The organism is Staphylococcus sp. HMSC13A10, assembly GCF_001808005.1.
GTDB classification, from domain to species: domain Bacteria; phylum Bacillota; class Bacilli; order Staphylococcales; family Staphylococcaceae; genus Staphylococcus; species Staphylococcus pasteuri.
Map to the genome: position 1 here is coordinate 336,282 of NZ_KV791856.1, position 57,671 is coordinate 393,952.

The 57,671-nt window shown below is 30.5% G+C and carries 59 protein-coding genes and 1 pseudogene (2 of these 60 cut by a window edge); 14 read left to right on the forward strand and 46 right to left on the reverse strand.

From position 1 onward, the window contains the following. Together cydC and HMPREF3125_RS06180 are read right to left on the reverse strand one after the other, a co-directional pair. On the reverse strand, positions 1-1,390 hold the 5' portion of the coding sequence (gene cydC / locus HMPREF3125_RS06175; protein ID WP_070452543.1) for a thiol reductant ABC exporter subunit CydC. Its footprint begins 290 nt before the window's first position; the window shows 1,390 of its 1,680 coding nt (coding positions 1-1,390); it begins with the start codon at positions 1,388-1,390; the stop codon falls past the left edge of the window. Beyond that, positions 1,387-3,024, reverse strand: a complete 1,638-nt coding sequence (locus HMPREF3125_RS06180) for an ABC transporter ATP-binding protein/permease (protein WP_070452546.1) — start codon at positions 3,022-3,024, stop codon at positions 1,387-1,389. Before HMPREF3125_RS06180 ends, cydC begins: the two co-directional genes overlap by 4 nt. Positions 3,025-3,242: 218 nt before the next feature. Here HMPREF3125_RS06180 and HMPREF3125_RS06185 point away from each other — a divergent pair, with 218 nt between their 5' ends. From HMPREF3125_RS06185 to HMPREF3125_RS06200, 4 genes are all read left to right on the forward strand, one after another. Then, on the forward strand, positions 3,243-4,115 hold the full coding sequence (locus tag HMPREF3125_RS06185) for an undecaprenyl-diphosphate phosphatase (protein ID WP_017638403.1): 873 nt from the start codon (positions 3,243-3,245) through the stop codon (positions 4,113-4,115). A gap of 224 nt (positions 4,116-4,339) precedes the next feature. Beyond that, positions 4,340-5,023 carry a hypothetical protein gene (locus HMPREF3125_RS06190; RefSeq protein ID WP_070452549.1) on the forward strand — a complete coding sequence of 228 codons (684 nt, stop codon included), beginning with the start codon at positions 4,340-4,342 and terminating at the stop codon, positions 5,021-5,023. 6 nt (positions 5,024-5,029) lie between these two features. Then, positions 5,030-5,476, forward strand: coding sequence for a YaiI/YqxD family protein (locus tag HMPREF3125_RS06195; protein ID WP_070452552.1), 447 nt, complete (start codon positions 5,030-5,032; stop codon positions 5,474-5,476). A 12-nt stretch (positions 5,477-5,488) separates the two neighbouring features. Next, positions 5,489-6,055 carry an LOG family protein gene (locus tag HMPREF3125_RS06200; RefSeq protein WP_070452554.1) on the forward strand — a complete coding sequence of 189 codons (567 nt, stop codon included), beginning with the start codon at positions 5,489-5,491 and terminating at the stop codon, positions 6,053-6,055. Positions 6,056-6,127: 72 nt separating this feature from the next. Here the strand turns inward: HMPREF3125_RS06200 and HMPREF3125_RS06205 are convergent, their stop codons facing one another. The 4 genes from HMPREF3125_RS06205 to HMPREF3125_RS06220 form a co-directional block, all read right to left on the reverse strand. Beyond that, entirely contained in the window at positions 6,128-6,673 is a 546-nt protein-coding gene (locus HMPREF3125_RS06205) for a GNAT family N-acetyltransferase (protein WP_029056437.1), read from the reverse strand. 116 nt (positions 6,674-6,789) lie between these two features. After that, on the reverse strand, positions 6,790-7,086 hold the full coding sequence (locus HMPREF3125_RS06210; protein ID WP_017638408.1) for a hypothetical protein: 297 nt from the start codon (positions 7,084-7,086) through the stop codon (positions 6,790-6,792). A gap of 251 nt (positions 7,087-7,337) precedes the next feature. Next, positions 7,338-7,628, reverse strand: a complete 291-nt coding sequence (locus HMPREF3125_RS06215) for an SA0632 family lipoprotein (protein ID WP_070452558.1) — start codon at positions 7,626-7,628, stop codon at positions 7,338-7,340. Between the two features lie 69 nt (positions 7,629-7,697). Further along, the gene (locus tag HMPREF3125_RS06220; protein WP_017638410.1) at positions 7,698-8,141 is read right to left on the reverse strand and encodes a GNAT family N-acetyltransferase; all 444 of its coding nucleotides are present in this window, start codon (positions 8,139-8,141) and stop codon (positions 7,698-7,700) included. Positions 8,142-8,269: 128 nt separating this feature from the next. On the opposite strand from HMPREF3125_RS06220, the gene HMPREF3125_RS06225 reads away from it, so the two are divergent. Further along, positions 8,270-8,959 (forward strand): DUF1129 family protein, encoded by a 690-nt coding sequence (locus tag HMPREF3125_RS06225; RefSeq protein WP_017638411.1) that lies wholly within the window; start codon positions 8,270-8,272, stop codon positions 8,957-8,959. A gap of 113 nt (positions 8,960-9,072) precedes the next feature. On the opposite strand, the gene HMPREF3125_RS06230 is transcribed toward HMPREF3125_RS06225, so the two are convergent. The 9 genes from HMPREF3125_RS06230 to HMPREF3125_RS06270 all read right to left on the reverse strand — a co-directional run bounded on the left by HMPREF3125_RS06230 (position 9,073) and on the right by HMPREF3125_RS06270 (position 17,633). Next, complete coding sequence (locus HMPREF3125_RS06230) at positions 9,073-9,561, reverse strand: DUF456 domain-containing protein (RefSeq protein ID WP_029056435.1); 489 nt, start codon at positions 9,559-9,561, stop codon at positions 9,073-9,075. A gap of 6 nt (positions 9,562-9,567) precedes the next feature. Continuing rightward, a complete protein-coding gene (locus HMPREF3125_RS06235; protein ID WP_017638413.1) occupies positions 9,568-10,776 on the reverse strand; it encodes a sugar efflux transporter in 1,209 nt (402 codons plus the stop codon). A gap of 41 nt (positions 10,777-10,817) precedes the next feature. After that, the gene (locus tag HMPREF3125_RS06240; protein ID WP_017638414.1) at positions 10,818-11,672 is read right to left on the reverse strand and encodes a LysR family transcriptional regulator; all 855 of its coding nucleotides are present in this window, start codon (positions 11,670-11,672) and stop codon (positions 10,818-10,820) included. An 84-nt stretch (positions 11,673-11,756) separates the two neighbouring features. Beyond that, on the reverse strand, positions 11,757-12,362 hold the full coding sequence (locus HMPREF3125_RS06245; protein WP_017638415.1) for a ribonuclease FAU-1 family protein: 606 nt from the start codon (positions 12,360-12,362) through the stop codon (positions 11,757-11,759). Positions 12,363-12,664: 302 nt separating this feature from the next. Continuing rightward, positions 12,665-13,144, reverse strand: coding sequence for a cupin domain-containing protein (locus HMPREF3125_RS06250; protein WP_017638416.1), 480 nt, complete (start codon positions 13,142-13,144; stop codon positions 12,665-12,667). After that, positions 13,144-13,860, reverse strand: a complete 717-nt coding sequence (locus tag HMPREF3125_RS06255) for a YebC/PmpR family DNA-binding transcriptional regulator (protein WP_026083539.1) — start codon at positions 13,858-13,860, stop codon at positions 13,144-13,146. The genes HMPREF3125_RS06250 and HMPREF3125_RS06255 overlap by 1 nt, the downstream gene beginning before the upstream one ends. 191 nt (positions 13,861-14,051) lie before the next feature. After that, the gene (locus HMPREF3125_RS06260; RefSeq protein ID WP_046466428.1) at positions 14,052-14,411 is read right to left on the reverse strand and encodes a transcriptional regulator, SarA/Rot family; all 360 of its coding nucleotides are present in this window, start codon (positions 14,409-14,411) and stop codon (positions 14,052-14,054) included. 112 nt (positions 14,412-14,523) lie between these two features. Continuing rightward, positions 14,524-16,707 carry a helix-turn-helix domain-containing protein gene (locus tag HMPREF3125_RS06265; protein WP_070452560.1) on the reverse strand — a complete coding sequence of 728 codons (2,184 nt, stop codon included), beginning with the start codon at positions 16,705-16,707 and terminating at the stop codon, positions 14,524-14,526. Positions 16,708-16,988: 281 nt separating this feature from the next. After that, positions 16,989-17,633 (reverse strand): Bax inhibitor-1/YccA family protein, encoded by a 645-nt coding sequence (locus HMPREF3125_RS06270; protein ID WP_017637229.1) that lies wholly within the window; start codon positions 17,631-17,633, stop codon positions 16,989-16,991. Between the two features lie 377 nt (positions 17,634-18,010). Here HMPREF3125_RS06270 and HMPREF3125_RS06275 point away from each other — a divergent pair, with 377 nt between their 5' ends. Continuing rightward, complete coding sequence (locus HMPREF3125_RS06275) at positions 18,011-18,835, forward strand: LysM peptidoglycan-binding domain-containing protein (RefSeq protein WP_070452563.1); 825 nt, start codon at positions 18,011-18,013, stop codon at positions 18,833-18,835. Between the two features lie 505 nt (positions 18,836-19,340). On the opposite strand, the gene HMPREF3125_RS06280 is transcribed toward HMPREF3125_RS06275, so the two are convergent. Together HMPREF3125_RS06280 and HMPREF3125_RS06285 are read right to left on the reverse strand one after the other, a co-directional pair. Next, on the reverse strand, positions 19,341-20,351 hold the full coding sequence (locus HMPREF3125_RS06280) for an inorganic phosphate transporter (protein ID WP_017637227.1): 1,011 nt from the start codon (positions 20,349-20,351) through the stop codon (positions 19,341-19,343). 14 nt (positions 20,352-20,365) lie between these two features. Then, on the reverse strand, positions 20,366-20,983 hold the full coding sequence (locus HMPREF3125_RS06285) for a DUF47 domain-containing protein (RefSeq protein ID WP_017637226.1): 618 nt from the start codon (positions 20,981-20,983) through the stop codon (positions 20,366-20,368). Positions 20,984-21,412: 429 nt separating this feature from the next. Here HMPREF3125_RS06285 and HMPREF3125_RS06290 point away from each other — a divergent pair, with 429 nt between their 5' ends. Next, entirely contained in the window at positions 21,413-21,802 is a 390-nt protein-coding gene (locus HMPREF3125_RS06290; protein ID WP_070452566.1) for a DUF1398 domain-containing protein, read from the forward strand. Positions 21,803-21,877: 75 nt separating this feature from the next. Here the strand turns inward: HMPREF3125_RS06290 and HMPREF3125_RS06295 are convergent, their stop codons facing one another. The 5 genes from HMPREF3125_RS06295 to HMPREF3125_RS06315 form a co-directional block, all read right to left on the reverse strand. Then, positions 21,878-23,767 carry an FtsX-like permease family protein gene (locus HMPREF3125_RS06295; protein ID WP_070452569.1) on the reverse strand — a complete coding sequence of 630 codons (1,890 nt, stop codon included), beginning with the start codon at positions 23,765-23,767 and terminating at the stop codon, positions 21,878-21,880. Then, the gene (locus HMPREF3125_RS06300) at positions 23,757-24,518 is read right to left on the reverse strand and encodes an ABC transporter ATP-binding protein (RefSeq protein ID WP_070452572.1); all 762 of its coding nucleotides are present in this window, start codon (positions 24,516-24,518) and stop codon (positions 23,757-23,759) included. The genes HMPREF3125_RS06295 and HMPREF3125_RS06300 overlap by 11 nt, the downstream gene beginning before the upstream one ends. Before the next feature lie 192 nt (positions 24,519-24,710). Further along, the gene (locus HMPREF3125_RS06305) at positions 24,711-25,751 is read right to left on the reverse strand and encodes a sensor histidine kinase (RefSeq protein WP_017637222.1); all 1,041 of its coding nucleotides are present in this window, start codon (positions 25,749-25,751) and stop codon (positions 24,711-24,713) included. Next, positions 25,744-26,418, reverse strand: a complete 675-nt coding sequence (gene graR, locus HMPREF3125_RS06310) for a response regulator transcription factor GraR/ApsR (RefSeq protein WP_017637221.1) — start codon at positions 26,416-26,418, stop codon at positions 25,744-25,746. Before graR ends, HMPREF3125_RS06305 begins: the two co-directional genes overlap by 8 nt. A gap of 13 nt (positions 26,419-26,431) precedes the next feature. Continuing rightward, a complete protein-coding gene (locus HMPREF3125_RS06315; RefSeq protein WP_017637220.1) occupies positions 26,432-27,355 on the reverse strand; it encodes an NAD-dependent epimerase/dehydratase family protein in 924 nt (307 codons plus the stop codon). A 124-nt stretch (positions 27,356-27,479) separates the two neighbouring features. On the opposite strand from HMPREF3125_RS06315, the gene HMPREF3125_RS06320 reads away from it, so the two are divergent. Beyond that, on the forward strand, positions 27,480-27,986 hold the full coding sequence (locus HMPREF3125_RS06320) for a GNAT family N-acetyltransferase (protein WP_046466422.1): 507 nt from the start codon (positions 27,480-27,482) through the stop codon (positions 27,984-27,986). A 130-nt stretch (positions 27,987-28,116) separates the two neighbouring features. Here HMPREF3125_RS06320 and HMPREF3125_RS06325 read toward each other — a convergent pair whose 3' ends face one another. The 13 genes and pseudogenes from HMPREF3125_RS06325 to HMPREF3125_RS06380 all read right to left on the reverse strand — a co-directional run bounded on the left by HMPREF3125_RS06325 (position 28,117) and on the right by HMPREF3125_RS06380 (position 41,228). Beyond that, positions 28,117-29,166 (reverse strand): alpha/beta hydrolase, encoded by a 1,050-nt coding sequence (locus HMPREF3125_RS06325; RefSeq protein WP_017637218.1) that lies wholly within the window; start codon positions 29,164-29,166, stop codon positions 28,117-28,119. A 153-nt stretch (positions 29,167-29,319) separates the two neighbouring features. After that, the gene (locus HMPREF3125_RS06330; RefSeq protein WP_070452575.1) at positions 29,320-30,387 is read right to left on the reverse strand and encodes a YkvI family membrane protein; all 1,068 of its coding nucleotides are present in this window, start codon (positions 30,385-30,387) and stop codon (positions 29,320-29,322) included. A 254-nt stretch (positions 30,388-30,641) separates the two neighbouring features. After that, the gene (locus HMPREF3125_RS06335; RefSeq protein ID WP_017637216.1) at positions 30,642-31,142 is read right to left on the reverse strand and encodes a hypothetical protein; all 501 of its coding nucleotides are present in this window, start codon (positions 31,140-31,142) and stop codon (positions 30,642-30,644) included. Positions 31,143-31,257: 115 nt separating this feature from the next. Then, positions 31,258-31,620 carry a dihydroxyacetone kinase phosphoryl donor subunit DhaM gene (gene dhaM, locus HMPREF3125_RS06340; protein WP_017637215.1) on the reverse strand — a complete coding sequence of 121 codons (363 nt, stop codon included), beginning with the start codon at positions 31,618-31,620 and terminating at the stop codon, positions 31,258-31,260. Further along, complete coding sequence (dhaL, locus tag HMPREF3125_RS06345; RefSeq protein ID WP_017637214.1) at positions 31,620-32,198, reverse strand: dihydroxyacetone kinase subunit DhaL; 579 nt, start codon at positions 32,196-32,198, stop codon at positions 31,620-31,622. Before dhaL ends, dhaM begins: the two co-directional genes overlap by 1 nt. A 29-nt stretch (positions 32,199-32,227) precedes the next feature. Beyond that, a complete protein-coding gene (dhaK, locus tag HMPREF3125_RS06350) occupies positions 32,228-33,196 on the reverse strand; it encodes a dihydroxyacetone kinase subunit DhaK (protein ID WP_070452578.1) in 969 nt (322 codons plus the stop codon). Between the two features lie 116 nt (positions 33,197-33,312). Next, positions 33,313-34,329 carry a FecCD family ABC transporter permease gene (locus HMPREF3125_RS06355; protein ID WP_070452581.1) on the reverse strand — a complete coding sequence of 339 codons (1,017 nt, stop codon included), beginning with the start codon at positions 34,327-34,329 and terminating at the stop codon, positions 33,313-33,315. Beyond that, the gene (locus HMPREF3125_RS06360) at positions 34,326-35,330 is read right to left on the reverse strand and encodes a FecCD family ABC transporter permease (protein WP_026083479.1); all 1,005 of its coding nucleotides are present in this window, start codon (positions 35,328-35,330) and stop codon (positions 34,326-34,328) included. Before HMPREF3125_RS06360 ends, HMPREF3125_RS06355 begins: the two co-directional genes overlap by 4 nt. A gap of 45 nt (positions 35,331-35,375) precedes the next feature. After that, positions 35,376-36,176 (reverse strand): ABC transporter ATP-binding protein, encoded by an 801-nt coding sequence (locus tag HMPREF3125_RS06365; RefSeq protein WP_017637210.1) that lies wholly within the window; start codon positions 36,174-36,176, stop codon positions 35,376-35,378. Positions 36,177-36,394: 218 nt separating this feature from the next. After that, positions 36,395-37,228 carry a YitT family protein gene (locus tag HMPREF3125_RS06370; protein WP_070452584.1) on the reverse strand — a complete coding sequence of 278 codons (834 nt, stop codon included), beginning with the start codon at positions 37,226-37,228 and terminating at the stop codon, positions 36,395-36,397. Between the two features lie 493 nt (positions 37,229-37,721). Then, on the reverse strand, positions 37,722-38,951 hold the full coding sequence (locus HMPREF3125_RS06375) for a NupC/NupG family nucleoside CNT transporter (RefSeq protein ID WP_029056420.1): 1,230 nt from the start codon (positions 38,949-38,951) through the stop codon (positions 37,722-37,724). Positions 38,952-39,261: 310 nt separating this feature from the next. Next, positions 39,262-39,456, reverse strand: a pseudogene (locus HMPREF3125_RS13225) (hypothetical protein). 44 nt (positions 39,457-39,500) lie between these two features. Then, positions 39,501-41,228, reverse strand: a complete 1,728-nt coding sequence (locus tag HMPREF3125_RS06380) for an ABC transporter ATP-binding protein (RefSeq protein ID WP_070452587.1) — start codon at positions 41,226-41,228, stop codon at positions 39,501-39,503. A 191-nt stretch (positions 41,229-41,419) separates the two neighbouring features. Here HMPREF3125_RS06380 and pbp4 point away from each other — a divergent pair, with 191 nt between their 5' ends. Next, complete coding sequence (gene pbp4, locus HMPREF3125_RS06385) at positions 41,420-42,706, forward strand: penicillin-binding protein PBP4 (RefSeq protein ID WP_070452590.1); 1,287 nt, start codon at positions 41,420-41,422, stop codon at positions 42,704-42,706. 60 nt (positions 42,707-42,766) lie between these two features. On the opposite strand, the gene tagD is transcribed toward pbp4, so the two are convergent. The 4 genes from tagD to HMPREF3125_RS06405 form a co-directional block, all read right to left on the reverse strand. Further along, on the reverse strand, positions 42,767-43,165 hold the full coding sequence (gene tagD, locus HMPREF3125_RS06390; RefSeq protein WP_002451030.1) for a glycerol-3-phosphate cytidylyltransferase: 399 nt from the start codon (positions 43,163-43,165) through the stop codon (positions 42,767-42,769). Between the two features lie 126 nt (positions 43,166-43,291). Further along, positions 43,292-44,359 (reverse strand): glycosyltransferase family 2 protein, encoded by a 1,068-nt coding sequence (locus HMPREF3125_RS06395; RefSeq protein WP_070452593.1) that lies wholly within the window; start codon positions 44,357-44,359, stop codon positions 43,292-43,294. Then, positions 44,356-45,450, reverse strand: coding sequence for a teichoic acid glycerol-phosphate primase TarB (gene tarB / locus HMPREF3125_RS06400; protein ID WP_070452596.1), 1,095 nt, complete (start codon positions 45,448-45,450; stop codon positions 44,356-44,358). Before tarB ends, HMPREF3125_RS06395 begins: the two co-directional genes overlap by 4 nt. 155 nt (positions 45,451-45,605) lie before the next feature. Then, positions 45,606-46,418 carry an ABC transporter permease gene (locus tag HMPREF3125_RS06405; protein WP_070452599.1) on the reverse strand — a complete coding sequence of 271 codons (813 nt, stop codon included), beginning with the start codon at positions 46,416-46,418 and terminating at the stop codon, positions 45,606-45,608. A 482-nt stretch (positions 46,419-46,900) separates the two neighbouring features. Here HMPREF3125_RS06405 and tagH point away from each other — a divergent pair, with 482 nt between their 5' ends. Then, entirely contained in the window at positions 46,901-47,695 is a 795-nt protein-coding gene (gene tagH / locus HMPREF3125_RS06410) for a teichoic acids export ABC transporter ATP-binding subunit TagH (protein WP_017637202.1), read from the forward strand. A gap of 102 nt (positions 47,696-47,797) precedes the next feature. Here the strand turns inward: tagH and tarA are convergent, their stop codons facing one another. Further along, positions 47,798-48,550, reverse strand: a complete 753-nt coding sequence (gene tarA / locus HMPREF3125_RS06415) for an N-acetylglucosaminyldiphosphoundecaprenol N-acetyl-beta-D-mannosaminyltransferase TarA (protein ID WP_070452601.1) — start codon at positions 48,548-48,550, stop codon at positions 47,798-47,800. 277 nt (positions 48,551-48,827) lie between these two features. Between tarA and HMPREF3125_RS06420 the strand changes: the two genes are divergently transcribed. Continuing rightward, positions 48,828-49,574 carry a M50 family metallopeptidase gene (locus HMPREF3125_RS06420; RefSeq protein WP_070452604.1) on the forward strand — a complete coding sequence of 249 codons (747 nt, stop codon included), beginning with the start codon at positions 48,828-48,830 and terminating at the stop codon, positions 49,572-49,574. A 114-nt stretch (positions 49,575-49,688) separates the two neighbouring features. On the opposite strand, the gene HMPREF3125_RS06425 is transcribed toward HMPREF3125_RS06420, so the two are convergent. Further along, on the reverse strand, positions 49,689-50,333 hold the full coding sequence (locus HMPREF3125_RS06425) for a metal-dependent transcriptional regulator (RefSeq protein ID WP_029056415.1): 645 nt from the start codon (positions 50,331-50,333) through the stop codon (positions 49,689-49,691). A gap of 121 nt (positions 50,334-50,454) precedes the next feature. Here HMPREF3125_RS06425 and HMPREF3125_RS06430 point away from each other — a divergent pair, with 121 nt between their 5' ends. Genes HMPREF3125_RS06430 through mntC form a run of 3 tightly spaced genes read left to right on the forward strand, consistent with a single transcriptional unit; the run spans position 50,455 to position 52,961 of the window. Then, complete coding sequence (locus HMPREF3125_RS06430) at positions 50,455-51,201, forward strand: metal ABC transporter ATP-binding protein (protein WP_070452607.1); 747 nt, start codon at positions 50,455-50,457, stop codon at positions 51,199-51,201. Beyond that, positions 51,198-52,031 (forward strand): metal ABC transporter permease, encoded by an 834-nt coding sequence (locus HMPREF3125_RS06435; RefSeq protein ID WP_070452610.1) that lies wholly within the window; start codon positions 51,198-51,200, stop codon positions 52,029-52,031. Before HMPREF3125_RS06430 ends, HMPREF3125_RS06435 begins: the two co-directional genes overlap by 4 nt. Next, positions 52,032-52,961 carry a manganese ABC transporter substrate-binding lipoprotein MntC gene (gene mntC / locus HMPREF3125_RS06440; protein WP_017637196.1) on the forward strand — a complete coding sequence of 310 codons (930 nt, stop codon included), beginning with the start codon at positions 52,032-52,034 and terminating at the stop codon, positions 52,959-52,961. It begins immediately after the preceding gene. A 443-nt stretch (positions 52,962-53,404) separates the two neighbouring features. Here the strand turns inward: mntC and HMPREF3125_RS06445 are convergent, their stop codons facing one another. The 5 genes from HMPREF3125_RS06445 to mnhD2 all read right to left on the reverse strand — a co-directional run. Then, a complete protein-coding gene (locus HMPREF3125_RS06445) occupies positions 53,405-55,447 on the reverse strand; it encodes a cation:proton antiporter (RefSeq protein ID WP_017637195.1) in 2,043 nt (680 codons plus the stop codon). A gap of 533 nt (positions 55,448-55,980) precedes the next feature. Continuing rightward, complete coding sequence (mnhG2, locus tag HMPREF3125_RS06450) at positions 55,981-56,436, reverse strand: Na+/H+ antiporter Mnh2 subunit G (RefSeq protein WP_017637194.1); 456 nt, start codon at positions 56,434-56,436, stop codon at positions 55,981-55,983. Next, on the reverse strand, positions 56,411-56,713 hold the full coding sequence (gene mnhF2 / locus HMPREF3125_RS06455; protein WP_017637193.1) for a Na+/H+ antiporter Mnh2 subunit F: 303 nt from the start codon (positions 56,711-56,713) through the stop codon (positions 56,411-56,413). Before mnhF2 ends, mnhG2 begins: the two co-directional genes overlap by 26 nt. Then, entirely contained in the window at positions 56,710-57,192 is a 483-nt protein-coding gene (gene mnhE2, locus HMPREF3125_RS06460) for a Na+/H+ antiporter Mnh2 subunit E (RefSeq protein WP_070452613.1), read from the reverse strand. The genes mnhF2 and mnhE2 overlap by 4 nt, the downstream gene beginning before the upstream one ends. Next, positions 57,193-57,671, reverse strand: partial view of a Na+/H+ antiporter Mnh2 subunit D gene (gene mnhD2, locus HMPREF3125_RS06465; RefSeq protein ID WP_141738050.1) — the 3' portion only. Its footprint extends 1,021 nt past the window's final position; the window shows 479 of its 1,500 coding nt (coding positions 1,022-1,500); its start codon lies off the right edge, out of view — the gene reads right to left on this strand; its stop codon occupies positions 57,193-57,195.

Consider the following 57,671-nt stretch of genomic DNA (forward strand, 5'->3'; position numbering starts at 1 on the left):
CGCCTGATAAAGTATTTCCATCCATTGTTATTTCCTGATTTAAAGCTAAATGACTCAAATTTAACGCTTTTAACGTATGTCGTATAACATCTTCATCACAATCTGTCAGTAAATTGTCTTTGATGGTTCCGTCGAATAATTGTTGTGATTGTAGTAATGCATTGATTTGATGATATTTTTCTTCTTCTTTAATTTGAAATACATCTGTTTGATTTAACGTTACCTGTCCGCTGCTTACTTGATATAATCCTAACAAAACATGTAATAGCGTACTCTTACCGCTACCAGATGGACCGATAATAGCGACACGTTCACCTTCTTTAATATGAAAAGAAACTTGATTCAATACTGGTAGTTCTTGATTGACATATTTAAATGTTACATCTTTTACTTCATATAAATCATGTTCATTAGTTTTGTCTGAATCTGTATATAGATGTTCTTTGGATATGTCATCGTTTTGAATAACTTCATTAATTTCTGATAACGATTGATCTGTATCTGCTTTATAAAAAGCTACATTACTCATTGGTACAGCTTGTTCAAACAAAGTTAATATCATTAATACAATACTGGTTAAATATACAACATCTAAAGAGTGTGTATGGACTTGAATAGCGCCCAAAACTAATGTAGCAAAAATTGATATCATAGCAATGATATTTAGTAAATAATCATAAACAGTTAAAAATCCCTGTTCTTTACTTTGCAATGCATCATATTGTTGTAAATGTTGTAATACATCATTCTTATAATCTTCGTCCTTATTAAAGCGTTGTAACTCTTGAAATCCTTCACGATAATCAAAAAATCTTGTTAAAAATTGTCTTTGTTGGTGTGATACTACTGTCTTCAATTTACGTGCCCTTTTAGCACTTAAAAATGGAACAAGCCATAATGTCAATATCATACTCGCTGCAATTAATATTGCATGTGCTGGGGAGATGAATAAATATACTGCTATCGTTATCAATGCAGTTATTCCTATGACAATAGGCGGATAATAAACTCTTAAGTATATGTTTTGTAATGCTTCTACTCTACTTACCATACGTGAAATTAAATCGCTAGAATTATATTTTCGATAAACATCTGGTACTACTCTAACTAGTCCTTTAAAGAATTGTGTTCTTACATTTCTTAACATAGTAAAGGTCGTACGGTGAGAATATAATCTTTCATAGTATCGAGATATCGCTCTTAAAAAACCAAATAGTTTAACCGAAACAACTAACACCATTAAAGCATATAATGGAGCTCCTAACGCACTTTCAGTAACCATATATCCACTTAGAAAGAACATCGCTAAAGCAACTAAACTCCCCACGACACCTATAGCTATTGCTATTACTAAATCTTTATCAATTTTAAATTGAATTCGTGACTTCATGATTCATCACCATTTTCTTTAACATTAACTGAAATATTTTTATCATTTTTAATAATCTCACCATCATGTATGTATAAACGTCGTGTTGCTTGTCTAATTGTGGAGTCTCTATGAGCAATTATAAGTTGCGTCGTTGCTTTAAATTGATGATGCATCACGCTTTGAATCACTTGTTCCGTTTCTATATCTAAACCAGTTGCTGGTTCATCAAGTATGACTAAGTCTGGTTCCATTACAAGTAAACGACACAATTCAATTCTTCTCATCTGCCCACCAGATAACATTTCTCCACCATCACCAATTAGCGTATGGATTCCATTTTTTAAAGATTGTACCTTTTCTTTTAATTGCACTTGCTCTAATGCTTCTAAAATAATGTCATCACTAACGTCATTAAACATTGAAATATTATCTTTAATTGTGGCAGTAAAAATGTATGGACGTTGACTTAAAATACCTATTTGCATTTGATCATATTTATATGAGACATGACCTTCTGTAGGTTTAAGAGATTGACTGATTAATTTAGCAAAGGTAGTTTTACCTGCCCCACTTGGTCCAACTAATGCGATGTGTTCATGTTCATTAATATCGAGAGTGACATGTTTAATTGAGAAGTCATTCCCCTTTTCATTACTATATTTAAACATGACGTTGCTTAAGCTTATAAGTGGGGATTGGTTTGTATGATAATAATTTATAGGTACACTATTTTCTGATGTACTTTCTAAATATTCAAATACAACATCACTTGCACCTTCACTTTGTTTGCCCGTATGAAACGCTTGTCCTAAATCCTTAATGGCATTATAAAATTCTGGAGCTAAAATAATAGCGATTGCTGCTGTTTTAAAATCAATCGTATGAAAAACAACGAGACTCAGTGCCGCTTCTAATGCTACAAGTCCAATTCCTAATAAGCTGATAAACTCTAACATTAAACTTGATAAAAATGCACTTCTCAAAATTTTCATTGTTAAATCTCTAAAATGTGTACTATCTTCATAGATTTTATTTTCCGTTTGTTTAGTTCGGTTAAATAATTTTAGAGTGATTAATCCTTGTGTCATATTGAGAAATCGTTGTCCAAATTGATTTAAATAAGTCATTTGATTCTTAGATTCATCACGAGTTTTCAACCCAAATATAATATAAAATAATGGAATGAACGGTGCAGTTATGATCATTATCAATGCTGTGTTTAAATGAACAAAGCACATCGCAATCATAATAGCTAAAGGAATCATCATTGACTTAAATACTTGCGGCAAGTAACTTTGATAAAATGGCGCAATACCATTTATTGTCTCTGTTAAAAGTGTCATTTCCTCACCAACTGATTGTGTTGATTGGTGGTGAATCACTCGTTGACGCAAGTCATGTTTAACTTTAATAGATAAACGGTTACCTAATAATTGATTACAAAAATTCAAAGTTGCACGTATCATCAATACTACAAAAATAAAACTGAGTATAATCATTGGCGATTGTTTTACTTTAAATAACATTATATTTAAAAAGTCTGCTATTGCTATATTCTGTAAAACTACAAATAATGCTAACAATATACATACTATTAGCATTAATGCAGGATAAATTTTATACTTAAATACTAATTGCATTAATTTTTTCACTAGATATTCACCTGATTTTTATTATAATCTCTATATTAAAGATTGAAAGATTAATGTACAACGATAGTGCTTTTGACAATTATATGACGACAAATCTTTCTCATACTTTGGTCTAGTGTTATTACTATTTGTAGCGTGCTTTGAAATGAGTATGCTATTATTATATGGTGAATTTGAAATAGTCAAAAAAACATTTAATATATGAAAGTAGGTACATTATGTTATTACTTGAATTAATCAAGGGGCTTATTTTAGGTATCGTAGAAGGTCTAACTGAATTTGCTCCTGTTTCCTCTACAGGACATATGATTCTTGTTGATGATATGTGGTTAAAGTCCACTAAATTTTTAGGTGAGCAATCAGCTTTCACTTTTAAAGTTGTTATTCAATTAGGTTCTGTATTTGCGGCAGCATGGGTGTTCAGAGAACGTTTCTTTGAAATATTACATATTGGGAAACATCAACCTGAGCAACAAGCGACTACTGGACGTCGTTCAAAACCAAAAAGATTGAATTTGATGCATGTTTTAGTAGGTATGATTCCAGCTGGTATTTTAGGTTTCTTATTTGATGATGTCATTGAAAAATATTTATTTAGTGTACCAACAGTTATGATTGGTCTTTTCCTAGGCGCAATCTACATGATTATCGCTGATAAGTATTCTGAAAAAGTAACTCATCCACAAACTGTAGATCAAATTAATTATTTCCAAGCATTCGTTATTGGTATTTCTCAAGCCATTGCTATGTGGCCAGGGTTCAGTCGTTCTGGTTCAACGATTTCAACTGGTGTCTTAATGAAAATGAACCATAAAGCGGCATCTGACTTCACATTTATCATGTCAGTACCAATCATGCTTGCAGCAAGCGGATTATCTTTATTGAAACATTATGAATATATTCATTTAGCGCATATTCCATTTTATTTATTAGGTTTCTTAGCTGCATTTATTGTAGGTTTAATAGCAATTAAAACATTCTTACATCTTATTAATAAAATCAAATTAGTACCTTTTGCAATTTATCGAATTATATTAGTAGTTGTCATAGCTATCCTTTATTTCGGTTTTGGTATAGGTAAAGGTATCTAATTAAACATTTTTAAGACTAATTACCGTTGAGAACAAGTTACTTTTCTCAACGGTTTTTTTCTTACTTAACATTAATAAATAATACAATGTTAATTTTAAATCACGCCCTTCAACAAAATTATCTTTCAAACCAAATTTCGTACATTATTGTTACCAACAGTAGTTTATTTTCATGTATCATAGGGTATGGATAAAAATAGTAAAAATTAATGGAGGCAACGAGTATGGACAAAAAGAAACTCATAAAAACAGCAATTAATGTTTTACCTATCATCATCGTTCCGTTAGTCGTAGAACGTAAAAAAATAAAAGATCATCCTGATGTTAAAAAAGCGACTGATGCTACATCTAGAGCAGCATCTAAAACAACATCTGCTATTTCTAACAAGACTTCTGACGTTAAGACATACGTTGGTGACAAGAAACAAGAATTTGATAATAAACGTGAATTGAAAAAAATCGCTAAAGAAAATGACCCAGCTTATATTGAGAAAAAAGGCGAAAAGTTAGCGAAGCAAAATCGCAAAGAAGCAGACAAAATGGAGAAAAAGCTTCAAAAAAATATTGAAAAACGTCACAAAGAAGAAGATAAACTACGTGAAGAAAACGAAAAACAACGTATTAAAGATATGAAGAAAACTCAAAAATACGAAGAAAAAGTAGGATTAACACCAGGTAAGCTTGATGAAAAAACTGAGAAAAAAGGCGAAAAGTTAGAAAAAGAAAATCGTAAAGAAGCTAAAAAGATGGAGAAAAAGCTTCAAAAACAAATCGAAAAACGCCATAAAGAAGAAGATAAACTACGTGAAGAAGCCGACAAATCTAGAAAAAAAGAATTTAAAAAATATAAAGATTACACAGCTAAAAGTGTAGTTAAACAAAATAAAGAAAATAATAATGAGGCTTAATCTTTCATGACACGCATTATTATTGACGGAGATGCTTGTCCAGTTGTTAATTCAGTGATTGATTTAACACAAGGGACAGGCATTTTTGTTACAATTATACGTAGTTTTAGTCACTTCTCAAATCAAATTGAACCTAAACATGTAAATACTGTCTATGTGGATGATGGCCCTGAATCGGTAGACTATAAAATTGTCCAATTATCATCTTCAGAAGATATCGTTATTACACAAGATTATGGTCTGGCTAGTCTATTACTCAACAAAGTAAAGTATGTCATGCACCATAAAGGATTTGTATTTAGTAATGATAACATTCAGCAATTGCTAGACCAACGTTATATTAATGCTCAAATTCGTAAGCAAGGAGGCAGACATAAAGGACCTCCCCCATTTACGAAACAGGATAAACAACACTTTGAACAACAATTTAATAAGCTTTTACATCAACTTTAATGGAGGTACATAATGAAGAAAATTGCAGTTTATTGTGGCGCAAGCAAAGGTAAAGATGACACATACGTTAAAGAAGCATATGAGCTAGGTAAATATATGGCAGAGCAAGGTTACGAATTAGTTTTCGGAGCTGGATCTGTGGGTATTATGGGCGCTATTCAAGATGGCGTTTTAGACCATGGTGGTAAAGCTATTGGTGTAATGCCAAAAATGCTTGATGAAAAAGAAATTACTAGCCAAAAAGTAAGTGAACTTATTTTAGTGGATTCAATGCATGAAAGAAAAAATAAAATGACTGAGCTTGCTGATGCTTTTGTTATGGCTCCGGGTGGTGCCGGCTCACTAGAAGAATTCTTTGAAATGTATAGTTGGGCTCAAATTGGTATTCATCAAAAACCAATTGGCGTATACAATATCAATGGTTTCTTTGAACCATTACAAGGGTTAATCGATCATATGATTAAAGAAGGATTTATTGATGAAAAATATCGTCAACTCGCTCCACTCTTCGATACTAAAGAAGCGTTACTTGAAGGTTTACTCAATTATAAACCTTTAGGCGTTCGTACTTATGATTAAATAATTTCTGTTAAAACCAAAATACCCCACTAGAATTTATTCAAAAAATAATTTCTAGTGGGGTTACTTCAATTATTTATCTAAATCAATCACATATCTCACATGTCTTTTCAAAGGATGATACTTACTCAAGTTAGGGAATTCAAAATGATCATAAAATGACATTCCTATTTTTTCCATGACTTTTCTTGAAGATAGGTTTGTTTCAGCAGTAAAACTATAGACTTTAGAAATGTCTTTTTCTTTAGCAAATTTAAGTACCGCTTCTGCACCTTCAGTGGCAATACCATTTCCCCAAACTTCAGGAATCAGACGCCACCCTATTTCATAAAGTGGTAATTCTTTAAATGGATACTCACTATCTTTAGGAATATAGTTTAATCCTATAAAGCCAAGCCATTCATTCGTTTCTTTCAGCTCTACTGAGAATAGACCAATACCATAATCTTTAATAATTTGGTCCATTTTTTTCATATCTAATTCAGAACGACGATAACTCAATAAACTTGGGAAATATCTTCTGACTTGTGGGTTAGCATTCATTTTTTGAAAAGGTAATAAGTCTTTTTCTTCCCAATCTCGTAATTTCAAGCGCTCAGTTTCAATATAAACAACCATTTTTTACACTCCATTACTACGTAAATACATCATTATATACATTTTATAATAAAATTAACGCGCTATGAAACAGTAAGATTCACATCGCGCTATAATTCGTTTATTAAAATTTTGATTTAGCTTTTAGTTATATAACTGATAAGTTCAATATTAACTGGAATTTCTTTTAAATGATCACGTTGATTTTTTGGTGCTGTAAATGTAGCATCAATAAAATCATTCTGATGATCTAAGTGATATGTTGCAACAAATGTATCTGTATCTGATTCAAAATTAGGCAAGTGCGCAATTACACGTTTAATTTCACCTGTAGAATCAACAACATGTCTACCTGTAATATTTTCTAATTCTCTACCTAATTCTGGTAGCGTTAGCGCTTTTCCCTCTAAAATACTAAAATCTTGTTCATGCATGGCTCTTCTCTCCTCTTCACATTTTTGAAAATGATGACAATAATCATATTAATCTTTATAGTTTATTTTTATTATATATATTTATCCATTACGATACCCATTTTTTTCGTATATCAAACTTTACGTTCAAGACGATATTAAGTTGATATTTTAATCATATCATATTCTATTCTGTTGAAGATGATGCTTTTGATTAGATTTATTGCTGGTTCTGTTCTGATTTAAAATTTGTTACTTCTTTAATTTTGTTCTTAATTAGAAGATGTTTTATTCTTCTCGCTTTTATTAGTATCCTTATCATCACTATTATCAGAACTAATTGATTGACTTGAAGCAGAGTTATCAACTTCTTTTTGTAATTTATCTTGTTTATCTTTTAAATCGTCTTTTTGTTTATTTAACTTTTTCTTTTGTGATTTTAATGATTTGTTTTCTTTTTCTAATTTATCTACACTCTTTTCTAATGTCGCTTTCTCCTGACTTTTGCCACATGCGGATAACATTAGCGTTGCAGATAAAAATAATACAATCCACTTTTTCATGTTAAACTCCTTTAAAAACAGTTATAAATATAATTCATTTTATCATGAAATAATAATTTAATCATTTTTCTACTTTAAATCTTTCTTCATTTTAATATGTGTATCTTCATAGCCTATTTGGTGATTCAAGTTTAACATAGCTTGATTTTTCGTATTTATTGTACTTTGTATTGTTTGGGCCCCTTCTTTCATGGCCCAATCTTCTAGTGCTAACTTTAATTGTCGTGCAAAACCTTGACGCCGATATTTAGGATATACAAACAATAATTCAATTGTCACAACCTTAGTTTGTTTTTCAAAATGCCCCCAAATTAATGCTTGTAGTTCTTGATTATCTTCAATTATTAATATCATATCTTGGCAATGCCGTAATCTAGCATTAATCATTTCAATTCTTAATGCAATCGATGTACTTGTTGCTTTATAATTTGCTTCTTGAGATTCTAATAATTTTTCGTGTATCGTTGCTACCTCGTTAATTAACTTTTGATTACTCAAATTCAACTGTCTCATCATTTACTCCTGTATTTCATATTATAATCATTGTATTTCTATGGTATGATTAAGCATAATAAAATTATCAATTTAATGTATTGGTAAGTCTTACTTAAAATTATTTTTAAAGGAGCGCTTATGCACTCATGAAGTCTACAGCTCAATTAGCTAAAGAGAATAATGTGAAGTCTTTACGTTTAAATAATACGGATAGAGAAATTTTTGAAAACTACATGATATATATTCGTTCTGATTTAAGTGTAAACCCACATGATTCAGAAGTGATGTTGAATCGCATATTAAAACACTTAATCAGTGCAGAAGGTAAAGGTATGTTAGCTATGGAATTCTTTAACCATAATCCTAAAATGCATGCCAAAAAGCAATTAAAAGAACTTCCAAATGAAACAGTAAAGAATATCTTTAAATATATTTATCAACATTTCGTATTACTAATTGGTATTTTCTGTTTCTTAAAAGGGTTTATAGGTTTCTTTATTGGTGGAGATAGTAACTATCTTTATCTATATACATTTCCTATTACAGTGATAGTTGGCTTATTTATCATTTTCTTATTTATATGGATGATATTTAAAACGATTCAGTTACAATGCTTTAATAATTCAAATTGGGTATGGTTATTAACTTATGCCGTAATTGCGCTATTAATTGTCGCATTGTTTTATGTATTTTTTATACCTCAATCCTTTTTAGCATTTGGTCCTTATATCAATGTTAGTAATTGGTCATTTATTATTATTTCCGCCATTATCACACCTATTTCATTTTATATTGATCATCACTATTTTAATAAAAATTCAAATACGATTATGTAATGTTCACGAATTGATGGCCACATTTTCTAATTGAATTTAACATCTTTGAAATAAATAAGAAGGCAATTTCTACTAATAATTATAGAAATTGCCTTCTTATTTATTTATTCTCACTAATTTAATATAAAAACATCTACAATAAACCATATCACCATAATAAACATCACAATAGCTTGAGCAATTGTACTGGCTAAAAACGCAATAATCGATCCACAGCTTACTTTAATCGCTTTTTTCAAATCATACCCTTGTATTAACTCGATAATAAGTACAAGTACAAACGGTACAATGATAATACCAAATGGCGGAACTACAAAGCATCCAATGATCACGCCAATAATAGCCCCATATTCACCAAATTTAGATCCACCATATTTTCCAACAAAGTATTTATTCATTAGAAAATCAGCTAAGAATATCAAAATGGTAAAAATAACCATTGCGATATAGAACACCCAAGATAACCTTCCGTTGTGAAATCCAAATTGATAAATAAGAAAACCTACCCATAAGACTAAAACTGAAGGAATGACCGGTTTAACTAAACCGACAAAAGCTAAAATAAATGCAATTGTAATTAAACTCCATAATAATACCGTCATTATTAACTACTCCATATCTGATATAGTAATTTTTTGATCTTTCGTTAAAAAGATTAATATAATCCCTAAGAACAATGATCCTGCTGACACATAGAAAACATTTTCCAAGCCAACCCATCCACTCATCATACCACCTAATAAGTTACCACATAACTGCCCAATAACCATTGCGTTGGCAAATAATGTTGAAGCATAACCTGGGAAATCCGGTAAAATATCTTGGAAGTAGCTTATGCCAATTCCTAATAATATAGCTAAGAAAAAGGCTAAAAATAATTGACCAATCAACATCATATAGAAATTTTTAAATAAACTAATACTAAAATAGAAAGCCCCGCCGAATATACCACCATAAATAAGTAACGTACGTGTCGGGAGTTTTGTAGATAATACGCCTAAAACGACCATAAAAGGTACTTCTAAACCTGCACATAAACTTGCTAAATAACCGACGTAGCCTTCCTTTTCGTGAAGATAATCAGTTACGAATAAAGGCATGTTCATTGTATACATCCATTGTCCAATATGTAATAAAATAAAAGCTAAAAACGGGATCAATAGTGTCTTATCTTTGAACATATTAGGCGCTACCTTCTCAACGTGTTGTTGTTGAGTAATAGGTTGTTTGATGTTTAAATTTTTATAGAAGAACACTTGTAAAATTAATGTAAATAAAATAATAGAAACTGTTCCGCCAAATAAACCTGAGTAACCATTCAATTCAATTAGTTGCGCGCCAATAAATGGACCAAATAAGAAGCCTAGTGAGAACATTGAACGTAATACTGTATTAGCAAATTTAGCATTTTTACGCGAACTTGAAACGTTAATAGATTCTCTCGCAGATGCATAAAGTTGTGGCATTGCCGGAGCGAATAAACCTTGGAATAAAGCATAAAGGATTATAAATAATAAGATATCTTTTACAAAGAAATAAATGGAAAAGCTAATTGCTCCCATCATTAATGCTGTAATTATAAGATATTTTCTATTTATGTTATGAGTATCTGAAAATCTTGCAATAATCGAATTAACTGTAAATTGGCTTATAGCTGCTAATGCTAGTAACACACCATACTGTTTGGTGGTCATACCTAAATCCTTTGTCGCAAACAAAACAAGGTAGGGTACTGTTACAGCGATACCCATACCTAATAACAACATGTTCAAAACAAACAACTTATAATTCTTTATATATAGTAATTCTTTAAACATATGACTAACCTCTATTCATTATATGAATCAACTCATCTTATTTAACGTATAAAGTTCAACATTAAATTAACAAATGAATCTACTTGTGGTAACTGTAACATGCTTTGATCATAACTCATATAAGTCGAACGAATAAGTGGATCATTATCAATCGTCACTTTTTCAAATCCAAACATATTTTTATCAATATTTTTCATCATTATTTCAGGTAATATAGTTACACCCACACCACTAATTAGCATTTCTTTACAAGTGGCAACTTGGTCAACGGTAATGGTCGCATGATAGTCTTGTTCTAAATTATCGTTATACCATTGTTTAATTTGATTTATATAAATTGGGTCAGCTTGAAATTCTATAAAAGGCAACTTTCCAACCTCTTCACGTCTATCTTTAGGATAGATAAAATAATGATCGTCATTAAATAAGTGTGTGTTGGATAAATTCATGACTTTGTTTCCTCTAGTAATCATGACGTGATAGTCTCTATGATTTGCCTTAATTTGTTCAGTAGACCCAACTTGTACCTGAATTTCAACATTAGGAAATTGAGTATTATATAAGCTTAATACTTCTGGTAATAGTGTTTGACCTATTAAAGAAGAACAACCAATAGAGATCGTTCCGTTAACTTCCCCAATATGCGCCTGCATTTTATCAAAGAATAAACGCTCTCTCTTTAACATATCGCGTGCATGTTCAATAATCATTGCACCTTCAGTTGTTGTTATGAGTTGCTTTTTCGTTCTAATAAAAACGTCTACACCAAATGAACTTTCAATTGCTTTTAACCGTTGTGTGACAGCTGGCTGTGAAATATATAATATTTCTGCTGCTTTACGTAATGTTTTTGTTTCGTCTAATGTTATTAATAAACGATAATCATCAATTTTCATAGTGTCCCCCTAAAATATACCGTTTCCGTAAAATCCTATAATCAATGATGTTTGTTATATTTATTTTGTTTGAGAAAATCATTCTTATTTTTTATCGTGTTGTTTAACTCGCTGTGGCTTTTTATTTTTAAATGGATGATTGTGTTTATTTTTCTTATATTTTTGATTTATTTTGTGATAACATTTCATAACTTTACTTTGAACATCATCAAAGTTTTCAACTATTTCAATCATTAATTGATGTGCAATAATATATGCTTCATGATATTGTTTTTGGCTAATTTGCCCATTTTGTAATGCAAATAATAAATCATCTTCATCAACTAACTCGTATGAACCATCAGGTAATACCAATACATCTAAGCATAAATCTAGAGTACGTGCATTTCCTTTTTGAGTAATATTTTTAATATTGATATCAAAATAGTATTCTAATGGATTCCCCTTATCATCAAACATAACGGTTAAACTATATCTCTTTTTTTCCGGTAATATTTGTAACCATTTATAATTATCATCTGCGACTATTATATTTTGACCAACTACCGTCACCTCTAAAGGTTCACGTACTTTCTTCATCGTGACCAAGCCTATAATACCTTTAAATCTATTATTATTAACTTTAACCTCTGTATATTCTCTCTCGATCAGGCGACGCCAGTGACGTTTGTCTATATATTTTACTTTCACAGTCACCAACTCCTTGTTTTCATTATATAAAAATGGTTCTATTATGTCATCATATGCTAAATTAGGTCATATTTTCGTGAATTCATTTAACTATATTCTACTACATATCGAGAAAATTTACTTTAAAACGACTAAATTACTATGATTTAATTTAATATGAATCCTAATATATATAATGATTACACATAAATATCAATTTTACATTATTCATATTTACAATATTTTGTTAATTAAAAGTATAAAAAAAGATACCTATGTGAACTAATCTATTTCACATAGGTATGCTGAATGCAATTATTTAATTATTTATGTTTTAATGCATATTTATCTATTACAGTTTGATGTTCAGGATACATTTGATTTAATTCATTTCTTTCAAACAACTCAAATTGTTCATATTCAAATGCCGGCTGACACATACAACCTACTAAACAAAATCCTTCATCATGTTCAAGTGAAGATGCGAATATTGTTCTTTTTGGAACTGTATATTGCATTACCTCACCATCTTCTATATTAGGTCCTAACTGCACAGATTCATATTTACCATCAGGTGTAATCATATGAATCGTTAATGATTGACCATCATGATAATACCAAACCTCATCTGCATCTATACGATGGAAATGTGAAATATCATTGGGTGTTAACAAAAAGTATATACTGCTAAATGCAGCTCTATTTGTCTCTGTTGATGGTTGACGTATACTTTCTTTGAAATAACCACCTTCTGGATGAGGGGTTAAATTCAACGAATCAATCCAATACTGTGCGTTTTTCATTATTTTAAATCCACATTATGGAATACATTTTGAACATCTTCCAAGTCTTCCAATGCATCTACAAGTTTTTCAAAAGTTTCTTGGTCTTCTGGTGATAATTCAATATCTGTTTGAGGTAACATTTCAAACTCAGCAACTTTGAAATCTTCAACACCAGATTGACGTAATGCATCTTGAACTTGAGCAAATTGATCTGGTTCCGCATAAACAATTGTTAAACCATCATCATCAATGACATCTCTAACATCAACATCTTGTTCCATTAATTCTTCTAATACTTCGTCTGCTGATTTACCTTCAATACCGAAAGTAGCAGTATGGTCAAACATATATGCTACTGATCCAGATACACCCATATTACCGCCATTTTTACCAAAAGCAGCTCGTACGTCTGAAGCAGTTCTATTCACATTATTTGTAAGCGCATCAACAATAATCATTGAACCACTAGGACCAAAACCTTCATATCTTAACTGATCATAGTTTTCTTCTCCAGCACCTTTAGCTTTATCTATTGCTTTATCAATGATGTGATTAGGTACTGAATATGTTTTAGCACGTTCTAATACTAAACGTAAGGCTTGGTTAGATTCAGGATTGGGTTCACCTGATTTAGCTGCCACATATATTTCTTTACCGAATTTGGCATATATTCTACTTGTATTTTTATCTTTTTGAGCCTTTTTTTCTTTAATATTATTCCACTTACGTCCCATTATGGTCATCTCGCTTTCATTCTCTATAATTAACATTCTATATTATACATGATTTTTAGTCGTTAATATACCTCTTACATTGTATCAATATATCATTAAGAATAAACCTCACCGTTCATAAAGTACAAAGTAAAATAAAGCATAAAAAAAATTAGCTCCTATCAATTAGGAACTAACTTATATGTAGAATTCTAAATATTTAAATATTCTTCAACATCATCGAATAAAGCATTAAATTCTTTCATGTTGTCTTGGTTCATATATAAATATATTTTTCTTTCATCTTCTGTCGATCTGACTTTATTTAACTTACCTTTTTCAATCAGTTTACGAATTGATACTAATAATTTAGTTCTACTCAATTCTAATTCTGAAATAGCAATTTTTAAAAATGTTTGCATTAACATTTGATCTTTTTGACAATTTTTTTCTGCCAAGTCTAGTACTGCTAAATCATTAAGAGTCAATTTATATTTTTGATCTATATATTCAGACAATGCTTTATATTGTTTATAAAATTCAAATAACTTTTCTAACTTTTCTTTATTCAAAAGACTTGCACCCCCAAATATAAACAGACAACATATAACAACATTATCCTAAATATCTAAAAATCTGTCTTTCCTATTTGTTTTTAATCTGTTGTCAAAATTACCGATAAATTTAAATTGAGTTGTGCAATGTCTTTTTCACTTTATATTCTTCCTTGAAAATTGTAATCATATAAAATGAATTATAGCCTAAGTTAATTTCTAGTGAACATTGGGTAAAATCATGTTCAATAATTTCAATTTTAGGTTTAAAGTAGTAATCAACTGTATCTAAAAATTGACTCGTCCATTCATACTTATTTCTTAAATCTTTTGAAATTAAATGATTAAGATTGCCGCTATAACTATTTATCTTTCCTATGAAAATTAAATGGTTTTTATATGTTGGCATTTCATTGAAACTGATATATACATTGCTATCTCCGTACTCTTCGTCAGCAGATTCATTTTCGATGACTCTCCAATCGTATAAATACAATACATATCGATCTTCTAACTCTACTTTCTTATAGTAGCTAGCATCCACAAAATCTCGATTAAACAAAATAGATATTTCATTAAATATTAATCCAAATGTCGTCTTAAAACCTTTTGCATCAAATAAATGCAATGCATTAAAATGATTGGGATTATGAAATAGATTGAAACCTAAACCTGTAAAAGATTCTGTTAAGGACGATATTGTTTCAATGATTAAAGGAGCACTATTACTTAAATCATTATGCTTATCATTAATTAACTGATGATTTTCTACATTTAATAAAAACATCTTCTCTTTCACAAAATCAACTTCATTTATTATTGCCTTTAGATTTTTTATTTGAATTTCATTTTTTAATAATAATCTTTCATTTCCCTCTGTTAAGTAAGAGGTAGTTAGTTTCGCATTATCAATAAATAGATATTCAAATTTTAGTCTTTTAATTTGAGATTCTATTGCTTTAAGCATCACTGGATCATCTATTAAACATGATATATCTAAACCGATGACATGATTAATATTTAAATCCTGAAACTTAATAATATCTTTATAGATTTCACGAATTTCTTTATCATCCAAATTAAAGACTGAAATAACTTCGTATGGATAAGGTATGTCCTGCTTACTATTCTTAAGTTTGAGTAGCACATCGCTAAAACAAACACCTATACTATCGATAACTTTATAACTATCAATATTAAAAGCGACTCTCAACCCTTTTTTGATAATAATTTCTACAATATTTCGTTTATCTTCATACGTCATTTCATTACAGATTTCTGAAAGTGTAGGAACGATATAAAAAATAACTTCTGTTCTTGAAAATTCAAATTTATCTAACTTGTTATAAAGGAAGGTATATTTTAATTCTTCTATCGTTTGAATTTGAATCACGCTTTGAAACGATTTAGCTTTCTTTATCTTTCCTTCATCTAATTGTATATCTTCATATTTTTCGATCTTATGTTGTTCTACTAATTTTTCAATATAAGGTTTTAAAGATTCTGAATCTTCATCAGTATCTATATTTATCTTAAACATAATATTCTTATCATATTTTGAAAGTTTTCGATAATCGTTAGGTGTCACACCTAAGTACCCTTTGAACATTTTTGAAAATGTTGACATACTACTAAATCCTAAAATGTCACTAATATGACTAATCGTTTTATTAGTTGTTAGTAATAACTCAATTGATTTGTTAATTTTCAGAGTATCAACATATCTTTTGAAGCCCATACCTATTAATTGATGAAACTGGGAAGAAATATTTGATTTTGATGTGAAAAGTTCAGTAGAAATATCTTTTAATGTCAGTCTTTGTTCAATATGGTTATCTATATATTCTAATTCTTCTTTCAAATCATTATAATACGTATAATTATATTGATCGATTGCTATACTCTTATCAACTTTTGCTTCTGTACCTATAATCTGAACTATTTTAGTCGTTAATTCGTCAAGTACCTCTCGATAGTCTTCATTAATATTTCTAAGTACTAACTGTAAAACTAAGTCTTTAAGTTTATTAGAAGATTTAATCAAATTGGCTGTATATTGAAAATCAAAAAATGAAAAATTTTGTTCAGCGAACCAATCACTGGTTAAATAAAGCATAATAACTTTGCCATTAGTATTTAAACTAAATACATCAGCATTGTTAATAATATAGATCTCGTTATTAATCGTCTTTTGTTTACGAAATTTTTGAATATGCATATCACCTTCTATTGGCCAAAATAAAATAATACCATCCTGGCACCTTGTCGTTGGATATTCGACATTAGAAAGTATACGCAAGTAAGAATTTGGCATAACTCTCCCTCTCTTTTCTAGTAAAACCAATACATCTTCTAAACTTAATTATTATTCTAAATTCTTAATCTAAACAATTTAACGCAATTATAACATGCAGACAAAAAATATACTTGTTTATATATCTATAAATAATTAAGTAATAAAGCAATATAAATATATTTAATAAAAAAAGATGTGACGTTTATTTCCTTATAACTCATATTAAAGAATAAAAAGGAATAATTTTGAATCAAAACAATGAGTATCACGTCAACATCTTTGTCTTAAATGGTATTTTTTTATCGAAATCGATTTGCCAATCTTAATATATCTTTAATGATATTTAATAAGTTAATAAACAAATTGAAACCCATTTCCCTTGGAGAAAATTGTCCTCGTTTCATTCTATTAAAATCATAAAGTGTATATAGTAGAAATAATAATAAGCTTACTACTGTAATAACTGTGTGAAAAATTGGATTATGAATGAATATTCCGATAATACTTGCAATAATAAGCGCTAATAATGTGACAAATAAATAACGTCCCATACTAGAAGCATCATTAATTAGAAAGAAACCAACAATACCAAAGGCAATAAATGCACCAATTGCTAATATAATATTCTTATAAAATACGTCTGGACCAAGGTTTTGTAAATAACTTGTGAACATGGCATATGATAAAAGACCTAATATAACAGCATATATATGAGAAATGACAATGCCATACTTACGTGCACGTTGGAATACTAAAGTGATTAACACTAAGACCATTAAGGCTAAAGATAAAGGTCTTCTCCATTCCATTGGTAAGTATTGTCCGAAATAACATCCTATTCCGAAGATAATCCAATAATACATAAAGAATAGCCATACTTTTGCATATGCATGTGACCGTTGTTTATCTTTTGTTTTACTTGTGTGCTGTGTAGTTTGTGACATATGGTTTTGCTCCTTCATGTAATGTTTACATTAATGCGTTGATTTTACATTTATAAATTATCTTTAAAACGCGACAATAACTAAATCGATAGAATTAGTCAACATTCTATACTAATTATACACTTTGTTACAATTTATCAAACTTCTATATTAAAATTTTCATTTAAAAATCGTCTTCAAAACTGTCGTATCAGCATTTATTGTTTAAAAATAATTCAATTTCTAATTGTTAACAATATTACAAGATAATAACAAACCACACAAAGCCCTATATTTTTGTTAGTATGGGTAGCGTAGTGAAAAACGAAAAAGCAATTATACATAGTAATCATTCATTTCTATGCTAATAATTAAAGCAAATTTAAGGAGGAGTCACTTTGAAAAAGTTAGCCTTTGCAGTAACAGCCGCTTCAGGCGCAGCAGCAGCACTTTCTCACCACGATGCCGAAGCTTCTACTCAACATAAAGTTCAGTCAGGAGAATCATTATGGACTATTGCTCAGAAATATAATACTTCTGTTGATAGTATAAAACAAAATAACAATTTAGATAATAATATGGTATTCCCTGGACAAGTCATATCAGTAGGTGGAAGTGCTTCTCAAAGCTCTAATTCAAACACTTCTTCACAATCTGGTTCACCTTCAACACATACAGTAAAATCTGGCGAATCATTAAACATTATTGCTAATAAATATGGCGTATCAGTAAATGAATTAATGTCAGCGAATAACTTAAATGGTTATTTAATTACACCAAACCAAACGTTAAAAATTCCTAATGGTGGTTCAGGTGCAGGTGGCGCTGGTGCTGGATCTGGTAGTGCTACTGCTACTACAGGCAATACAAGCACACAATCACCTTTTTTCAATCACCAAAACTTATATACTGAAGGACAATGTACTTGGTACGTCTTCGATCGTCGTTCTCAAGCCGGTAAACCTATCAGCACATACTGGTCAGATGCTAAAAACTGGGCTACTAATGCAGCTAATGATGGTTATCAAGTAGACCATTCACCTGAAGTAGGCGCTATTATGCAAAGTGTTCCTGGCGTTTATGGTCATGTTGCGTATGTTGAACGTGTTAATGGTGACGGTAGTATCTTAATTTCAGAAATGAATTATACTAATGGACCATACAATACAGATTACCGTACAATTCCAGCTTCAGAAGTATCAAGCTATTCATTTATTCATTAATTAAATACTTAAATATTGATATATATTTATAAAACTACCAACAAAGTTTAATTTTTGTTGGTAGTTTTTTTGTCTTATCTTAATAGATATACAATTATTATGAAGTTGATACATAAAGTTCTAATGCTTTGGAAATCAAATTAACGTTTTCCAAAAGCAGTAGTTCCCTTAGAAGAGACCTAACATAGAGTATTCTAAAGAGAAATGCTGCAAGCAACGCAAGTTGAGCATACTTCTCAATTCGACAATATTTAAGAAACATCACAAATATCCACGTTGAATAAATCGTTTTGTAAGAACTACTACCCCATAGTATAAATATTAGTTCTTAATCATCATTCATTTCTTCTCTAAATCTAATACCATTTGTCCTAACCTCTTAAAAATTATAAGTATCTATTCAACTATTTTAATTCAATAGGTAGTTTTCAAGTATACAAAAAAGAAGGTTGGAAATATTTTAATGATTATCCCAACCTTCTGATTTATATCGCTATGTTATATATTATTTTAAGAAGAAATGCATAATAAAGTATACAATCGCAGCTAATATAGCTGAAATTGGTAATGTTATTACCCAAGTAATTATCATACGTTGCGCTGTGCTCCATCTAACACCTTTTGCACGGTTTGAAGCACCAACACCTAAGATTGATGAAGAAACAACGTGTGTTGTTGAAAGTGGGAAATGTAATGATGATGCTACGAAAATAGTTAAGGCAGATGATAAGTCAGCTGCTGCACCATTAGCTGGTCTAATTTTCATAATGTTACCACCAACAGTTTTGATGATTTTCCAACCACCTATTGCAGTACCAAGACCCATTGCTGTAGCACATGCCATTTTAACCCATAATGCTGGTTCAACATTAGAACCATTTTGGATATTAGCAACGATTAAAGCTAACGTAATAATACCCATTGATTTCTGAGCGTCATTTGTACCATGTGAAAATGATTGTAACGCTGCTGTAAATATTTGAAGAAATCTAAAGTTACGATTAGTACGTGTTAAGTTAGCGTTTTTAAATACTACTTTAACAATTGAGTACATAATAAAACCAACACAAAATGCAATAACTGGAGACACAATTAATACAATAATAATTTTAGTAAATCCTTGATAATGTAATACTCCAAATGATCCTTCAGATGCAATCGCTGCACCTGCAATTGAACCGATTAATGCGTGTGATGATGAACTTGGAATACCATATAACCAAGTAATTAAGTTCCATGCAATTGCTGCGATAATAGCTGCTAAAACAACGACTAACCCATGTTGTAATTTAAATGGGTCAACGATATCTTTAGTGATTGTACCAGCAACCCCAGTAAATGTTAACGCACCAATAAAGTTCATGACTGCCGCTAATAAAATGGCTGTTCTTGGAGTTAATGCTCTGGTAGATACGGCAGTAGCTACAGCATTGGCTGTATCATGGAAACCATTGATAAAGTCAAATATTAATGAAAATATAACTATAGCTATCGTGACGATTAAAATATATTCCATAAGTGAGGACTCCCTTAGCTATTTTTCATGATTATAGTTTCAAAATTATTCGCGACTGTTTGGCATTTATCTGCAATTTCTTCCATGCTTTGATAAATATCTTTTATTTTAATTAATGTGATTGGATCTGTCTCACTATTGAAGATATGTTTTATAGATTGTCTTAAGATACCGTCACAGTTCGTTTCAAACTCTTTAATATTAATTGAGTGAATACGCATGTGAGATAATTTTTTATCTACTAATAAACCTACAGCAAGTTTCATTTCTGCTACTGCTTTTTGAATATTATCAACAAATTCAGCCATGAATTCATCTGTATATTCAATTGAATACATTTCAAACATTCCTGAAGTTTCTTCCATAGCATCTAATACATCATCAATTGCGTTACATAAAGATAAAATATCTTCACGTTCAATTGGCGTGATAAAAGTCTGGTTTAAATCAGTAATCACTTGATGCATTAATTCGTCACCATGAGATTCGTAAGTTTTGATATTGTCAGAATATGCTTTTAAATCTAAGTGTGTGTTGAAATCCATTTTTCCAAACTCGATTGCAGCACGGTCAAGATTGAAAACCATTTCCTCTAACTGAACCATGAACTTATCTTTTTTCTTACTAAACATTCAAAATCCTCCATTTGAGCGATTGTTACCAATCACATTCATAAATTTTTACTCCATAAGATATGTGGAACACATTTACAATTTTCAGAAAAAAGGAGATTCACTTTTTCATTATGTAAATATTTTGTAAATCATAGTTATAAGCAATGATGTTTGCGTTCAAATAAATTGCGTTTTGTTCCTACTTGAAAATATCACAAAATTTACATAACTACAATTCAATTTACAAATTCTTAACAAATACGCAATTAAAATTTTACATACCTTCTTCATTATGCCCAAAACGGGTATAATGACAATTCCACTTTATAATTTAACGTTTTATATGATGACTTTCAATTATTTTCCATGAACTAATTATGGATCATAAATTTTGCTATTATATTCCTACCATTTTATAATAACAATACTTAACCAAAGGAGACTAAAATGGAATTTACATTAAAAGCGATTCAAGATGCACATAGTAAATATACTGGACCAGATTTTCCAAAGCTATTTAAAGCTTTTAAAGATATGGGGATGACAACAAACATCGTTAACATTCAACAAGGTACATCAACATATGTTAATACCGAGAAACAAACGATTACTACAAATGGTGTTAAAGCGACACATGAAGTGGCAACGTCTTCTCATTCTAGTAGCGTCAAAGATATACTTAAACGTCACCAAAATGGGTATACAGATTTCCCTACTTTTTGTGAAGAAATGGCACAAGCTGGTATATATAAATGGGATATTGATATTAATGCAGGTACTTGTTCATACATTGATTTAAATGAACAAACGATTGTAAGTGAACAAATACCTCAATAGCAATATTAATTATTATATAAAAAGGATTTCATACAGCGTCTTATAAACGGTGTTAATGAAATCCTTTTTTATATTCTATATTGAATGCCTGATTGTTCTTTTTGAATGGTTATATGCTGCCAATGCAAATATAGCATAAATAGCTGTATATACTGCCATGACAATAAAAATTGGTGTTTGGTTTGTAGAACCTAATAATGTCATAAATGCTAGAGAAGCAAAGTAAGCATGTAATAATGCAATCACTAAAGGTAAAGCAAAGTTGAAGAATACTTTAAGTTTTAAACCTTTTGCCATATCTTGATAAGTAAAACCTAATTTCCGTAATATCGAATAATTTTCTATTTCATCTTCAGTTTCATCTATTTGTTTAATATAGATAATACATCCGGCAGCAATTAAAAAAGTAACCCCTAAAAATGATGTAACAAATAATAATACTCCTGTTAAGCTTGAAATTTCACTTGCAGCTTCACTTCTAGTTTCAATATTCTTATCCACATTTTTAACAGCATTTTGTAATTCCGGCATATCTTTTTTATGCTTAATATCAAAACCGTATTGGGATACAATATCTTTTGCTTCAGTATGATTTCTTAAATACTGGTAGTCTTTATCATTCAAAACTAAAGTTGGTCCACCTAAGTCTACATCACTCATGAAATATATTTGATTAATTTCTTTGTATAATTTAACTTTTATCGAGTGTTGTTTTGTACCTAACTTGGTTACACCATGTTTTTTGTATTTCATCATATCGCTGACTTTACCTTCAGGTGCAATAATATCAGTATATCCTTTAGATACTTCAACATTAGGTATATATTTATCACTCGTTACTGCTACTTCATAAGGTTTAGCAATCCCTTTTTCGAACAATTTGTCTTTAAATAATTTGCTGTATACAACTTCCTTATAGTTGTAAAAATGTTTAATATTTTTATTATTTAACTCATAAGCTAACTCATTAGCCTTATCTTTATCTTTTAACGTAACATCATGTGGAGAATTTAGTAATACTTCATTCGTTAACGTACCTCTACTGATAGCTGCAAAACACAATACAGATACTGTTATTGCAGAAATAATAGTCATAACTGTAAGAGAAAATACATTTTTCTTAATACGATACATAATTGGAGCAGTAAACATAACATCATGAATACTTACAGTATCTTGTCTTATCTTTTTAATTGCTTTAAAAATTAACGAAACTGTACTTCTATAGAAGAAATATGCACCAATGACGGTACAAATTAGAATAACAAATGGTTGAATTAAGCCATTAAAATGTTCTACAACTCTGCTAGATAGATAATAACCAAACAAAATCATAATGATACCTAGTATCCCTAAAATTAAATCACCAATAGTAAACTGATTGTGATTAATTTCTCGCTTTGTCATATTTGAAGCTAATTCTGTAATGGAACGTCTTCTTATATAAAGATAACTTTGACTAACAGTCAATATGTACGCAACTAAAATTAATAGAAGTGCTTGTATTATAGCCGATACACTAAAGATAATTGATACGGTGATATTAATTCCAAGTAATCTTAATACAATCATTAACAATATTTTTGATCCAAAGATTCCTATAATAATACCTAAAATAGAAGTAGTTATAAATATAAGCAACTGTTCTATCATAATCATTTGCATAATATTAAATCTAGAAAGACCAATCGTTTGAAACAACGCAAATTCACGTCCACGTCGCTTTAAAAACAATAGATTCGCATATAAAATAAATACGATAATCAGTACAAAAAGAAAATAACTACCTATTTGCGATCCTTCTTTAATAATTGGATAATTTTGTTTTCCATATAAATGATGTGCATATTTTAAAGTGATAAAACTAAAATAAAGGACTACGCTAATTACTAATGAAAATAAATAAATCGCATAATGTGAAAATTTTTGTTGGAAATTTTTAAAAACAATTTCTTTAAAGGTCATAATTCACTCCACCAAGCACACTTTGTGTTCTAATAATCTCATTATAAAATGTCTGTTTATTATCTTCACCTTGGAATATTTCTGTGAATATCCTTCCATCTTTTAACATCACTACACGATTCGAATAACTTGCGGCTACAGGATCATGTGTAACCATAATAATTGTTGTATTAAATAATTCATTCATCTTAGTTAATCTTTTTAATAAGTCTTGCGTACTTTTTGAATCTAACGCTCCTGTTGGCTCATCAGCAAATATAATGGAAGGATTTGTAATAAACGCTCTTGCTGCAGAAGTTCTTTGAATTTGACCGCCTGAAAGTTCAGAAGGATATTTATCACTAACATCCTTAATATTTAAAGCTTCTACAACTTTTTCATACCGTTCCTTCATTTCTTGTTTGGATATTTTCTTAACAGATAGCGGTAGCATAATATTCTCTTTTACTGTTAATGTATGTAAGATATTATAATCTTGGAAAATAAAACCTATTTCCTTTTTACGTATATTAGATAAATCTTTATTAGATAATTTATCCAACGCTTGACCATTTAATTTTATTGATCCTTGTGTAGCATAATCTATAGAGCTAAGTACATTCAATAGCGTTGTCTTGCCAGAGCCTGAAGGACCCATAATCGATATAAATTCGCCCTTATCAACTGACAAATTAATATCATGTAGTATTTCTTGAGAAGAATGTTGATTTCCATATATTTTAGTTAATTGATTTACTTCTAATATTGTCACGTTAACACTCCTAATAATCACTGCTCAATCACATTGCAATGAGGTTGAAACATAAAGTTCTTGTGCTCTGGGAAACTTGATTAACAACGACCCAAAAGCAGGATTTTGCCCCGACCTCTTTTATATTTTCACTTTTATATTATAACGATTCCTTATTACAAATGTACTAATAATGAATAACAAAACGCATGCTTAAAATGACAATGTTGTCACTTCAGACATGCGTTCAATGACTTCATTTTGTTGTGGGAATATGAGACTAAATGTAGTTCCTTTACCTACAACAGAATCTACTTTAATTTCAATACCTAATTGTGATTTAACACTATCCACTAAATATAGCCCCATGCCTGATGACGTCGTCTCATTTCTATTAGCCGTGGACGTATAACCTCTATCAAAGATACGAGGCAAATCTTTTTGGCTAATGCCACGTCCATGATCTTTAATTTCTAGTGTAATATGGTTATCAGTTAATTTACCGCTTATTTCAATCATATTATTTTCACTATATTTCAGTGAATTAGATAAGATTTGTCTTATCATCATTCGGCACCATTTCAAATCTGTATAAACGTTAAAATCATCAGTAAAATTCAATTCAAAACCTATACCTTTTATCTGGCTAATATGTCGTGTTAGTTGAATTTCGTCAATAACCATTCTTTTTAAAGAAACGTAGTCAAAATACATATCTTTATTTTGTGTTTCTAAACGTGTTAAATATAATTGTTTATCTAACATTTCATTGATACGCGACCATTCATATAATAATGCTTGTTTACGTTGAGCATCTTGTTCTTGGTCGATGATTAATTTCAATGCTGTAACAGGTGTTTTAATATCATGAACAAATTCAGTTATACTTTGTTCGTGATTATTGATTTGTACTTGTTGTTCTAAAACCTTATCCTTTTGAGTAGTAATATTACGATATAAATAATCTACTATTTGTTGTTGGAATGGTGTTTCAGCCAAGTCTTTATGTTTAATTTCTTCAATTTCTTTGTTCTTTTCAAAATGCTTCGTCAATCTCGATTCTTTAAAGAAAGTAATGATAATAAATATGATACTCATACCTAAATTAAGCACCACAATATACCATACACTATCAGCAGAAATATCATAATCGATATATGAAATGCCTAGCATAACAAGATTGATAAATACAATCCATATAATCCAATTTATACGTGATTTAAAAAACAACCAAAACCATTTAAAGTTATTCATGAGCCATATACCCTTTACCTACTTTGGTTTCAATAGCACTATCCATCCCAATTTCAGATAGCTTCTTTCTTAATCTATTTACATTAACAGTTAATGTGTTATCACTAACAAAGGCTTCATCGTCCCATAAAGCAGTAATCAATGTATCTCGTGAGACAATTTGATTTCTTTTGTTAACTAACATTTCTAAGATAATCATTTCAGTTTTAGATAAGAAAATGACTTTATCCCCTTTTTGAATACTATCTTTCGATAAATCAACGGTAGCATCTTGCCAGTTTAAAGTACGTTTTTCTTCAACCCCAAATTCATACACTCTGCGATAAACAGCTTGTAATTTAGCAATCAGCACATTAGTATAAAATGGTTTTTGGATATAATCATCTGCACCTAATTCCATACTCATGACTTGGTCCATTGGATTATCACGAGATGATAAAAATAAAATGGGCACGTTAGATACTTGTCTCATTTTTCTACACCAATAAAAACCATCATATTTCGGTAATTGTACGTCTAATATTACTATCTCAGGATTAAATGCTTCAAAAGTATCCATAACATTGCTGAAATCATCTATCCCTACAACATTAAAATCCCATTGCTCTAATTCTTTTTTCAATTCTTGAAACAGTGTGTTATCATCTTCAACTAATAAAATTTGCATACGAATCACCTAATTATTTTGTATATTTGATTTTTTCTCCTGATTGAATACGTCCTTGGAAATGTTTGATACGACAATCTACTTCAAATCCACGCATCATCATTCCTTGTAATGGTGCTTGTACAAAATAATACACAGGCCAAAACATTTTCGGAATGTAATCAAATAGATGTACTAAAACAATTGCATTACCTTTTAATAGACGGAACTCTAATTTCCCTTGTTTCTTCGCATTCGATTTAACTAATCTTCCACCAACTAATTGCAATGTAATTAAATCTTTTTCAGTAATCATTCTTTTTAATATAGCTAAAGGCTTATTTTTATTTTTAACATAAATATAATAATAATCATTACTTTTATAAGTCTTTACAATTGTACCTCTCGTTTTATCAAGCCAATTAAAAAAGTATTCTACAACTTGATTGAGCGTCCATTTTTTAGGAAGCACTATTTTCGTCGCAGTTCTGACATCATCATACTTTGAAACTTGTAACTCAACATTAATATGTGGACGTTTTATTTCTAATTGTGTACGTTCAACAGGCACACCATATGCACCCAAACGTTCAATCGTTTGATTATCATTACGACTTCCTGGTATATATACTAGCTTTTTAACTTGATTTACTGCTGCTGCCCTTCCAAAATTGTCAGCAGCAATTAAATTCAAATCTCGCGCCGTCGCTTGTGTCAATTTTGCAGAGTTTTTAGTTGGATCTAAATAAAAAATAGCTATATCAATATTTTTCATAGATTCAACCACATCTTGATAATTAAAAATATCACTTTGTAGCCAAGTCATATTTGTCGTTGCTTCATGTTCTGGTTTAGGATACTTGGACAATACATATAATTCAGCATCTTCTTCAATAACTGAACTTAAATGTTTCCCAATATATCCTGTTCCGCCTGCTAAAAGTACTTTTGGTTTCATATTTTAACTCCCTTGTGTATAATCTACACTCCAACTGTATTATTGCACGATTTAAAGCAATCTTAACTTATTTATATTATAATATAGAAGTAATCGAAACTTAAATGAATATAGGAGTGTTTTCATGCCTCACGCTATTCGTGAAATTAGTATAAAAGACGTAGATAATTTTATTGAATTACTTACCAAAATTTATGATGAATCTGAATTTACTTTCTACAACCCTGGTGAATACGCACCTACTACTTCTGAAGTTATTAAAAGATTAGAAGATTATATTACTTCTTCATCTAAAGCCATTTATGTTGCTGAAAGTGATGAACAACTTGTTGGCTATGCATTTGTAGGAACAGAAACATATGAACGAACACGCCATGAAGCTATCATCTATTTAGGTGTTAAAAAACTTTATCAACAACATGGTGTTGGACAAGCTTTAATTAATGCAATTGAAGCTTGGTCACTCAACCACAATATCCGCCGTATCGAAGCTACTGTTGTGACAGAAAACGATAGTGCAGTCAATTTGTTTAAAAGTACTGGGTTCCAAATTGAAGGCGAATTAAAGGATAAGTTATTTATTAATAATAAATATTACAATGAATATGTGATGGCCAAAATTTTAAATTAATTCTAATCTTCGTATATTAAATATTATCATAAAACATATTTAAACAACGTAAAGTAAAATTCCATCATGTATAGAAAATACCGTTAAAACACATATTTTAAGTGTTTTAACGGTATTTTCATTATAATAACTATTCACTAAATGGATCTAATTGAACATCTTGGTTTATATTATTGTTTCCATTTGTGTTTGATTCATTGTTACGTTCAACACCTGAAGAAGAAGTATTTCTACTTAAAAATAATAAGACGCGCTTAATATTTTCTTTTGACTCAGGTTTTTCTAAATGAAATTGGTATTGATGATGTAAATGGTGAGACCCATTATAAAATAATGTATCTACTGGTACATCTTTTTCTTTAAGTTTTTTATAAAAATCAATATTTTGACTATAAAAAGGATCTGCATCTCCTACAGATAAGAAAGTTGGTGGATATTTATTAGTCACTTGATTTATTGTGGACATTTGAGATAAATTTTTAAAATTACTTTCCCAATTTGTCATACCAGTATAACTTCTCATAAATAATTGTATTCTCGGAAATTCTGTCGCTTTTACAGTTTTCATATCATAGAAACCACCAAAGAATATCGCTGCTTTAATTTGTGAAGGTTTGAATTCTGGTTCAAATTTCATTTCATCTCTTAATGATTTGTTTGTTTGCATTGCAACATATTGACTAGTTAATTGTGCACCAGCTGAATCACCGCCAATAATCACTTGATCAAAATCAATTGGTAAATCATGTTCATTAGTTTTGATAAATTTAACAGCCTTATTCATTTGTTCAATTGGTGTTGGATATTTATATTGTGGTGCTAAAGCGTAATTGACGTTGACAACAATATAACCTTGTTCAGCAATTTTAGATAATAAAGGATTTTTATATTGTTTATCTCCTGCAATAAAGCCACCACCGTGCATCCAAAAAATAACAGGTAATTTACTATCTTTACTCATGTCTGATGGCATAATAATATCCAATTTACTATTTGGAACACCTTGGCCGTATGAAATATTTTGCAATAATTTAACATTTTTATTATTTATTTGGACTTTTTCTTTATTTTGGTGATTATGTTCTTGATCATAATGTTTTTTTAATAGTAGTCCTATACAAACACTAACGATTAAAATAACACATATCGTAATAAACAACCATTTATGTTTTGCCTTCATGATTGATTGTCCCCTCATAAAACTTTACTTATATTATAAATTAAAATCTTAACTTTATTTAAAAAAGCAATTCATCTTTAATTGAATAAGATGAATTGCTTTTAAGGTTAAATCAATCATATTCAATTGTAAAGTGCATTTACTTTTTTATAATTAAGCAATATGATCTTTATCATCACTTTTACGTTTATAATATTTTACAAGCACTGCAACAACTATAAATAAACCAACAATTCCCATGATGTTGTATAAATAATTAATTAAGTCTGCAAATCCTACGAAACTTAAAATATAAGCAGCAATCATCATGATAATAATAAATAGATGATATTTCTTACTATATGGTTCTGTGAATCGTGCAGCAAATGAATAACATAAACCTAAGATTGTATTGTACATTACAGCTAGCATAATAATAGTTAATACTAAACCAATCCAAGGATTAATTGCATTCGCTAAGTTTAATGTAGGTATCGCAGCATCTTTAATTTTTGGATATTCTGCTTGTAATGCAAAATTAATCAATGCAAGTAAGATTGTGTATACAATACCACCGAATAATGCTCCAGCACCTGATACTTTTCGTTTAGATGCATCACCGCCAATAGCAACAACTGTACTAAATCCTACCGCGAAGGCGAGTCCTCCATATTGGATACCTTTTAAAATACCAAATATAACACTTGGTTTATCTACTGTTTGATTAACATCACTTAATGGCACTGAACCATTAAATAAATAATACACTGCTACTAATACTACTACTATAATTAAAAATGGAGTAACAATTCCTAGAGCTCTTACAATTTTATCGAAATCAAGTAATAGTGTGCCGTAAATGACAACTGTCATTATCAAAGCACCTAGCCAAACAGGAATATGAAAGCTTTCCTGGAATGTTGAACCTGAACCAGCAATCATTGTAACGGCAATTCCAAATAAAAAGAACACAAGAATGTAATCAAATATTTTACTGAATTTTTCACCGAATACATATTGTAGCGTTGATTCATGGTTTGTAGCTTCAAAAGCCGTACCTATTTTAGCTACTTGTCTACCTATAAAACCTAAAATTAAACCTGATAATAATACACCAATATATGACCATAAGCCATACGGTGTGAAGAATTGCATTACTTCTTGACCGGTTGAAAATCCTGCGCCGACTACTATGCCGACATAGGCGAAACCAATTTTGACAGCTTCTTTATTCAGCCCCATGAAAAAATAACCTCCTTCATTTTACACACGTTGAATTATAACGTACTGCTTTTTAATTGCAACCCAATCCATGTAGCTAAAAATAGCTTAAATTCCCAATTTAGACTTTGATATCAAGCATTTTCGGATATTCCCTAAATTCAAATTTTAAATTTTCTAAACATTCAAACAATTTATTTACTATTAAAAAAACCACTGAATTGATTTTACACAATTCAATGGTATTTACAAAAATAAGTCTAAATATTAGATTTTTAACGAGCATCGCGGTGTTGATTTAACTCATTAATATCAACTACTACGTTGTCCATGCGTTTCGCTGTATCTTTTAATACATTACGAGCCACATTATTGTTTGGATCTAATTTAAGAATTCGTTTAGCTATATCAAAAGCCTTTTTATCAGAAATAACAGGCTCTGGAATTGCATGTAGTAACAGCATTTGTAATAAGCTTTTAACTTCATTTCCGTCAGTAAGTTTTATGGATGAATCTGCATGATAATAAGCAGAGTGTAAAGCACCTTCATAGTCACTAAGTGGATAAACAAGAAGTAAAAATGCTAAATCGTGCATTTCAGGTGTTTCTTCCACTTTCATCATATCTAAAATACAAGTATAGAACATCATACTTTCTACTTCATGTGCACTTGAAATATATGCTTCTTCAAATTCCATAAAATCTGTTTCGGACATTAATTGTCTTACTAAATCAAACTCGCCATTCAATACATGTTTTTTTATAAGATGTTGCATGGCAATGTCCTCCTATTAGCCAGATTTTATCGTACATTTAATATTAATCATATCACATATAATCTTAACTTTCATTTCAAAAAATAAAATTCAACTTAATAAATGATAATTTCATTTAAAATGATGTTTGTTTTACTTCATCAAGAGCATCAGACATACTTCCACCTATTGATAATTTAACTGCTGCTGTAAAACTTCCTTCTACTATTGGCGCGTCTACTTTAACAATTTTATATGGCCCATCATACATATCTATAGCCATATCAATATTCATTTCTGATGATCCAATATCATAAAAGCATAATGCATCTTCTTCTAGTCCATTAATTAATTGCTGTACTGTATCAAAAGATGTACCAATATCTCCATTTACACCACCATTAGCTACTACATTAACATCTGATGCCATTTGTTGTAATAATGCTTTAGTGCCATTAGCTATAGCTTCACTATGACTAATGATTACAATTGTCGTCATTATCTTTCATCTCCTATTAATGCATTTAAAACATAAACCATACTTTGTGCGCCCGGATCCATATATCCTTTAGAAGCCTCTTTATAATATGAAGCACGTCCCTTTGTTGCAACCATATCAATAGTCTCGTCTGCAAAACTTTGTAGTCGCTCTAAATTAACTTTTTCGTCTGCTTTAACCGCTTCGAATGTTCGTGCTACAACATCATACATTGTCTTTTCGTTTAGTTCAACCTTGCCACGTTTAGCGATAGCTTCGGTAAATGTTTCAAGTAAAGTTACTAAGTTATCGTGGTCAATATCATCACTAACGACTTCTGCCATTTTAACAAAACTAAACCCGTATAAGGGCCCTGAGGCACCGCCAATATTGGACATTAGTGTCATGCCAGTAGATTTAAATAAATTTTTCATTGAACTGTCGTCTACTTTATCTTTTAAATTTTCGAATCCTCTTAACATATTTACACCATGGTCTCCATCACCAATAGCTCTATCAAGTTCTGTTAATGTATCTTCTTGTTCTTTAAACGTATTTTCTAATTCTAATAAGTGTTGTTTCGTTGTATTGATATCCATTATTAGCCCTCCTTGTCATTTTTTATTGATTAAGCGTTAAAATATCGACTAGTCGTTGGTGCAAGTAATGCTTCTAGGAGTTTTTCAGAATAAGGTACGATTGTGATTGAAAATCCTTGCATATCTAATGATGTCATATAATCTCCCACATACCAATGTTTCACGTTTATATTTTGAGCATCAAAGTATTTTTTGATATATGACGTTGTAATATTCAGTTCAGACAATGGTGTGCCACCCATACCATTGACCATTACGATAACATTCTCAGTCTCAACTTCTTTTAACAATGCATCACCTAAATGCTTCACAATGTCATCAATAGACTCCATTTTTTGACGATGTAGTCCTTTTTCACCATGAATACCAATACCAATTTCAATATCATTTTCATTTATATCGAATCCATATTTACCAGTTGTTGGTACCATTGGTGGTGTTAATGCCATTCCAATACTTTTAATAGTAGGTAAAATATTTTCAACTTTAGATTTAATATCCGCTAACGACTCGCCATTCTCTGATAAATAACTCGCATATTTATGAATGAAGACTGTACCAGCAACTCCACGACGCTGTTCTACATCAGATACAGCAATATCATCCTTAACAACAACCATATCTACATTAATATCTTCCATTTCGGCCATTTCTTGAGCCATTTCAAAATTCATTACATCTCCAGCATAATTTTTAACAATTAATAATACGCCATCACCAGTATCAACATATTTAATAGCTTCTAAAATTTTATCTGGCGTTGGAGAAGTAAATACCTCACCACATACCGCAGCATCAAGCATACCTTGTGCAACATATCCAGCATGTGCAGGTTCATGACCGCTCCCTCCACCTGAAACGAGTGCTACACCTGATGTCTTTTTATCTTTTTTAACAATGATTGTATCTTCAATAATATCTAGCTCAGGATGTGCAATTAAAAATCCATCAAGCATATCACTTAAAAAGTCTTGTTTATCTTTAATTAGTTTCTTCATTGTTAGCCCTCCTTTGTCATTCATGTCTATTATAAATCAACCCTTTTAGAAAACGTTAACAATATACATAACAAAAGAGCGAAGCCTCCTAAAGACTTCACTCTTTTTCACACAATTTATACACTTTTAGTTTTATACATAAGATATAAGAAATAAGGTGCTCCAATAATAGCGACTATAATACCCGCTGGTACGCCAGTTGGTTCTAAAATGACTTTACCAAAAGTATCTGAGAATACTAATAGGAATGCGCCAACTAGTACTGCTATTGGTAAAAATAATTGATGACGTGGACCAACGATTCGTTTAGCTATGTGTGGTCCCATTAATCCAATAAATGATATAGAACCAGCCACTGCAACAGCTACTGAGGAAAGTACGACTGCAACAAAGAATAACACCATACGTTCTTTGCCCACTTTAACGCCTAATCCTTTAGCTACATGTTCGTGTGTATTAATAATATTAAGTTCATTAGATTTATAAAATAAATAAGGTAATATCACAATAATCCATGGTAAAAAGGCAGCGACGAATATCCATTCATCTCCCCATATATTACCTGCAAACCATGTAGCAATAAATTCAGATTGATCTTCATCAAATTTTGACATTAAAGTGATTGAACCACCATATAATGCGGTTTGCATACCTACACCAATTAATACCATACTTGAAGGTGTGACACCATTTCGCTGATTAATACTAAACATAAATATAACTAACGCAGTTGCTACACCACCTATGACACTAATAAGGGGTAATACATAGACAAAATTGTCAGGTTTTATTTGTCCTATCGTAATAAATAAGGCAATAGCAAAACCACCACCAGCATTAATACCTAAGATACCTGGTTCAGCTATTGGATTTTTCGTGACACTTTGAACAATTGCGCCACTCATACTTAAAGCAGCTCCTGCTAAAATAGTAATCAACATTCGGGGCAGTCTAAAATCCACCAAAATGAGTGTATCTGTATAGTCGCCCTGACCAGTCAATATTTTAAAGAATTTACTTACTGGTATATTATATTCACCGGAGGCTACGCTCCACGTACAAGCTAAAAAGACTAATATTACAAACGTAATAAACGTGATGATTTGTTTGCGTCTTAACTTACTGTCTATCATATAGAACGTCCCCCTCTTTTAACTAAATATAAGAAGTAAGGAACGCCAATAAATGAAATAATTGCACCTACAGGCGCGCCACCTAAATATCTTGCTAACATATCAGCTACTAACATTAAAATACCACCTAATAAAGCAGTCAAAGGTAACACTTTAGCATAATCTGTTCCAATTAAAAATCTAACAATATGTGGCACCATTAAACCTACAAATGCAATTTGTCCTACCATTGAAACAGCAACACCAGCAAGTATCATTGATAAAACTAATATCACAACACGAATTACTGTTACATTTTGTCCTAAACCTTTAGCTAAAGATTCTCCCAAGTTTAATATCGTTAATTGTTTACTCATCGTAAGAATAATAAGTAACGCAATTATAATGATAGGCGCAGTCCATATAATTTGAGACCATGTTGTACCTGATACACCACCGGCACTCCAAAATGTAAGAGATTGGTTTAATCTAAATATGAGTGCTACACCTTGACTTAACGCAGTTAACATAGCACTTACAGCTGCACCAGCTAAAATAATACGCATAGGATTAAATCCGTCTTTTCTTGAACGGCCAATCATTAATACAATTGTTCCACCTAATAATGCACCAAGAAATCCTGCAATCATTAGTAATGTAAAAGGAGCTTCTGGATAAAAGGCATATGTCAGTGCTAATCCGAATGAAGCGCCAGAGTTTAATCCAATTAAACTTGGATCTGCCAAACTATTTTTCGTTACGCCTTGAATAACTGCACCTGCAACGGATAAAGCCATACCTACTAATATAGCACCTAAATCTCTAGGTATTCTAATTTCACTTATTACATTGTGTTGTTGGTTTTTTGGATTATAGTTGAAAATTGCATCTATTATAGTTGGAATATTAATTTTGGCATCACCATATAAAATAGATAAAAATAGCGCTATTGCTAGCACTATTATTCCACCTATTAAATAAGAGATAAATTTAACATTGCCCTTTTTGCTTGGATTTGACATTATATTCATACCTTTTCTATATGATTTATATTTATCTATTACTTTTTATGATGAGTATGATTTATTACATAAGTCATAAGTAACTAATAGTGGTTTACCTGTTCTAGGATCTTCACTTAATACAACATCAATGTTAAACACTTGCTCTAAAATGTCTTTAGTTAGTATTTCATTAGTTTCCCCATTAGCTATAATTTCTCCTTTTTTCATAGCAATAAGATGGTCTGAGAAACGGATAGCTTGGTTAATATCATGTAACACCATAATAATGGTACAACCTTGTTCTTCATTTAATTTTTGAACCAATTCTAATATTTCTAATTGATGAGAGATATCTAAATAAGTTGTTGGCTCATCTAAGAAGATAATATCAGTACGTTGTGCTAAAGCCATTGCAATCCACACACGCTGTCTTTGACCACCACTTAAGTCATTGATTGAACGATGTCTAAATTCTGATGTTCCAGTAACATCCAATGCCCAATTAATTTCTTTTTTATCTTCTTCAGATAAACGACCAAAGCCTTTTTGATGTGGAAATCGGCCATATGAAACCAATTCGCCTACTGTTAAACCATCAGCAACTTCTGGTGATTGTGGTAAAATCGCTATTTTTTTAGCGATTTCTTTCGTAGATTGGGAATGAATACTTTCTCCATCTAAATTAATTGATCCATCTTTTACGGATAGTAAACGAGAGAGTGCTTTTAATAAAGTAGACTTTCCACAACCATTTGGTCCTATAATTGATGTCACTTTACCATCAGGAATCTCAACATCTAGATTATTTATAATAGTCGTATCGCCATAACCAATTGTTACTTGTTCACCATTTAAACGACTCATAATTCCCCTACTTTCTAAAAAATTACTTTATATTCAGAAAAGATAACTGTACTTTTATATTTTTAACATCAATGTAATTGATAATCATTATCATAATGGTTATTATAACATTTTCACTATTTTTTGACTAATAAATTCATGATTTATTATAAATTGTCAATTAAAAAAACCACTTTAAGTTAACTAGAATGACTTAAAGCGGTCTTATAAATACTTTTTTATTCGTCTATCAAGAATCCATTTCCATACACATCTCTCACATCATGAATAACAAGGAATGCTTGATGATCAATATTTCTAATGATTTTTTTAGCACGTGATACTTGTGTCTTAGTAATAACTACATAAAGTACATCTTTCTCTTCTCGAGTATAATATCCATGTCCATTTAAAATAGTTAATCCACGACCAACTTGTTCGTCAATCGCTTTAGCCACTTCTTCTGGTTTACTTGAAATAATCGTCATCGCTTTCTTAGTATTTAAACCTTCTATTACATATTCCATGACCTTAGTACCTATATAAAGTGAAATAACTGTAACTAGTGCACGATCTATTGAAATAACAGTTAAAGAAATCACTACTACAATTAAATCGAAAAATAATAAAGCATAAGGTGTACTCACATCTAAATATTTATGTGCAATTCTAGCTAAAATTGTTGTTCCAGCCGTAGTTCCTCCAGCTAAAACAATTACTCCAATACCTAAACCAACACATGAGCCACCAAAAACTGCATTGACAATGACATTGCCTGTTTCAATATGCCAAGAATCAGTTAAACTTAGGAATACAGAAATTAGGAAAGTTGCTACAATGGTCAAATACATACTACGTTTACTTAAAAACTTATATCCTACAACAATTAAAACTGCATTAACTACAAAGTTAACTATGGCTGGAGATAAATGGAAAGCATAATATAAAACAATAGCTAAACCAGTAACGCCACCTTCACCTAAATTACCAGAAATGATAAATGCATTGACGCCTGCTGAAAAAATAAATGATCCAATTATAACTAAGATTAAATCTCTTACTAATCTCTTCAAGCAACCACATCCCTATTATTATTTTTTTATATGATTAACAAAATGTTAGCACACGCACATATCCTCCTACAACACCGCTTCTATAAATAATTCGTATTTTGAGTATTTTATGTTTAAAACCATAATTTTTAAAAGTAAGAAACTTCATTTTAATTACTGAGATGAGTGTGTTAACTAAATTTTAAATTTTCAGAATTTTTAATTTACTTTTCGCTATTTCTTTGTTATACTTACATTAACTTCTTTAGTAAAGAAGTTATCTCCTTTGTGTTGTTTATAGTAACAAAACAAATTTTGCTCGAAGTACTGTAACAGTACCTAGTCCTTACCGTTACAAGTACATTAATATTCATTTCCCATAAAAGCCAAGTATAAGAAGTGTGTCCTCACTTACTATACTTGGCTTTTATCATGATTCCTTATTTTATTTGATATAAAATACACCTCCCATTTTGGAAAGTCATCCCAAAATAGGAGGTGTTATCAATTTATCTTACCAAGCAAATAAACCTACGAATGCAGCTGTTAATAATGAAACTAAAATACCTGCTAATAACATCATAGGAACATATTTTGATACAAAATCTGACGTTTTCTTGTCTACGATACCTTTTAACGTACCGATAATCATACCAATTGTGGAGAAGTTAGCAAATGAAACTAAAAATGTTGAAATGACTGCTTTATGATGTGGTGAAAGTGTGTTAATCGTTTTAGACACTTCACCCATAACTACAAATTCGTTTGTAACGATTTTTTTCGCCATTTGTTGTGCAACTAACCAAGCTTCATCAAAAGGAAGTCCAAGTAATAATGCAAATGGATACATAAATACGCCTAGAATTTGGTTTAAACCAAAGCTACCTTTTAATCCCATTAAATGACCGATGCCACCAGTAATTAAATTAATAAGACGATCGGCTAAATCAGCTAATGCTACGAAACTAATGACAAAAGCAATGATAATTAATACTAACTTTCCTGCTGCTAATACAGAATCACCTAGGAAAGAAAAGAAAGGTTGTTTTTCAATTTCATCATTTTTAATACTGTAAATAATATCTTCTTTTTCATCCACAGTAACTGGATTAAGAATTGATGCAACGATAATTGCATTCACAATGTTTAAAGGAATAGCAGTCAATACTAATTCACCAGGAATCATTTGAACATATGCACCAACAATCGCACCTGAGACTGAACTCATTGACATCATAGCTACAGTTAAGACACGCACTTCATTCATACGTTTCAATTGTTCATTAGACACAGCTAATGCTTCAGTATTACCTAAAAACATCATCTCAATTCCAAAGAATGATTCGAATTTAGGTTGACGTGTAATTTTAGCGAGTAACCAACCAATTGCACCGATTAATTTTGGAAGGATATTAAAATACATTAATATATCGAACAGCGGTACAATTAAAAGAATCGGGAATAAAGCACTTACTGCCATATCCATTTGTTTATTAGAAACAAAACTATTAAATGCAAATCCTGTGCCTTCATTTGCTGATTGTATAACCCAGGAAATTCCATTTGCTGCTGCTTTAATTCCAGTTTTCCCCCATGGGAAGTATATAAAGAACCAAGCTAGGAATAAGTTCAATACGACTAAAATAATAATTGATTTCCATTGTATATTTTTTCGTGATCTTGAAAATAATACTGCTATACCAAGGAAAACAATTAACCCAATGATATTAATCAATAAAAACATCTGACACCCACCTATTTATTTAATTTTCCAAAAAACGTTTTTTGCTAAAGTAACAACTTATTAAATATGTATAACTCTATGACAAAGTGAATTGTCACTCCCAAAACAGAGTATAGATTATTGAATTTATTATACCATTTGTAAAATTGACTTAAAATAAGTATTTTCATTATCAACTTGAATTTTATTAACACATCGTGACATATTATTTGTAGGAATAAGAACTGAAGTTTCCAATAGTAGTGTAAGTTGAGTCATATAAAAATTTTTATACATACGGAATTTCTTTAATTTAGTTTAATGATGTTTATTAAATTACACGAAAGGTCCTTATTTTTTCAAGGTGTTTTCCAATGTATAAATACGTAGTATATATGGCGAGACTCTTGAGGGAACAGGACAAGCTGAAGACTACAGGCTGAAGCTGTCCCCTAAGAAAGCGAGCCGATAATACGAAGTATTATAAATAAAGAAGCCAGTAAATGAGTTTTTTGGATAAACTCATTTACTGGCTATTTTTCTAGGATTTATGTCCCAGCCTCATTAATCTTAATCAGCAAGCTTCTGAGATGTGACAAAGTGTTTATATTTTTCATGTGATGTCATTAATTCACTATGTGTACCTTTACCTGTCACTTGACCTTTATCAATAAAGATAATTTGGCCCGCTTTTTTAATTGTAGAAAGTCTATGTGCAATAACAATTGTTGTACGACCTTCCATCAATGTTTCTAAAGCTTCTTGAATTTTCAACTCCCTCTCACTATCTAAATTAGCTGTAGCCTCATCAAGCAAGAGAATATCTGGATTTTTAACAAAACTACGTGCAATATCAATACGTTGTCTTTGACCACCAGATAGCTTAAGTCCTCGTTCACCAACCAACGTATCATATCCTTCATCAAACTGCATAATAAATTCATGACAGTTCGCTAATTTGGCGTATTTTGTAAGTTCCTCATCAGTTACAGTGCGATTCACACCATATAAAATATTGTCTCTTATAGTACCACTCATCATAGAATTAGATTGCATAACATAACCAATTTTTGTACGCCATTTAGATAATGGAATATCAAAAATACTAGTTCCATTATAAGTAATGTCACCACTTTCTATGTCATACATGCGTTCAATTAAATTAAAAATGGTACTCTTACCAGAACCTGAAGGCCCTACAAATGCACTTACCTGCCCTTGAGGAATATTAAATGAAACGTTGTCTAAGATAGGTTTTACATCATATTTGAAATTGACATTATCAAACGAAATTTCGCCATCATGGATTTCAATATCTTTTGATTCTTCTAGAGCTTCAGTTGGTTCGATAGGTTCTTGCATAATTTCATAAATACGATGACTTGCTCCGACAGCTTTTTTATAATCTGTAATTAATGTTGATAGATTGATTAGAGGCATAGATAATTGTATTACGTAAAAAATCATCGCAATTAAAGTTCCGGCAGTAATAGCGCCTGTCGCGATTTCTAATGCACCAAAGCCAAGAATAATAGCGATTGTTAACAACATCACTACACCAGAAATAGGTTGTACAACAGCAGAAATTTTAGCTTGTTTTAAACCTAATCGATAAATTTCATTTAAATTAGTATGAGCGTTGTCTAATTCGAGCCTTTCCGTATTAGACACTTTAACTAATCTCATTTCAGTTAATACACGACCAAGTAAACCACTAAAGTTAGCAATTTCAGTTTGTGTATTAGTTGAAATTCTCTGCATTACTTTACCTAAAGGAATCATAATAAGTACAAAAATCGGAATTGTAATAAATGTTAATAACGTCATTTTCCAATCCATGATAAATAACATAACTAATGATCCTAATAAAGTTAATACAGAAGGTAATAAATTAGGTAGCTTTTGAGATATAAATTCATTTATCACCTTTGTGTCGTCTGTTAAACGACTCATCAGTTGACCACTTTCGTTCTTATCAAAAAATGGCATTTTTAATTGAATGATATGTTCCCATAATAATGAACGGATATCATAAATCATCTTTTCACCAATTTTACTTAGTAAATATAATCCTACACCACTTAAAATAGCGTTAAGTAAGAAAATACCACCAAAAATGGCTACGAGATTCCAGTTCATAGTGCTTACTGAGAATTTATCTACTAATCTCCCAGTAAATAGAGGAACTAATAATCCGCTCAAACTTCCTAATGAAGTAATAATAACTGCCGCTATGATTAACCCAATTGGCCAAGTGAGCCGTTTAAATAAAAAGAATAAAGGGTTAGTTTGTTTCATAATAATACCTCTTCTATTAAAATTCATATTTCAAATTTTGCTCAATCTTACTAAAACATTCTGACATCCCAAATAATCAGTCTTTATCAATTATAATCAAATATCAAAAATTTTAAATCATACATATACCTCTTAAATAATGTGTATGATAAAATATGTTAGTCGAAAATAACAGATAAAGGAAAGAAATCATGAAAAAAATCTTTATACTCATTATAACTATGTTCTTCGCAATACACATTATAACACCTTTTGCTAATGCAGAGAATAATGATATTACTCCAGTTCAAGCTGCAAACGAAGGTGGATACAATGTAACCGAAGTATATCAACCTGAAAGTGCTATTAATGTTAGTCAAAATGGACAAATTTTATATGAATATAATAAAGACAAAAAATGGTATCCCGCTTCTATGACTAAATTGATGACGATGTATCTCACTTTAGAAGCGGTAAAAGATAAAAAACTATCACTAAATGATGAAGTAAAAATGACTAATCGCGAATATCAAATGTCTACACTTCCAGAATTAAGTAATACCAAACTTTATCCAGGTCAGAAATGGACTATTGCAGATTTACTTCAAATTACTGTATCCAATTCAAGTAATGCGGCTGCTTTAATTTTAGGTGAACAAGTATCAGGAAATGTAAATGATTTTACTGATTTAATGAATAAAAAAGCCAAAGAACTTGGAATGAATGACACCCATTATGTTAATCCAACAGGAGCTGAGAATTCACGTTTAAAAAGTTTTGCACCTTCCAAATATAAAGATACTGAGAATAATACAACAACTGCTCGTGATTATGCTATTTTAGATCAACATGTTATTAAAGATACACCTAAAATATTACATTTCACAAAACAACTATCACCAACGACACACGGTGTGACGTACTATACATTTAATCATTCATTAGATGGTGCTGATATGAGCTTACCAGGAACAGATGGTTTAAAAACGGGTTCAAGTGATACAGCAGATTACAACCATACAATTACTACCAATCGCCATGGTTTTAGAATTAATCAAGTCATTTTAGGTGCTGGGGACTATAAACATGTAGGCGGAGAAAAACAACGAAATATGATGGGTAACGCACTTATGGAGCGTTCATATAATCAATACAAATATGAAAAAATATTATCAAAAGGAAAACAAAAAATTAACGGTAAAACATATTATGTAGAAAAAGATCTTTATGATGTATTACCAAAAGACTTTTCTAAAAAAGATTATAAATTAGTAATCAAAAATGGAAAAGTACATGCTGACTATGACCGTCAATTCATAACAAAACAAGAAGGTCCACCTTCAGTATCAGTGCATAAACCGATTGTACACGAAGCGACAACAGTTGCTAAAAGTACATGGAAGACATACCCTATCATTGCAATACTTTTTGGTTTAGGTATAGTTATTGTCCTAGCCATCGTAATTCACCTTATTCTTCAAGCTATTCGTAAAAAATAAAAAGAAGGACGACGTCTTGGCTAAATGCCATGACAATCGTCCTTTTTATTATATAGGAAATTATTTAGCGTCTTTTCCATATAATTCTTGTTTGATTTTTGTTGTAGAAATACCTTCTGTACGGTTAAGATAAATCACTTCACATTTATCTTTTAAGAAATCAAATTCGCCTTCCCAGTCGTGTCCCATAACGAAAACATCGACATCGAAACGTTCAACATCAATTTCTTTTTGACCCCAACCATCTTCTGGTATAACTAGGTCTACATAACGGATTGATTCTAACATCATTTTACGTTGGTTATAGTCATAATATGATTTTTTATTTTTCACTTGGTTGAATTCATCAGTAGATAACGCAACGATAAGATAATCTCCCATTTCACGTGCTCTTCTTAATAATTCAATGTGTCCATAATGTAATAAATCATATGTACCATAAGTAATTACTCGTTTCATGATACGTGATTCTCCTTAACTAAATATTTAATGAAAATTTATATTCTTAATGTAGCATAAATTATTAACGCTTACCATTAATTAAACAAAAAGTAATTCTTTATTTAAAAATTAAATAATCTTTTCTTATAATTTATTTAGTATTTGTTTTAATTTTTGTTTACTTGAAAATGCTGATTTTTTTGGAAATATTTGAGCCAAAAATCGAATATATCCGGGTCTACCAATTCCCACCTCTAATAGAGCACGTCTCCATTGATGATACAGAGGCTTAGTCCAATGTGTCGCACCTTGTTCTACCGCTTCTACTATTCTAAACATGGCATCTCCAGAATAATGTGTCTCTTGCATCAATTTAATATACTGCGTCACACTTTCGATAAATGATGATGTAATAGCGCTATTTTTTAATAAATGCGCTTGAATTAAATAACTTACGATTAAATTATCCATTCGATAACTATAGTATGTTTTCTCATTCATTAGTAATAACAATTCCATTACACGTTGACGTACTTTCATTGCATCTTCCATATAAGGTAAAAATGTATCTGCACGACGATCTGTAACTGAACCTTCTCGCTCATTATAACCATATGCAATAATAGACATGAGATTAATATCACGTGCTTTTGAATATGCTCTCACCATAAAAGTATGTTCTTCGCAAAATACAACATCTTCATCAAATCTTAGTGAAGCAAAGCGAGCACTGAATAGTTTCCCGCCTGGTCCAATCGATTGTAGAATTTCAGGATTACGTTCTAATGTAACCACTTCATCTCTTTTAATTTCCTCATGTGTTGGAAATACTTTCCACTCACCATGAACATCTCGTCCAATTTGACCAATTACAATATCCGTTTCACTGTGATTCTCAAATGTTTTTATCATGGCATCAATTCGACTCGGTAAATACTCATCATCCGCATCTAAAAACATAAATGCCTCTGTATCATCGTCCATCGCTGCTAAGCCTACGTTACGACTTCTAGCAGCGCCTTGATTATCTTGATGTATTACCTTAATATTTGGATATTCCTTTTGCAATTCAGTTAATACTTGTTTTGTGTTATCTGTAGAGCCATCATTGACACAAATAATTTCAAATTCAGCTTCTGTATCAATAGAGGTAATAGCCCTTCTAATTGTATCCTGTCCATTATATACAGGTATAATAATAGCTAATTTCATTCTTTCACCAACTTATCTATATAATTTATAACTTGATTCAATGTTTCTTTAGTATTATATTTATGCCAATTTTTAAATAACGGCTTTAATTGATTATCTTGTTGTTGAATTTTAGTAATTAATTCTTCCTCTGTTGCCACTTTATATTCATTAGGAATATCATAATAAAATTGATTAAGCCCTCTAACACGTTCATATTCTGTTTCGTCATAGACGTAAAATAGTGTTGGTTTATTAAGTAAACTTGCTTCTATCGGAATAGAGCTATAATCACTAATAATGATATCAGCCATAATAAGCAATGATGTAGTATCAATGTCTTGTGTTGTTCCATGGTTAGAAATTGATGGATGTAAATGACTTATTAATGTATATTCAGGCAATTGACTATTGAAATGTTCCTTATTAATTTGGCGATTTTCTTGATGATTTTCTCTATAAGTCGGCAAGTATACTGCTAATTTACCTTGAATACCATACTGATCTTTCAATCTTTTTTGAGCTTTGTTTATATCTGTTTTTAAATATTTATATAATCTTGGAAGACCAAAACGTAACATCTGAGAAGGTTGCGCATCAAATGATTCATTAAAACAATGCCCCATTTCATCGGCACCAATCAAATAATAATCTGTTGCATTATACACACGTTTATATTGGTTTACTACACTAGGATTATTTAAATCAACTTGATGATCGGTTAATCCAAAATCTTTTAATGCTCCGGAAGCATGCCAAGTCTGAATCACTGTTTGATTTTGCTTTTTATGGTATGCGCCCATCATTAAATAATACGTATCAATTAGAATCACTTTTGCTGTACTTAAAGCCTTAATGTGTGCAATAACATTCTTATTACCTGCCTTGATATATGTGACATTAGGTAAATCTTGAACATGGTGACGGTGCTTATCAGTAGTAATCACTGTTAAACGATAACCTTTAGCACATAATCTCTCTATAATCGGCAACATATCATTAGGAAAAGTCATCATTACAACTATACTTTTCTGTTTAACCTTGAATCCTCTAAACAGCAAATTAAATATAGCAATAACGCACATATATATTTTTTTAATTAAAACTCTCATCTTTTCACCGTCTTTATACTGATTTATTGTTATTTATAAATTATAAACGATTCCTACTTTGATAGAAAATAATTATCCTTTCTTTACATTTAACATAAAAAAACAGACCAACCTTTAAAGTCAGTCTGCTTTACTCTTCAAATTACGATATTCCCTTATAAGAAATCTGCAAAGTGATCTCTATATTTCTTATGAAGGATAGAACCTAAAACAAAGAATACCAAAATAACCACGACGTTATATAGTGCCATTTTCCAATGATCAATGAAGTACCATTGGTGGAATAAAATAGCTGCACGATATGATTCAGCGATAAAATACACTGGATTGAACATCATAATTTTATGAACAATACCACTCACACCGTGATCTTTAGGTATCCATAAAATTGGAGACATATAAAATAGTATTCTCATTAATGCTTGCATAGCCATTTGAGTATCTCTAACTAAAATACCTAACGTTGATGTAAATAATGCAACAGAAGCAGTTAATAAAAACGCAAATGGTACATAAAGGAATAACTGAATAATATGAATAGATGGGTAAATACCTCTAAACATACACGCTATAATAATGATTAAAAGCAAGCCAATATGTCCATAGAATCTACTCGTTACTATATAAGTAGGAATGATAGACATAGGAAAATTCATCTTAGCGACTTGATTAAATTTTTGTGATATAGATTTGGTACCCTCGAGTACACCTTGGTTAATAAAGAACCACATACTAATACCTACAAGTAACCAAAATACAAATGGTATACCATGTACAGGTGAATTACTTCTAATTCCCAATCCGAAAACTAACCAATACACCATTATTTGTAAGGTTGGGTTTAAAAGTTCCCAAGCAATCCCTAAATAGTTACTATGGTTAGATATTTTAATTTGGAATTGAGCAAGTCTTTGGATTAAATAAAAGTTTTTGATGTGTTCTTTAAATACAGTTACAACTGCTGACATTGAATTAAACCACACTTTCAAACATTTAATATATTTATATACAATTGATAAATGAGATAAAATGAATCAGACAATCCTTAAAGTAATCTCAAATTAAAAGAATGCTTATACTAATTAACATAGAATATGTAAAGTACGCGCTTAAGAATTAATGATGTTATATCTCAAACTCATTGTTTTTAATATGGAATTTTGTTTTATTCGAATGAAGCATTATAAACAAATTTATTTCAGTGTAAGAAATTAGTTTATTATATCTTCATCTTATTATACAATCATTTAAGTTATAAAACACAATTAAGCATTTTACAAGATTATTGTTTGATGTATATTAAGTCATTTTATTATAAGACATAACTCCTATAGACATTTACAAAATATTAAACAAAATCTTCTGTTCACTTTACACTAGGTTAATAAATTTAACAACTGATGTGTTGTATATTATAATCTATATAAATGCAATTAAGGAAGGACTAATTATGAGCGTATCGGTAAATATAGAACATGTAACTAAAGAATATCGTATATATAGAAATAATAAAGACCGTATTAAAGATTCACTAATACCGAAAAATAAAAACAAAACATTTTTCGCACTAGATGATGTTTCTCTTCAAGCACATGAAGGTGATGTCATTGGTCTTGTTGGTATAAACGGTTCAGGAAAATCCACATTAAGTAACATGATTGGTGGTTCGTTATCTCCTACTTCTGGTAATATTGATCGTAAAGGTGATGTTAGCGTTATAGCTATCAACGCTGGTTTAAATGGTCAATTAACTGGTGTAGAAAATATTGAATTCAAAATGTTATGTATGGGGTTCAGACGTAAAGAAATTAAAGAATTAATGCCACAAGTTATTGATTTTAGTGAATTAGGTGAGTTTATTTATCAACCTGTTAAAAAATATTCTAGTGGTATGCGCGCTAAACTCGGGTTTTCAATCAACATCACTGTAAATCCTGATATTTTAGTAATCGACGAAGCATTATCTGTAGGTGATCAGACTTTCACACAGAAATGTTTAGATAAAATTTATGAATTTAAAGAAGCTAATAAAACTATATTCTTTGTTAGTCACAACATACGCCAAGTTAAAGAATTTTGTACAAAAATCGCGTGGATTGAAGGCGGCAAACTTAAAGAATTTGGTGAATTAGATGATGTTTTACCACAATATGAAAAATTCCTAAAAGAATTCAAGAAAAAATCAAAAGATGATCAAAAAGCATTTAGAAGAGACTTAGACGCTTCTCGATTTGTCGTAAAATAATTTACCCATTAGATTTATATCGCTATTTTTAAAGGCAACCAATGAGTGTTCGAACTAACACATTGGTTGCCTTTATTGTATTTCATATATAACAAATAATTATTAATGTTTTCTCTTTTGTTTAGCAATTTTTATCATGAATTTGGGAATACTTTTTAATCTGCCAAGACGTTTCCAATCAATTAATAAACGATATATCCATTCAATATTGAATTTTCTAAAGAATTTAGGCGCACGCTTTTTAGCTCCACTAAATACTTCAAAAGAACCGCCTACTCCCATCATAACAGTGTGTTGGAATTGTTTGCTATGTCGGGCAATCCATTTTTCTTGTTTTGGATACCCCATACCCACAAAAATATAATCAGGATCAAAAGTATCTATCCTTTTAATAACTGTTTCATCTTTTAAATTAATATAACCATGATGATGCGCAAAAGTTACTCTTGGATATTTAGCCTTTAATTGTTGTTCTGCTTTTTCAATAATTTCATTTTTCGAACCTAAGATAAATACTTTTTGTTGATTTGCATTGGCTATTTTTAAACATTCTTCTAATAACTCTATTCCTGGAATTCTGTGCGGTAATGGTTGCTTTAATCGATGAGATGCTTTTACTATACCTGTACCATCAGCTATAACATAGTCCGCATTATTAATAAGCTGTTGATAATCTTGGTGTTCTGATGCATAGTCTACAATTTCAGGATTTGCAGTAACTATAAACAAATTATGAGATGTTGGTGTTGTGAAAAATGTTTTAATATTTTCAACCATTTCTGACATTGTTACATGGTCAAAATATACACCTAAGATATTAACCTTTTTACTATTCTGCTGACCCTTAAATGTCATAAAAGAAATCTCCTATCCTACTTGGTCAATAACTCTATATAATGTTGCCAAGTATTATCCTATATATCAAAATTGTTTTAATTCTAACTAAAATGTACGATTATTTTAACACATCACTCAACATTCAGAAAATTTTATTTAAACACCTATATATTCTTCTAATTTAAGTCTTAAGTCTAAAAGCCAATTTCTAAACAATAGATTATAATGAATATTAAAGTATCAAATACTTATAGATTTACTCAAACAAGTTATTATCTATAAATGGAGCGTTAATATGTCAATAATCGAATCATTTTTAACTACACACATTCAATTAAATATATTTATCATTTTTTTTATTAGTATTATCTATATCGTCGTCCACCAAAATCGTTACAAACACTACTATCGTTATTTCGCTATTGTACTTAATTATATTCCTGTACTCACACACGAATTTGGTCATGTACTCTTCAATAAACTCTCTGGTGGTCGTGCTAAAGATTTAGTTATCGTTACGCTTCCTTCTGAAAGAGAAACGACATTACAACAAGGATACGCTATTACGCAATCGAAAGGTTATTTAGGACAATGGATTACCACTTTAGGCGGTTATATTATGCCCCCGTTAATGTTATGGTTAGGTGTTTTAACTGCATATTATAATCATCCTAGCTTTTTTATTATGTTTTATTTAGCTATATTTATTTATTTCCTAATTCTAACTTCTCGTAAGCTGTCACCTATTCTTATTATTATAGTCATGTCACTATTATTATATATACTTTTCCAATACGATGATTTAATGATTACTCACCAAATAGTGGTTTATAGTTATCACTTTATTTTAGGAGTACTGTTAGGTGAAGTACTACAATCATCGTGGACTATTTTTAAATTAACATTCCAAAAACCTAAACCTAGTTGGGATGGCAGTACACTAACACAAATCAGTAAAATCCCAACAGTATTTTATAGTCTAGTTTGGATTTTTATTAATTTATATGCCGTTTATTTATTAATCAAATTATCATTTTTCTAAAAATAAAATACAAATATTAGCAACATCACTATATAAAAAAACTTGAGTCTTACTTTTACATCTAATTTTCAGTGTATAACACCAAAATAATGTACTAGACTCAAGTTTTTTATATTATTTTTCAGCAAAAATATTCATTGCATTTTCGTAACTTAAAATAGTTATAACTTCATTTCGTTTAATAATAATCACTTTATTCGTATCATCTTTCGAAACGACTTCAACTTCATTTCCAATAGAAATATCTTTACTTGAAAGGTATACCAACAATTCAGTTTTATCTCTGACACGCTTAATAGTTAACATATCACCTGGCTGAAATTCGAGTATTGTCTTCGTGTATTTCTCTTTATAATGGTGATCTCTAGGTATAACACCACCATGCGGGCAAGTCTCAGGGTAGTCTAAAATTTTGTCTAAACGTTCTACGAATAAATCTGAGATTCTATGTTCAAGAATTTCTGCTTCTTGATGCACTTCTTCCCAATTGTATTTTAAAATCTCTATCAAAAATAACTCGAGTAATCGATGTCTTTTAATAATATCTAAAGTGAGATTTAACCCTTCTTCTGTTAATTTAACACCCTTATATGGTTTCGTTTCTACATAACCAGATTTTTCTAGTCTACTTACCATTTCACTTACTGAAGGTGGCTTTATATTTAAAAATTGAGATAATTTTTTATTTGATACGAAAGATACATCGCCGTCATTCGTCAATATAGCTTTGAGATAATCCTCTTTTTCTTCAGTTAACATCATTTCACCTCACATATATTCACTTTATTGTATCACGAATCTACTTGACATGTTAAAACTTCTCAGTTTATTATAATATAAATTAGGTTAGCCTAAACTTTTAATTAGGAGGTGTTAATATTTGCTAGAAGTTAAGAATTTAAATCTATTTCTAGGTAATAAACATGTTTTAAAAGACATCAATTTTAAAATTCCTATCATCGGAGAAATTATAGGAATTATGGGACCTAATGGCGCAGGTAAATCTTCTATGCTCAAATCATTAACAGGAGATTTTCATGCATCTGGTACTCAGTTATTATATGAACGTCCAATACATAACCAATTGAAACGTATGACTTACATACCTCAAAAATCAAATATCGACTTAGATTTCCCCATTAATGTTGAAAAAGTTATCTTATCCGGATGCTATGGAGAGATAGGTTGGTTTAATCGACCGAGACATGATACTAAAGTTCAACTCAAACATTTATTAGAGGATTTAGATTTAACGTCATTAAGACATAAACAAATTTCAGCATTAAGTGGTGGACAACTTCAGCGAGTACTAGTCGCAAGAGCACTTATGTCTAAAAGTATGCTTTATTTATTCGATGAGCCTTTTATTGGAATAGATTTTAAAAGTGAACGTTTAATTATAAATAAAATTAGACAACTTAAAGCTCAAGGTAAATTAATTCTTATCGTACACCATGATTTATCTAAAGCATCACATTATTTTGATCGAATCATGTTACTTAACCAAACTTTAAAATACTTTGGTAGTACTGAAGATGCACTCAATAATGACACCCTTTTAAACGATACATTTTTGTCACAATCACCTCGTCAAAGTTTAGCACGAAAGGAAGTGACCCAGTCGTGAATGATTTTTTAGCTCATATATTGAATTATCAATTTTTAAATAGGGCTTTAATTACATCGATGATTGTTGGCGTAGTATGTGGCACTGTCGGGAGCCTTATTGTTTTAAGAGGTTTGTCATTAATGGGTGATGCAATGAGCCATGCAGTATTACCTGGGGTGGCATTATCTTTCCTTTTTGGAATACCTATGTTTATTGGCGCATTAGTGACAGGAATGGTTGCCAGTATTTTAATTGGTTTTATTACTTCTAAAAGTAAGACCAAACCTGATGCAGCAATTGGTATAAGTTTCACCGCATTTCTCGCATTAGGTGTTATATTAATTAGTTTAATTAACAGTACAACAGATTTGTATCATATTTTATTTGGTAATTTACTAGCAATTACACATACAACATTCTGGACAACGATTATCATTGGTCTATTTGTTTTATGTCTTATTGTAATATTTTATCGACCTTTAATGATTTCTACTTTCGATAATACCTTTAGTAGAATGAATGGCTTAAACACGACAGCTATACATTATTTTGTCATGTTGTTACTTGCTCTAGTAACTGTTGCGAGTATACAAACAGTAGGCATTATTTTAGTAGTTGCGTTATTAGTAACACCCGCTTCTACTGCATTCTTAATATGTAAACATTTATATAGCATGATGGCAGTAGCAAGTTTTATAGGTGTTATTAGTTCAATTATTGGACTTTATTTCAGTTACATATACAACGTACCTAGTGGTGCAGCTATCGTTCTTTGTACTTTTGCTATTTATGTCATCACCTTAGGTATTACAACACTTAAAAATAAACAGAAAAGAGGCGTTGTTTAAATGAAAAAATTAATACCTTTATTACTAGCATTCTTTATTATCTTAGCTGGATGTGGCCAGTCGCAAGATGACAAACAGGATGCCGATAATCATAAATTAAAAGTAGTTACAACAAATTCAATTTTATATGACATGGTTAAAAATGTTGGCGGAAAACATGTTGACGTCCATAGTATCGTACCTGTAGGACAAGATCCTCATGAATATGAAGTCAAACCTAAAGATATTAAAAAGCTAACCGATGCAGACGTTATATTTTATAATGGATTAAATTTAGAATCTGGAAATGGTTGGTTTAAAAAAGCATTAAATCAAGCTGGAAAATCTATCGACGACAAAAAAGTCATTGCTGTATCTAAAGATGTTAAACCGATTTACCTCAACGGTGAAGAAGGCAATAAAGATAAATTAGATCCACACGCTTGGTTAAGTATTGAAAATGGTATTAAATATGTTAAAACAATTCAAAATAGTTTAATCAAGCATGATAACACTAATCAACAATATTACAAAGATCAAGGCCATCAATATCTTTCTAAACTAGAAAAATTAAACAAAGACAGCAAAGATAAGTTTAATGACATCCCTAAAGAGCGACGTGCCATGATTACTAGTGAAGGTGCTTTCAAATATTTCGCAAAACAATATGATATTAAACCAGGATATATTTGGGAAATTAATACTGAAAAACAAGGTACACCATCACAAATGAAACAAGCTATTCAATTTGTTAAAGATAACCATATTAAACACCTTTTAATAGAAACTAGTGTAGATAAAAAAGCAATGCAAAGCTTGTCTGAAGAAACACATAAAGATATTTATGGCGACGTATTTACTGATTCTATCGGTAAAAAAGGTTCAAAGGGTGATTCATATTACAAAATGATGAAATCAAATATAGATACGATTCATGGTAGTATGAAATAATATTTTAAATTCACTTGTTCAATATATACAACGACTTAATATAGTAGATGGCTGGGATAGAATGATTATGTGATTTAAATACCCAGCCACCCTATTAAGTCATATCTTGATAACTAATAGTCTCATATCGTGCGTGAATTTTATATTATCCTCCTAAAATATAAAATAGTTCTCTCACGCACGATATGGTGGTGTTAGTCTATCTCATCTCATTTATGTAGTGGGCTTAAACATTATTTAATCTCCCATGCGGTAAAGGTAATATTTCATCCCCCTTTACCAGTAGTTTTAATAAGACAGTTTATGTAAAATAGGTTCGTTTTTTCCCGAAAATTTTCAATCCTAGTATACTGACTGTCAATGTTATAAAGTCATCCCTAGTACACATAGGAAAAAAGCTCGTGAGGTTCATCCTCACGAGCTTCCCTATTTTTATAATGATTCTATGACATACTATCAACGATGACCATTTCATCGTAATTAATAGATTCTCTAAGTTTTAATGCAGTGCCTTCAGTAACTTCTTCGTCTTCTATTAATTCTCTAAGTATACGTCTTTGTTCACGCAATGCATTGAGTTTTATACGTGTTAACGTATTTTCGCTTGCAGAATTAAAGAAATTGTTTGGTGTTAAGTTATCTATACGCATTAAATAACCATCACAAATCATACCTACTTCTAATTTGTTATCATTAGTAGCTTCTTGTCCTAATCGTTTAACCACATTATAGTGAACCATCTTGTTAATTTTAACAAGTTCTAATAAGTTATCTGTAACGCTTAATGAAGATGCTGAATTGATTGTTGTTTTCACACGACGTTTCAAAAGCATACCTCTAAATAATACAATGAGTCGACGTATTAATGAAGCTTGTCGATATACTTGTGTACGTTCAGCATAACGCATATAGTTTTCCAAAATACTATTAGTGATATCTCCGTCATCAACTAATTGTTCCAATGTTTTCGTTTCTACATTAAATGCAATTTTTTGAAGTCTTTCAAGTTCTTTAGAGTTTTCATCATCTTTCTCCACTGATTTTAAGAATGTTAATTTATCATGATATTCCTTAATCACGTTACCATATCGATAACTTGTTTCAAAAGTTGATCTTTGATTTAGGTAGTCTATAACGTGTTCTAAAATGTAAATTCTTGCCTCTTTGAAATTCATACTACCTACTTTTACTTCAGGCGCATTAGCAGTTACAAATGGTAATAATAGTTGAGCAGCAACTAAACTTATAATAACCATTCCTGAAGCAATAAATAACAAATCGTTGCGATAAGAAAAATCTTGATGATTAGCTAAATAATACGGTAGTGTCAACGCAATGGCCAGTGAAATTGTTCCGTGAACACCACATAAAGTCATAATCAAAGCATATAAACTTCGCTTAGGTGGCTTTTCTGTTGTGTTATTGCCATCATCGTCTTGACTAATCATTTTTTGGAATGGACTGACTGATAAATAAAAATAAGGATATAATACATAAACCCATAAAAATCTAAACAGATAAACAGCCAATGCTACGAGAACAGTTATGACAATTAAAAAGATCAAATTGTGTGGTTCTGTTTTAATAATATTAATCACAACTTCAGGAACTAAAAATCCTAATATTGAAAATACAAAACCGTTTAAGACATATCCCAAAATATTCCATGTATGGTTATAACTCATTTGTAATCTTGTACGCGTTTGTGCAATTCTATCACGTTCAAAGCCGTGAACTAAGCCTGCTAACACTGCGGCGATAATACCAGAAGCATGGAATAATTCTGCCACTAAATATGTAACGAATGGTGTTAATAATTGAATAAACGTAAACATATTAATGTTTTCTATTCCACGGCGCATTAACGTCAATCTAAAACGAACTAATGCCATTCCAATAAGCAATCCTACAATTGCACCGCCTATAGAAGCAACTAGAAATTGCTCAATAGATTCCATTATTGAGAACGTTCCAGTTACAAGTACTCCAACTGCAATTTTAAATGAAATGATACCGGCAGCATCATTTAATAATGATTCACCTTCTAATATCGTCATTGCACCTTTAGGTAACACTTTCCCATTTGTAATTGCTTGCACGGCAACTGCATCAGTAGGACATAAAATTGCTGCTATGGCAAAAGCTGCACCCGTTGGTAATTCTGGCCATATCCAATGAATGAAAAATCCTACGCCCACTACAGTAGTAATAACAAGACCTAACGCCATCATCATAACTGGTTTTATATATTTTCTTAAATGGACCCTTGAGACATTAACGCCTTCTACAAATAGTAGCGGTGCGATAAGTGCGACCATAAATAATTCCGAATCAAAATTAAACTCAACAGGAATTGGAGTGATAAATAATAGCATACCTAAAGCAATTTGAATGAATGCTAATGGTACTTTCGGCATAAATGTATGAACAAATGAACTAATAATAACAACGCCGACAAATATAAGTAATGTTTCAAATATTTCCAAACTTTCACCTCTTTAATAAATTATTTTTGGGATGAAAATTAAGTAAAAAATAATGGAATTGATGTACTTCAGGGGTTAAATAAAGTAGAAGCGATTATTAAATAAAAAGCAAAACGTATATAACGGCATAATTGAATCCATTTGATAATTAAGCAGTAAGAATTCAATTAAGTTATCACAAATTGGTTTTATCAATACATCAATAATATAAATATTAATTGAAAAGTAAACACATAGAGTCTAAACGAATTTTATGATTTTGGAATGTTAAAGTACTGCACTGGTTAACAATAACGTCCAATATCAAAAGCCCAAACGTCACACTTTAAAGTTCCAAACTCATAAAACATTTTTATCACTTTCCAATAAATAACTACTTAAATTCACAATTTTCCTTGTTCAATATTTTATCATTATTTTACATAATACTTAAATAAATCGCACCTTTATTTCTCATATTTTTCTGACAAATATAAAAGCAATTAAACACTTATTTTTTAAAGTGTCCAATTGCTTTATTTCTTTTCCACAAATTATTTATAGAGCTTCTTCTTATCTTTATAATATAATTTTTCTCTTCTTTCTTCTCTCAATTTTGCTCGTGTTTTTAATTCTTCAGGCGAATTGAATTCATTTTGGCTGAGTAAAATCGAAGACTGTCTTGGCACATCATCTTTTCTATACATATAGGCACCATTTCGATAAGCAGCACGCGCTACCAAATGCATTCCAACTGGAGATGTTAAATTAATAAAAACAAGTGATAATAATAATCTAACACTGAAAAATCCAGCGTTCATAGTAAAGTAGATTAATACACCAATGATAGTCAATAATACAGATAAAGTAGAACTTTTCGTTGATGCATGACTACGTAAGAAGACATCTTGGAATTTCACAATACCTATCGCACTAATCAATGCGATAATACTACCTAGAAAAATTAAAATAGCAGAGATGAGGCTAACGATTTCTTTTATTGTTTCCATTGAAAACGCGACCTCCTCCAATAAATCTAGAAATGGATACTGAACTAACAAATGAAATAATCGCTATTAACATAATTGAATCTAGAAACGATACAGTATCCATAATGACACTCATGACACCAACAATCGACATCACAACTGCACTTGTCGCATCGAATGAAACAACTCTATCAGCAGTGGTTGGTCCTTTAATTAACCTAAGCAGACATATTAATAATGCAATACCAAATATAACCAGAGCTGAAATAATAAAAAATTGAGTCAAAGCCTGTATCATCGTGTCACCTCCAAGATTAAATCTTCATATTGTTTAATATTACGTAATAAATCCTTCTTATCTTTATCTGTCACATCAATACTATGAATTAAAAACTTATTTGTGCCTTTCGATATACGTATCACTGTCGAACCTGGCGTGATAATAATCAATATAGTTAAAAATGTAATTGCCCAGTCGTTTTTCAAATTCGTTTCGTACGTTAATAAACCTGGGTTCATATCTTTAGTTTTAAATAAAATATAATTAATTGTACTAATACTAGCTGTAATCAATTGATATAAATAAACCATTAAAAATTTAAAAGCAACCCATATTTTTCTTAAATAAAATTCTTGTCCGAAAAAACGATGTAAAATATAAATCACGATAATACCAATGAGATAGCCTGAGAAGAAGGTTGTAAACTTGAATTCATCCTCGTCTTGGAATAATACCCACAAAAATGCAATAACAATATTTAGTACGACTTGATTCATCTAGTTACTTCCCTCCTTCAAATGTGTATTAACGTTTTGATGGAATTTATGTTCATCCATATTTAGTGATGTAGCATTTTCAGTCACTTGTAATACAAGCGGTGCCGCAATACCCATTAATAAAACGACTGCAACGAGTATACCTAGAATACCTGTACGATATTTAGGTATCTTCTTGAAGTCTACTTCTTCACCATCTTGATCGCCAAAATACATCACAAATAATATTCTAAACAAGCTATACATAGCGATTAAACTTGTCACGATCATTAAACCTAGTCCAATGTAGTTACCATTTTCAATTGCACCTTTAAAAATAAGTACTTTTCCTGGAAATCCACTAAATGGAGGTACACCGCCAATAGCTAAAATCATAACGACAAATGCTATTCCAAAAAATGGCTCACGTTTGGCAAGTCCGCTCAAGTAATGATATTGACGATAGCCTGAAATGTAAACTAGACTACCTACAATGAAAA

Coding starts and splice junctions, on each gene's coding strand:
- tarB (WP_070452596.1), bottom strand. CDS start 45,450: ATGAGAGTTTTAATTAAAAAAATATATATGTGCGTTATTGCTATATTT.
- HMPREF3125_RS06425 (WP_029056415.1), bottom strand. CDS start 50,333: ATGTTAACTGAAGAAAAAGAGGATTATCTCAAAGCTATATTGACGAAT.
- HMPREF3125_RS06420 (WP_070452604.1), top strand. CDS start 48,828: ATGTCAATAATCGAATCATTTTTAACTACACACATTCAATTAAATATA.
- dhaL (WP_017637214.1), bottom strand. CDS start 32,198: ATGGATATCAATACAACGAAACAACACTTATTAGAATTAGAAAATACG.
- HMPREF3125_RS06330 (WP_070452575.1), bottom strand. CDS start 30,387: ATGGGGCTGAATAAAGAAGCTGTCAAAATTGGTTTCGCCTATGTCGGC.
- graR (WP_017637221.1), bottom strand. CDS start 26,418: ATGCAAATTTTATTAGTTGAAGATGATAACACACTGTTTCAAGAATTG.
- HMPREF3125_RS06215 (WP_070452558.1), bottom strand. CDS start 7,628: ATGAAAAAGTGGATTGTATTATTTTTATCTGCAACGCTAATGTTATCC.
- HMPREF3125_RS06265 (WP_070452560.1), bottom strand. CDS start 16,707: ATGCCAAATTCTTACTTGCGTATACTTTCTAATGTCGAATATCCAACG.
- HMPREF3125_RS06335 (WP_017637216.1), bottom strand. CDS start 31,142: ATGCAACATCTTATAAAAAAACATGTATTGAATGGCGAGTTTGATTTA.
- HMPREF3125_RS06375 (WP_029056420.1), bottom strand. CDS start 38,951: ATGTTTTTATTGATTAATATCATTGGGTTAATTGTTTTCCTTGGTATA.
- HMPREF3125_RS06230 (WP_029056435.1), bottom strand. CDS start 9,561: ATGACGGTATTATTATGGAGTTTAATTACAATTGCATTTATTTTAGCT.
- dhaK (WP_070452578.1), bottom strand. CDS start 33,196: ATGAAGAAACTAATTAAAGATAAACAAGACTTTTTAAGTGATATGCTT.
- HMPREF3125_RS06320 (WP_046466422.1), top strand. CDS start 27,480: ATGCCTCACGCTATTCGTGAAATTAGTATAAAAGACGTAGATAATTTT.
- tagD (WP_002451030.1), bottom strand. CDS start 43,165: ATGAAACGAGTAATTACTTATGGTACATATGATTTATTACATTATGGA.
- HMPREF3125_RS06225 (WP_017638411.1), top strand. CDS start 8,270: ATGAAGTCTACAGCTCAATTAGCTAAAGAGAATAATGTGAAGTCTTTA.
- HMPREF3125_RS06240 (WP_017638414.1), bottom strand. CDS start 11,672: ATGAAAATTGATGATTATCGTTTATTAATAACATTAGACGAAACAAAA.
- HMPREF3125_RS06380 (WP_070452587.1), bottom strand. CDS start 41,228: ATGAAACAAACTAACCCTTTATTCTTTTTATTTAAACGGCTCACTTGG.
- HMPREF3125_RS06195 (WP_070452552.1), top strand. CDS start 5,030: ATGACACGCATTATTATTGACGGAGATGCTTGTCCAGTTGTTAATTCA.
- mnhF2 (WP_017637193.1), bottom strand. CDS start 56,713: ATGATACAGGCTTTGACTCAATTTTTTATTATTTCAGCTCTGGTTATA.
- mntC (WP_017637196.1), top strand. CDS start 52,032: ATGAAAAAATTAATACCTTTATTACTAGCATTCTTTATTATCTTAGCT.
- HMPREF3125_RS06205 (WP_029056437.1), bottom strand. CDS start 6,673: ATGGTTGTTTATATTGAAACTGAGCGCTTGAAATTACGAGATTGGGAA.
- HMPREF3125_RS06235 (WP_017638413.1), bottom strand. CDS start 10,776: ATGTTTAAAGAATTACTATATATAAAGAATTATAAGTTGTTTGTTTTG.
- HMPREF3125_RS06280 (WP_017637227.1), bottom strand. CDS start 20,351: ATGGAATATATTTTAATCGTCACGATAGCTATAGTTATATTTTCATTA.
- HMPREF3125_RS06295 (WP_070452569.1), bottom strand. CDS start 23,767: ATGACCTTTAAAGAAATTGTTTTTAAAAATTTCCAACAAAAATTTTCA.
- tagH (WP_017637202.1), top strand. CDS start 46,901: ATGAGCGTATCGGTAAATATAGAACATGTAACTAAAGAATATCGTATA.
- HMPREF3125_RS06210 (WP_017638408.1), bottom strand. CDS start 7,086: ATGCATGAACAAGATTTTAGTATTTTAGAGGGAAAAGCGCTAACGCTA.
- HMPREF3125_RS06255 (WP_026083539.1), bottom strand. CDS start 13,860: ATGGGACGTAAGTGGAATAATATTAAAGAAAAAAAGGCTCAAAAAGAT.
- HMPREF3125_RS06290 (WP_070452566.1), top strand. CDS start 21,413: ATGGAATTTACATTAAAAGCGATTCAAGATGCACATAGTAAATATACT.
- HMPREF3125_RS06365 (WP_017637210.1), bottom strand. CDS start 36,176: ATGAGTCGTTTAAATGGTGAACAAGTAACAATTGGTTATGGCGATACG.
- HMPREF3125_RS06355 (WP_070452581.1), bottom strand. CDS start 34,329: ATGATAGACAGTAAGTTAAGACGCAAACAAATCATCACGTTTATTACG.
- HMPREF3125_RS06250 (WP_017638416.1), bottom strand. CDS start 13,144: ATGAAAAACGCACAGTATTGGATTGATTCGTTGAATTTAACCCCTCAT.
- HMPREF3125_RS06185 (WP_017638403.1), top strand. CDS start 3,243: ATGTTATTACTTGAATTAATCAAGGGGCTTATTTTAGGTATCGTAGAA.
- tarA (WP_070452601.1), bottom strand. CDS start 48,550: ATGACATTTAAGGGTCAGCAGAATAGTAAAAAGGTTAATATCTTAGGT.
- mnhE2 (WP_070452613.1), bottom strand. CDS start 57,192: ATGAATCAAGTCGTACTAAATATTGTTATTGCATTTTTGTGGGTATTA.
- HMPREF3125_RS06315 (WP_017637220.1), bottom strand. CDS start 27,355: ATGAAACCAAAAGTACTTTTAGCAGGCGGAACAGGATATATTGGGAAA.
- HMPREF3125_RS06325 (WP_017637218.1), bottom strand. CDS start 29,166: ATGAAGGCAAAACATAAATGGTTGTTTATTACGATATGTGTTATTTTA.
- HMPREF3125_RS06405 (WP_070452599.1), bottom strand. CDS start 46,418: ATGTCAGCAGTTGTAACTGTATTTAAAGAACACATCAAAAACTTTTAT.
- mnhG2 (WP_017637194.1), bottom strand. CDS start 56,436: ATGGAAACAATAAAAGAAATCGTTAGCCTCATCTCTGCTATTTTAATT.
- HMPREF3125_RS06200 (WP_070452554.1), top strand. CDS start 5,489: ATGAAGAAAATTGCAGTTTATTGTGGCGCAAGCAAAGGTAAAGATGAC.
- HMPREF3125_RS06190 (WP_070452549.1), top strand. CDS start 4,340: ATGGACAAAAAGAAACTCATAAAAACAGCAATTAATGTTTTACCTATC.
- HMPREF3125_RS06270 (WP_017637229.1), bottom strand. CDS start 17,633: ATGTCACAAACTACACAGCACACAAGTAAAACAAAAGATAAACAACGG.
- HMPREF3125_RS06395 (WP_070452593.1), bottom strand. CDS start 44,359: ATGAAATTAGCTATTATTATACCTGTATATAATGGACAGGATACAATT.
- HMPREF3125_RS06305 (WP_017637222.1), bottom strand. CDS start 25,751: ATGAATAACTTTAAATGGTTTTGGTTGTTTTTTAAATCACGTATAAAT.
- HMPREF3125_RS06285 (WP_017637226.1), bottom strand. CDS start 20,983: ATGTTTAGTAAGAAAAAAGATAAGTTCATGGTTCAGTTAGAGGAAATG.
- HMPREF3125_RS06220 (WP_017638410.1), bottom strand. CDS start 8,141: ATGAGACAGTTGAATTTGAGTAATCAAAAGTTAATTAACGAGGTAGCA.
- pbp4 (WP_070452590.1), top strand. CDS start 41,420: ATGAAAAAAATCTTTATACTCATTATAACTATGTTCTTCGCAATACAC.
- HMPREF3125_RS06360 (WP_026083479.1), bottom strand. CDS start 35,330: ATGTCAAATCCAAGCAAAAAGGGCAATGTTAAATTTATCTCTTATTTA.
- dhaM (WP_017637215.1), bottom strand. CDS start 31,620: ATGACGACAATTGTAATCATTAGTCATAGTGAAGCTATAGCTAATGGC.